Genomic DNA, 57671 nt, shown 5'->3' with positions numbered 1-57671 from the left:
GGCAGTTTCCGGCGTAGGAGTCGACCGAGGTCGCACGCACCAGGACGCAGGCGCGGTCGCCGTTCAACCAGACGGTGATCTTGCGTTCATTGGCTGCCCGCTCATACCCAGCTGCTGTACTCCCGCCTTCGTCCGGAGTCACCGTCTCGAAGGCCACCTTGCCCCAGGATTCATCTGACAAGGGGTCCGGCTGTGCCTCCAGCCTTTCCGCCAGCCGCGCGGCCAGCTGCTCCGCAGAGGTCCAGTTCGACGGCCCCTCCACCTTCAGGTAGCTCCCTGGCAGCCAAGGCAGCGTACGGACGATGCCACCGCCGAGCGACGCAGCCACGACAGCAACGCCGACACAGAGGACCCAGGGAAGTTGTCCTCGCGGCAGGCGAGCCGCGACCAGGACTGCCAGCGCACCGGAAGCAGCGCCGGTCGTCATGCCGATCGGCAAGAGCACAGCCAGCCAGGCCCAGGTTGCTCGCGAGAGCCAGAGCACGCTCGCACACGCGAGCAGTGCTCCGAGCGCCGCATAGCGCACCTGCGGCCAGGCCGACGGGCGTGACCCTTCAAGCACCCGCACGCCGGCTGTTCCCATCACGCCGTTCAGGGTCAGCAGCAGGATCAGTCGCCAGTCGAACCCCGCCGCAAGAAAGCCGGCGGTCACGGCAGCCGTGGCGACCGCACCCCCAGTCGCGACCCGCAGCCCTCGCTCTCCGACGGACCCGCCGAAGACGCTCAGCCGCAAGCCCTGGGCGCTGGTCACAGCATCAGCGTCCCATCGAGGAAGAAGGCGGGCCAGAACCTGCCCGCCGGGGCTGGTCGCTTCAGCCTGCAGGCGCGGGGGACGCACGTGCCCGTCGATGAGCGTGTCTGGCTGCTGCACCGCTGTGCGGTGACCGGCACAGCCACTCGACTCGGGATCACCTGCGAGGTGGTCGCGGGCAGCGCTGGCGATTGCGATGTCCTCGGCGGCGCCACGGCTCCGCAGTCAGCCCAGTCATGGTGGCAACCAAGCGCAGAACCGACACCAGGCTCCGGTCGCGCCGCGGGAACCTCGCCCGCGTTGCGCGCGTCGCATGGTCATGCGGAGCGCGTTCAGGAGCCCACGCGCGCTGGCTGCGCTCTTCGGCTGCATGGTGCTGGTGCTCCTAGCGATCTGGCTCATGCTTGCCGTGCAAGGAGAGGCTCCCGCCACCGCTCCCTCTACAAGTGCGACAATTCCCTCTGCAGAGCCGACGGACTCACCTGCGCCTGGTTCGCGTTCGACGGACCCGGTGGATCAGGTCGTCCCGCACCCGATGGACCAGTGCGCTGATGCGGAGGACTTCGAGGTCTACGCGCGTCCCTACTCGCCGCCGAGCCCACGCGTCGGCCCCACTCCGTCGCCGCGGTCCTTCGCGTGCCCCGCCGTCTGACGTCCAGTGGGTGCCAGTCACCTCTTGAGGTCGTCGCCGGTGTCGCGTTCGTGGTTCTCGGCGTCGCCGTGCTGACACCACACACGACCGACAGCGAGGCAGGGAGCGGGGGACCCCTTTGCGCCTCGACTCGTCCACGGTGTCCGGGAACCGCAGCGCGAGCCGGATGGGCCCGCCGGTCTGCTGCGGACCTGCGCCGCAGGTCGCAGGTGGCGCCGGCGACGCAGGCGGCGGCGTCGGCTGAGGGTTTGCGGCCGTCGGCGGCCGCGTTTCGGGCGAGCGGATGGGTTGAGCGGGTGGCGAGGGCGCCGTCGTGGCGTTCGCCAGCGGCCAACGGGCCCGGTCGAGACAGAAGGACGTCGTGCTGGCGGGTTTGCGGACGCACGCGCCGGCGATCACCGTACGGAAGCCCACGGGCCCATCGAGCTTCACCGCGGACGGCACCGGCTTGTTGCTGGAGCACAAGTAGTCACCGTCCGGCAGGGCACGACAGCGAAGGTCACCTCAACGGGTCTCCTGCCTCTCCCCGATCTCGGGGCGGAGCACCTCGCCGGTCTCGCCGCTGCTGCAGCCGAGCCGGGTGACCAGCACGGAGAATCCCGCGGCGGCGGCCTGCGGCGGGTCCGCAGCGTCGATCTCCCACACGGCGGGCTCGCGTTCCTCCGCGGGCGCGGCCGGGTACACGGCGGTCACCCGGTCCTCCGGTCCTCCCGGCAGCGCGACGGCTGCCCCGGCCAGCGCCACCACGGCCACGCCGGCGCCGGCGACGTCTGCTTCGTACGGCAAGCCGACTCCGGCCGCGGTGACCGAACCGTTCCGCTTGTGAGCGCCCCGCCGCGCCCTGTGCCCGTCCGACATCCTGGCGAGCAGAACCGACGCTTCTGCTCGGACGCCGACGCGAAACCGTCGCTGCCTTCTTCCCTGCCGTCAGGTGGGTAACGGCCGCATGTCGACGACCGTCTTCATCACGAGAATCGACATGAGCCGTAGGACCCCTGGCAGGCGGGAGAGCCTGCTGTTGACGGCCGCCGCTTGTTCGTCAGCGGTGACGGCACGGCGCTGCACCGCTGGTCGCGTCCCTGCCTCTCGCCGGAGGCCGGGTGCCGCCGGTCGTGGACGTCGGGGTGCCGCCGAGCCTGGGCCTCGTGTCGGCCCGGGCCCCGGCACGGCACACGCGCCGGTAGCGGCTGTCCGGTCGCCCGACGTGCTGCCACGTCCGCGAGCCGGCATCAGCGGCCGTTCGGTGCGGTCGCTGGGCTGCCGCTGGGCTGCTCGATCCATCTCGGTGCCACGCCTGGGCTCGGAGCAGGCGGTGCCGGCACCGAGAACGCCGGGCACCGGGGCGGCGGCGGGCCGGCGGGTTGATCTCGGTGCCAGCGGCCCGCACAAGCGGGCGCTGCTGGCACCGAGAACCGCTTACCTGCGCCCCGACCGCCACGGCGAGCGTCGAGCCGCCACCCGGTCCACCTCCAGCGGCTCCGTCGCCGCCCACACCCGCCGCCAGCGCGACGCCTCCGGCCCGGCGGGGGACGGCGTCGCGCCCTCGGCACTGCGGCGCAGCGCGCCGTACCAGTCCGTCGCGTCCTCGTCGAGCAGCCGTGCAACCTCCCCCCGTAGCCGTTCGGTGAGCAGCGCCGGGTCCTCCCCCCGTACGGGATGCACCGGCATTCCGTAGCGCACCCGCACCGGACGCCGGCCGGGCACCGGCCACGACCGCCCCCTCGGCATGGCGGGGAAGGAGCCGCGGATCGCCACCGGCACGACGGGCACACCCGCGTCCAGTGCCAGCCGGGCCGCACCGAGGCGGAACTCCCCCGTCCACCCGTCCGCCGACCTGGTGCCCTCGGGAAAGACCAGCACACTCCAGCCCGTGAACAGCAGATCGACTGCCTGTGAGCCGCTGTCGCCACCCCGCCGTTCGATCGGGAAGGTCGAGAAGGCCATCGTGGAGCCGACCGCCCGGGGCCAGGTGTCGAAGAAGTAGTCGGCGGCGGCCGCGACCACGGTGTTCCGGCGCCAGCGCTCGGGAAGCGTCGTCAGGACCAGCGGCGCGTCGAGGTGCGAGCAGTGGTTGGCCACGAAGACGACCGGGCCGCGCAGCGCGTCGAGCGCCTCGCGCCCGTTCACCTCGACGGCCACCTGCGAGTGCACCAGAGGCCGCAGCCCGAAGCGCTGCACCGCGCCGCGCAGCGCGACGGCAGCCGGCGTACGCGCCCACGCCGTCGGGAACGCCCGGGACACCGGCGCCGGTCGGTGCGGCTCGGCCGACGCAGGCACCAACTGCGTCCGGCCCCAGCGCCAGCCGCGCGACACGTCGCGTACGTCCCTGCGCAGGCTCACGACGGCATCACCGTACGTCCGCGAGGGCGAACGGCGGTGAGTGCAGGTAGGTGATCGAGGGCGACTGCCCGACCGTCCCGCTCGCCATCTGGAGCGCGTCCTGCAGGGTGGACGCCGACCGGAAGCCCATCCGCTCGACGGTGCGCGGATCGGCGCCGACCCAGATCACGTCGCCGAGGTGGTCCATGGCGTGGGCGCCCCAGTACCACATGTAGAACGGGTGGACGCCGTGGTAGGCGTACGACGTCCGGTAGAGGTGGATGTACCAGGGGTCGGTCGCGTACTGCTGCTCGAACTTCTTCTCGATGGTCGCCGGGTCCGTCGACTCGGCGAGCACCTCCTCGAAGAAATCCACGTAGCTGGGGTGGTGCAGCTGCGAGAACTCCCACGGCACCGGGTGGTAGAGGATCATCGCGCCGCCGGGCCGCACCAGTGGGCGGCCGCGGTACATGTTGAAGAAGTAGCCCATCCCCAGGCACATCGCCAGGATCGGGTTGAGCGTGCTGTTGACGTTGTACGGCCCGACGTAGGGCACGCCGACGACCAGCACGTCGCTCTGCCCCTGCACCTCGACCAGCTGCTGGCGGTGCACGTTCTGCAGCGTCAGTTCGTGCACCGGGTCGGTCGCGCCCGCCTGCACCGACGTCACGCCGTACGGCGCCTCCATCGAGCGGAAGATGCGGCTCCGTACCCGTGCCGGGGCGAGATCGAGGCCGCGCTTGACGGCGAGCATGGTCGCCTGGTCCTTGGCCGACCACTCCCACTCGCGGCGGGTCAGGAAGCGGTACGGCGAGGGGAAGGCGTCGTTGTTGAGCGTCGTCTCGATGTGGAAGATCTTCACGTGCTCGTTGACGAGCACACCCATCCGCGCGGCGGAGCCGTGCAGCGCCGACCTCGGCGGGTCCATGTAGCTCTTGCTGTGCAGCATCGTGTGCGTGTTGTGGTGGTGTCGCAGGCTCTTGTAGGAGGCGAGGCCGATCGGGACCGACTTGTGACCGCCGTCCATCGCGACCAGGTTGATGTTCACGTAGACGAGCAGGTCGGATTCGGCGGCGCGCCGGTTGATCTCGACGTCCTCGCCGTGGTCCGTCGTTCCGAGGTGCAGCAGGTTGTCGCGGTCCTCGGCGTCGTGGTTGGTCAGCGCGTCGGGGAAGAAGGAGCGGAAGATCCGCTCCCCGAGGCAGCGGCGTAGCTCGGCCGGCGTCATCCGCCGGTGCAGCGCGTTGGCCGCCACCAGCTGCACGTCGTCGACTCCTGCCGCCGCGGCCATCGTCAGGACAGCCTCGACGATGCGCTGCCGGACGTCGGGGGTCTGCATCGGCGGCAGCGGCAGCGAGATGTCGTCGAAGGCGATCGTCAGTCGCATGCCGGGCCACAGCAGCGTCGGCAACGGATCGCTGCCGTGCGGGTCCAGCAGCGCGGAGCGGATCGCGCCGTCGACGTCGTGCAGGCCCGGCAGCGACTCGGGCGGGTAGACGACCCGCGTCCCCAGCGGGAAGGTCTCCAGTCGGACCTTCTCGCCCTCGTGGACGAGCAGCGGCGGCGTGCGCTCGTCGACCTCGAGCACGAATCCTGGCCGGGTCAACGGGTCTCCCTGAGATCGAAGTGCACCTTCACCGTGCCGAGGCTGCCGGCACTGCCCGCGTGCTCGAGCGCCTCACGCCAGCGCTCGAGGGGATACCCGCTCTGCGCCACCTCGTCCAGCGGCGCGTCACGGGCCAGTCCCATCGCCAGGTCGAAGGAACTTCGCGGCTCGTCGCCCTCGACCCGCGCCTGCCCGGTCGCATAGGAGCCGACCACCTCCAGCTCCCGGAACCACACGGGCGAGAGGTCGACGCCGGCGGGCGGCATGGCGCTCAGCACGACGCGACCGCCGGCGCGGGTCAGCCGCAGCGCGGTGTCCAGCGCGGCCCGGCTGCCTGCGCAGTCGACCGCCGCATCGACCCCGCCGAGCAGGTACGCGGAGCCCTGCTCCGGCTGGACCCGCAGCGCCCGGGTGCTGCGCCGCACGCCAGTCAGCGCGTCCCGCGGCGACACGACATCCGTCGCACCGAGAGCGGTCGCCAGCGTGGCCTGCCGCGGGTGCTTGGCGACCACGGTGACCCGGGCCGCCTGGGTGAAGGCCCGCAGCGCCAGCACCGTGAACAGCCCGACGGCGCCGGCGCCGACGACGAGCACGTGGTCGCCCTGCCGGGGCGCCAGCCGCAGCGCGGTGTGGATCGCGCAGGCGAGCGGCTCGACCAGCACGGCGCGCTCGTCCGGCAGGTCGTCGGGCACCGGGTGCAGCTGGCTGCGGTGCGCGACCAGCCGGTCGCTCCAGCCGCCGCCGGTGTCGGCGCAGAAGCCGGTCTGCAGCCCGGGAGACAGGTGACCCACGGTGATCCGGTCGCAGCGGCCGCGGGAGCCGTCGCGGCACGCACCGCACGGGTCGAGCCCGCGGGGGATGCAGGTCAGCAGCGGGTCGAGGACCACGCGGGTGCCGGCGGGCAGGTCCTCGACGTCGTCGAGCAGGTCGCCGACGACCTCGTGGCCGGGCGTGAACGGCAGCGAGACCAGCGGCGAGAAGTAGAGCGAGGAGGTCCCGGCGATCGTCGACAGGTCCGACCCGCAGATCCCGGCGAGCCGCGGCCGCACCCGTCCCCAGCGCGGGCCGGGTCGCCGGGGGCCCCGGCCGCGGGTGAGTCGCAGCGGCGCCGCGGACGTGCTGCTCACCCGCGGCAGCGCCGTGGACAGCACGCGGGTGGCGAGGTATCGCGGGACCGACCGGTAGACCTCGACCGACCGCACGGTGCCCGTACCCGTGCCCACGCCCGCTCCGGTGCTCATAATCGGGCTCCGGCCAGCGGCCGCCCCGGACGGCCCGAGGACCGCCACTCCTGCACCGGCCACCGACCGGCGTGTGCGGCGCGCAGCGTCGTCGCGTCGGGGTTCACGGCGACCGGCCGTCCGACGGCGCGCAGCAGCGGCAGGTCGCTGGCCGAGTCGGCGTAGGCGTAGGAGCCGGTGAGGTCGATCGCGTGGTCGGCGGCGTAGCGGCGCAGCCAGGTCGCCCGGGCCTCGCCGACCAGCGGGGGCAGCGCGAGCCGCCCGGTGGCGCAGCCGCACCCGTCGACCTCCAGGACAGCCGAGGCGACGTCGTCGAACAGCGGGGCGAACGGGCGGGTCAGCGCGGTGATCGCGCCGGTGACGAGCACGGTCCGGTGGCCGGCGTCGCGGTGCTCGCGGACCCGGCGCAGGGCGGCGCCGCTGACCCGGGCGAGCAGGTCGTGCCCGATCTCGTGGTCGACCAGATCGTCGAGCTCGGCCAGCGGGACCCCGGCGTACTGCCGGTAGACGTCGCGCAGGAAAGACCCGCGGTCGCGGCGCTCGGTCAGCAGCCAACCGGGCAGCTGGCGTGCGGCCGCGGCGAGCTCGCGGGTCCGGGCGTGCGTGGCGAGGCCGACCAGCCGCAGCCGCAGGTAGGACTCGACGACGTTGGACGGCAGCAGCGTGCCGTCCAGGTCGAAGACGGCAACCAGCTGCGCGCCGTGCTCGCCCTGGGACGGCAGGTCCGTGTCGACCCGGTTCCGCGGCCCCTTCGGCGTCGCCGTGATCGTCCGCACCAGCGCGGTGATGCTCGGGCAGTGCACCTCACCCAGGTAGTGCTCCCAGTCGATCTGCCGCGGGTCGAAGGCGAACAGTTCGCGCTCCTCGGGTGGCAGCTGCGACCCGAGCGCGGCGACGTTGTCGTCGAGGTAGACGACCTCGGCTCCGGTGTAGGCGCGGTAGAGGTCGAAGTACCGGCGTAGGAACTCCAGCTGCGCGCGCTGCCGGTCCACCGCGAGGGCCGCGCCGCGCACCCGGTTGCCGCGCGGCAGCACACCGAGCACCCGGTCCGCGACGTCGACGGCACGCTCGCCGGCGCGCAGCCGGCGCTCGACCCGGCCGGTGCCGGGGAACCGCCAGTCGGGGACGCCGATCGTCCCCCGGCCGCGGGCCTCGAGCGGATGCCGGCGGAAGTAGTCGCGGACGATCCGGAACAGGTCGGCGAACAGCAGCGGGTTCCGGGCGCCGGAGCACAGGTGCAGGTAGCGAGGTGCGCCCGCCGGCGGGGGCTGCGCGGCGGCCGCGAGCATCGTGGAGACCACGAGGTCGACGGGGATGATGTCCACGACGCCGTCGGGCACGCCGGGAAACTCCGGCAGCACGCCCCGGCCGTACGCGAGGATGATCGGTTCGGCCATCTTGTAGCCCTCGATCCACCCCGGATAGGGCCGCAGCAGGGCGCTCTCGATGATCGACGGCCGGACGACGGTGACCGGCAGGTCCGCGGCGAGCTCCTCGACGACCCGCTCACCCATCGCCTTGGTGAAGGTGTAGCAATCGGTGAAACCCAGTGAGCGGGCCCGCTCGCGGCCGGCCGCCACGAGCTGCTCGGTGACCCAGTCCCGGCGGCGCCGCTCGGCGTCGGCGGCCACCGCCTGCGGACCCTGTCGACCGAGTTCACTGCGGGCATCGGCGAGCCGCCGGGACAGCTCGTGCGGGCTCCGGCTGGCATCCTCGACCGCCGCCCGCTGCCGCACCGCCGCTGCCGCCTCCGCCCGCCAGTCCACGTCGTGCCCGAGCCGTCCCTCGGGCACCGGGCCCTGGTGCACGGCGCTGACGTAGGCGGTCGAGACGTGGACGACGTGCGGACGGCTGCCGCTGTCGCGCAGGGCCCGGAGCAGCCCGTCCACACCGAGGGCGTTCGTTGCGAAGCCTTCGTCGACGGGCGGGTCGAAGGACACCTCGCCGGCGCAGTGCACGACGACGTCGACGTCGCCCGGCAGCGCCGGCCAGCGCGCGAGATCACCGTCCAGCACCTCGATCCGCTCGTCGAGCAGGCGCGTCATGCCGGCGCCGCCGAGGCGCTCACGCAGGACGGCGAACGCCGGTTTGTCCAGCAGCTGCAGGACCCGGTCGTACGCGCTGATGCCGGTCCGGCCGCGCACCAGCAGCACCAGTCGGGTGTCCGGGAGGTCCGACAGCACCCGTTCGAGCAGCGCCTCACCGACGAAGCCGGTGGATCCGGTCAGCAGCAGCCGGCGCCCCGCGAGCGACGCCCGGACGCCGGGCCACGCAGCCTCCGCGGCTCGAGGGTCGGCCATCGCGGAATCGAACCATGCTCCGGCGGCCGGGGACGAGTGGGCCGGCCGGACGGGTCGGTCCGCACGACCCGTGCCGGCTCGGCCGAGAGCCAGTGCCGGCTCGCCGGAGGGACCGGGCAGCGGGTGTGATCGGATGCGGGGAAAGGACAGGAGCTGACGATGCAGGTCGAGGACGGACGTCGCCGCGTGGTGGTCCTCTCCCTCGGAGGGACCATCGCGTCGACCCGTGCCGCCGCCGAGGGGCAGGGCCGGGGCGTGACGCCACGGCTGACCGCGGCGGACCTGGTCGCCGCCGTCCCCGCGGTACGGGAGGCCGCCGAGGTGGATTCGGTCAGCTTCCGCCAGTGCCCGTCGGGCGACCTGACGATGACCGACCTCGTCGAGCTGGCTGCCGAGGTGACGGCACGCGTCGAGGCGGGGGCGGACGGCGTCGTCGTCACCCAGGGCACCGACACCCTCGAGGAGACGGCGTTCGCCCTGGACCTCCTGCTGCCGCCGTCGCGGCCGGTCGTCGTCACCGGCGCCATGCGCAACCCCACGCTCGCCGGCCCGGACGGCCCCGCGAATCTCCTGGCGGCGGTGCAGGTCGCCGCCTGCCCGCAGGCTGCGGGACTCGGTTGCCTGGTCGTGCTCGACGACGAGATCCACGGCAGCCGGTTCGTCCGCAAGACGCACACCTCGAGCACCGGCGCGTTTCGCTCCGGGCCGACGGGCCCGCTCGGTTGGCTGACCGAGGGGCGGCCCCGGATCGCCGTCCGGCCGGCCCCGCTCCCGTTGATCACCCCGCTGCCGGGGGCAGCCGTCCCTCCGGTCGCCCTGCTCACGATGTCGCTCGGGGACGACGGGCGCCTCGCCGAACAGGTGCTGTCCCTCGGGTACGCCGGTCTGGTGGTGCAGGCCTTCGGTGGCGGCCATGTGCCGCACCGGACGGTCCCGGCGCTGGAGCGGCTGGCCCACACGATCCCGGTCGTCCTCGCCTCGCGCACGGGCGCCGGCGAGGTGCTGACCGACACCTACGGCTTTCCGGGGGCGGAGCAGGATCTGATCGGCCGGGGGCTCGTCCCGGCCGGCTTCCTCGACGGCGTCAAGGCACGCGTCCTGCTGTCCCTCGCCCTGGCAGCAGGACTGGCGGCCGAACAGGTGCGGGAGGTCTTCGCGCGGACCGCCGCGACCGTGACCGGACCGCCGCGACGGTAGGTCCGGCCGGGCACCCGCGCAGTAGCTTCAGCGCATGCGCCGCGCCCGAGCCGACATCGCCCTCGGGCTGGCGGCGCTTATCCTGCTGGCCGGCTGCACAGGCTCCGAGCCCGCTGCAGCCCCGGCCGGCCCCTCGGTGCGCCAGCAGCAGCTCACGGTCGACGGTCTGCCCCGGACCTACCGCCTGTTCGCTCCGGCCACCCTCGACCGGCGGGCGCCGGTGCCGCTGGTGCTGGTCCTGGCCGGCGTCGGCAACACCGGGGAGCAGATGGTGGGCGTGACGCAGTTCGACCGGCTGGCCGAGAAGGAGAACATCGTCGTCGCCTACCCCGAGGGAGTCGACAGGACGTGGAACGGCGGCTACTGCTGCCCCAACGGAGCGACCTCCCAACCCGATGACGTCGCCTTCATCGACGCGGTGCTCGACGACGTCGAGGCCGTCGAGCAGATCGATCCCACCCGCGTCTTCGCCGTCGGCTTCTCCGGCGGGGCGATCATGGCTCACCGGCTGGGCTGCGACCTCGCCGCACGGATCGCCGGCGTTGCCGCCGTGTCCGGGTCGATGGTCCTGGACGACTGCCGCCCGTCGGAACCGGTGTCGGTGATCGCGATCAACGGCACGGTCGACGAGCTCGTGCCGTACGAGGGAGGGCCCACCGCCGGCGGCGCCACCCAGCCGTCACCGCCGGCGCCGGAGGTGGTGCGGCGCTGGGCCGAGCTCAACGGGTGCCCACCGGAGTCCACGACGGTGCCCGAGGGGGTGGTCGTCACGATGACCTGGACCGGTTGCTCGCAGGACACGGCGGTGCGGCTCATCACGATCGAGGGCGGGGGCCACACCTGGTTCGCCCCGGGCTTCGGCCCGGTCAACGGGGCGGTGGACGCGACGCAGGCCGTCTGGGACTTTCTGAGCGCCGGTGGCCCGCACCGGTCATGAGGTCAGCGCCGGCGCAGCCGGCGCACTCCCCGCCACCCGGCGTAGCCGACGCCGGTGCCTGCTGCGGCACCCGCCAGCAGGAACACCACCGACAGCGCCGGCCGGGCACCGCTGACCGCGCCGCGCGCCGGTACGGCGGCGCGGGCCTTGACACCCGGACGCGCGGCCTGCGAGAGCAGCTCCTCGAGCAGGCCGGGTGGCGGGGGCTCGGTGGGGACGGCCAGGCCGCGCAGGCCGGCCGCGAGCTCCCGCTCGGCGGAGAAGGCCCGCTGGCAGTCGGGGCAGCGGCGCAGGTGCAGGCCGACCAGCCGGCGGCGCAGCCGCGGCAACGACCGGTCGACGTACGCCGGCAGCTGGGACGTGACCTCGCGGCAGAGCCGGCTGCTCGCGGCCCCACCCGTCATGTCCCGATCAGTCATGCCCGACCAGCTCCCTCAACCTCGTGTGGGCCCGGTGCAGCCGCACCTTGACCGCCCCTTCGCTGATACCCAGCACCTGGGCCGCCTGCCTGGTCGACAGGCCCTGCACGTCCCGCAGCTCGACGACCTCGCGCGCGTCGTCCGGCAGGGTGGTCAGCGCGAGGGCGGCACGCGCGGCCAGGTCGGCCGTCTCGGCCCGCGCTGCCGGGTCCGGCGCGGGATCGGCCAACTCCACGGACAGCTCCTCGGCGCCCGCCGACTGGCCGCGGGCACGCACGTCGCCGCGGGCTCGCAGCGCCGTCAGGCAGACGTTCACCGTCACCCGGTGCAGCCAGGTGCCGAAGGCGGACTCGCCGCGGAAGCCGAGCACCGAGCGGACGACCCGCAGGTAGACCTCCTGCGTCGCGTCGGCCGCGTCACTCGGGTCGCCCAGCAGGCGGCGGGCCAGGGCGTAGACGTCGGCGTAGGTCGCCCGGATGAGCAGGTCCATCGCCCCGGGTTCCCCGCGCTGCACGGCCCGCACGAGGGAGGGGTCGACGTCCACCTGTCCACCGTCCCAGCTTCCTGCCTGTAACCGACCGCGACGCGCGCAGTCCAACAGTGTGAGCGGGGCAAGGCGTCCCGCCGACCTCACCACAGGAGTGGTGGCCATGTACCCCTTCGTCGTCTTCCTCGCTCTCGCTCTCGGGCTCGTCGTCGTCCTGCAGGTCATCGACGAGTTGCTGCCGGTCAAGGCTCCCGCCGCCCTGAGCCGGACCATCGCTGTGGTGCTCGCCGCCGGATTCGCCTGGGGCCTGGACTACTCCGTCTTCGCGGCCTTCGGCCAGGAGCTGCGCACCGCCTGGATGCACCCGGCCGTGACCGGCCTCGCGCTGGTCGGTGGCGGGGAGTTCGTCCGCAGCCTGGTGCACGCGCTCGGCCACCGGGCCGGCGAGCCTCCGGTCGAGGTCGCGCCGCACCGGACCATCCGCGCGGCCTAGTCGCACGAAGGTAGGGAGAGCGGCCGCCACGACCCCGCGGCCGCTCCTCTACGTCAGGACGTCGCTGTCAGGTCAGGACGTCGTACGCCAGCCGCAACACCAGCGCGCCGACGACGACGAGGAAGACCCGGCGGACCCAGGTGCTGCCCCGGCGGATCGCCAGCCGGGTGCCGATCTGGCTGCCGGCCAGGTTGCTGGCGGCCATCGCCGCACCCAGCAGCCACAGCACGTGCCCGCCGTAGGCGAACAACGCGAGCGCCGCCAGGTTGGTCGCGGTGTTGACGACCTTGGCGGTCGCGCTGGCGTGCAGGAACGACAACCCGACCGCCCCCACCAGCAGGAAGACCAGGAAACTCCCGGTGCCGGGGCCGACGAAGCCGTCGTAGAAGCCGATGACGGCCCCACCGACGACCGCAGTGGCCCGCTGCGCCCGGGCCCGCATCCGCAGCAACTCCACCTCGCCGAGCGACGGCCGGCGCAGCGTGTGGAGCAGGACCGCCACCAGCGCGACCAGGATCACCGGCTCGAGCACCTCGCTGCCGACCTGCGTCGCGAGGAGAGCGCCGCCGGCGGAGCCGACGAAGGCCGCGGCCGCCATCCACCCCGCCGTCCGCCGGTCCACCGCGATCCGCCGGTTGTAGGTCACCGCTGCACTGGCCGTGCCCACCACCGAGGCCAGCTTGTTGGTGCCGAGCAGCGCCACGACGGGTGCCTGGGGCAGCACGACGAGCAGCGCCGGCAGCTGCACCAGCCCGCCGCCGCCGACGATGGCGTCCAGCCCCCCGGCGAGGAAGGCGAACGCGCAGAGCACCAGCAGCTCGCCGGTCCCGACGTCGATGCCGCACCTCCTCTGGCCGCTCGGCGCACCCTTCCGTACCGTCACCGGCATGAGTGCACCGGACCCCGCCGCCCTGGCCGAGACCCGCAGCCGGCTGCGCGAGACCTACCTCAGGCCGGCGGGGGAGCGACCGGCGTCCTCCGCCCGCGGGCTGCACCACACCGCGCTGGTCAGCGGCGACGTCGAGCGCACCACCCGCTTCTACAGCGAGCTGCTCGAGTTCCCGCTCACCGAGATGATCGACAACCGGGACTACCCGGGCTCGACGCACTTCTTCTTCGACATCGGCCACGAGAACCTGCTGGCGTTCTTCGACTTCCCCGGCCTGGACAGCGGCCCGTACGCCGAGGTGCTCGGCGGCCTGCACCACATCGCCATCTCGGTCGAGCCGTCCCGTTGGCAGCACCTCGAGGCCAAGCTCGACGCGGCGGGCGTGGAGTACGTCCGTCACAGCGGGACCTCGCTCTACTTCACCGGCCCGGACGGTGAGCGGCTCGAGCTGATCTGCGACCCGCTGGGTGAGATGTACGGAGACAAGGTCCTGTAGTCAGGCCTGTTCGGGCTGGGACGTCCTCGGCGGCGCCTGGTTGGTGTGCACCGGGGTCTGCGCCGGCCGGACCGGCATGAGCACGTCGAGGTGCTCCCTGGACGCCTTGGGCTCCCCGACGTGGTCGACGGCGTGCGGGTCGGCGGCGTAGCGCTCGCGGCTCGCGATGACCTCCGCCTCGGCCTCCGTGCGGCCCACCCAGGCCGCGCCCTCCACCGACTTGCCGGGCTCGAGGTCCTTGTAGACCTCGAAGAAGTGCTGGATCTCCAGCTTGTCGAACTCGCCGATGTCACCGATGTCCTTCAGGTGCGCCTGCCGCGGGTCGCCGGCCACCACGCAGAGCAGCTTCTCGTCCGGCCCGGCCTCGTCGGTCATCCGGAACATGCCGATCGTGCGGCAGGTGATCAGGCAGCCGGGGAAGGTCGGCTCCTCGAGCAGCACCAGCGCGTCGAGCGGGTCGCCGTCACCACCGAGCGTGCACTCCACGAAGCCGTAGTCCGCCGGGTAGCTCGTGCTCGTGAACAGCCGCCGGTCGAGCCGGATACGCCCGGTGTGGTGGTCCATCTCGTACTTGTTGCGCTGCCCCTTGGGGATCTCGATGGTGACGTCGAACTCCACGGCGGGCGGTACCTCCTCGTATGCCGGCCTCCTGAGGCGGCGGGCGGATGTCCACCTAGTCTCCCCTACGGGCGGGAAGCGGCTCGCGGAGGGCGGTTCGGGGTGGGTACGGCGCGCGTACGTGGCCTGGTCGGGCTGCTCGTGGCGGCCACCCTGGCTGTCGGCGCGAGCACCGCCGTGTCGCTGCGGAGCTCCCAGGAGATCAGCGTCCGGCCGCCGGCGCCGACGGCTCCGCCGGTGCGCGGGGCGCTGCTGCCGGAGGTCCCCGGCGCCGCGCCCGCGCCCACCGCCGCCGGTCTGCAGGCCGCGGTGGCGACGGCGCTGGCGGATCCGGCCCTCGCCGGCCGACTGGCTGTGTCGGTGGTGGACGCGACGACCGGTCGGCCGCTGCTCGAGCGTGGCGCGGACCGGCCGCTGCTGCCCGCGTCCACCGCGAAGATCGCGACGGCGGTGGCCGCCCTGACCGCGCTGCCTCCCGGCAGCCGGCTGTCCACGCGCGTCGTTGCCGGTACGGCACCCGATGAGGTGGTGCTGGTCGGCGGCGGCGACCCGACGCTGGCCGGCCCGAAGGACAGACCCGGCTACCCGGGCGCGGCCCGGCTGACCGACCTCGCTGCACGGGTGCGCGCGACGCTGGGGGCCGCGACCGTGACCCGGATCCTGGTCGACGAGTCGCTCTACTCCGGACCGCGGCTGGGGCCCGGCTGGAAGGACAGCTACGTCACCCAGGGAGCCGTCGCCCCCGTCGGCCCGCTGATGGTCGATCACGGCCGGGTGCGACCCGACCGGATCCGCCGGCACCCGGACCCCGCCGTCGCGGCCGGCCGGGCGCTGGGTGCGCTGCTGCAGCCGGGCGCACCCGTGGAGGTCGCGCGTGGTCGCGCTGCCGCGGGCGCCGCCGAGCTCGGGGAGGTCAGCAGCCCCCCGGTGCCGCAGCTGGTGGAGCGGATGCTGGCCCGTAGCGACAACGACCTGGCCGAGGCGCTGCTGCGTCAGGTGGCGATCGCGCAGGGGCAGCCGGCGTCGTTCGCGGGTGCCGCCGCCGCCGTTCGGGACGTTCTGGGTCCCTTCCTCGACGAGGTCGGCGTGGGCCGCGAGTCGGTCGCGCTGGTCGACGGCAGCGGCCTGTCCCGGCTGGACCGGATCGAGCCCGCCGCCCTCACCCGGCTGCTCGCCCGGGTCGCCTCCGACGACGGCTCGTCGACCGCCGAGCGGCTGGCGCCGGTTCTGACCGGACTGCCGGTGGCCGGCTTCTCGGGCACGCTGTCCGACCGCTACCGGGCGGGCGGCGGCCTGCCCGCGGCCGGGGTGGTGCGTGCCAAGACCGGGACGCTCAACGGCGTCAGCGCGCTCGCGGGGCTGGTCCGCACCGCCGACGGGCGGCTGCTGGCCTTCGACCTCACCGCCGACGGGGTGCCGCTCGGTGCGACCCGGCGCGCCGAGGAGGCGCTGGACCGGCTGGCCGCGGCGCTGGCCGCCTGCGGCTGCCGCTGACCCCCGTACTTCCTTGCGTCCTGCTGGCGTCGGCGCAGACTGCTCCGCAGCGCAGGACGCAAGGGGGGCAGGAGCGGGCGTAGCGTGGCGAGAATGCCGAGCCCGATCGACTACGACCTGGCGGTCGCCACCGCGCGCCGCCTCGCTCCCGCGCCTCCACAGGTCAGCTGGGCCGAGGCCGGGGAGGTCGTGGCCGAGCTGCGTGGCCTCGCGGTGCAGGCGGAGGAGCACGTGCGTGCCGTCACCGGCCTGGTGCCGCCGGGCCCGGTGCTGCAGGCCACCGTCGTCGACCGCCCCGGCTGGGCCGCGGTGAACGTCGAGGGCTTCCGGATCGTCCTCGAGCCGCTGACCCGCAAGCTCGCGGATCGACAGACCAGCGCCACGGCCACCGCCATGACCGCAAAGGTCGCCGGCGTGCAGATGGGCTCGGTGCTGGCCTGGCTCTCGGGCAAGGTCCTGGGGCAGTACGAAGCCTTCACCGCCGCCGGCACTCCCGGTCGGCTGATCCTGGTGGCGCCGAACCTGGTCGAGACCGAACGCCGGCTCGGCGTCGACCCGCACGACTTCCGGCTGTGGGTCGCGCTGCACGAGGTCACCCACCGCACCCAGTTCACCGCGGTGCCGTGGATGCACGACCACGTGCGTGCGGAGATCACTGCCCTGCTCGAGGCCACGTCCCTGGACGACCCGGCGCAGCTGGTCGACCGGATCAAGGCGGTCGCGACGGGCCTGCCGCGCGGTAGCTCGTTGATCGAGTTGCTCCAGACGCCGGAGCAGCGGGTCGTCCTGGACCGGGTCACGGCCTTCATGAGCCTGCTCGAGGGTCACGCCGAGCACGTGATGGACGGCGTCGGTCCGGTCGTCGTGCCGAGCGTCACGCACATCCGCACCAAGTTCGACGAGCGCCGCAAGGAGTCCGGCGGGCTGCTCGACCGGCTGCTGCGCAAGGCCCTCGGCCTGGACCTCAAGGCGCTGCAGTACGCCGAGGGAAAGGTCTTCGTCGACACCGCCGTGCGCGAGCTCGGGATGCAGGGCTTCAACCGGGTGTGGGAGTCCCCGGCCACGCTGCCCACCCGACAGGAGATCCGCGAGCCGCTGGCCTGGGTGCGCCGCATCGACGGCACCCCGGCCCTCACCGCCTGACGCACGGTGACCGGTCCGCCTCCGGCCACCGCCGCGGTCCGGGTCGCCGTACGCCGCTCGCTCGCCGGGCTCGCCGGCCCCGTGGCCGCGGCCGTCTCGGGGGGCGCCGACTCACTGGCGCTGGCCGCCGCGCTGGCCTTCGAGCGACCCGGCTCGCTCGCGCTGGTGGTGGACCACGGTCTGCAGACGGGCTCGGCCGCCGTCGCCGCGCGTGCGGCCGAGCAGTGCGGGGGGATGCGGCTGCAGGCGCACGTGCTCACCGCGCCACCTGCTTCAAGATCTTCGGAGGATGCACAGGGCTCTGCTGCTGTGGATCCTCCGAAGATCTTGAAAGGACCCGAAGCCTCTGCGCGCACCGCCCGCTATGCCGCGCTGGATGCTGCCGTCTCCGAGCACGGGCTGACCGCGGTCCTGCTCGGCCACACGCTGGACGACCAGGCGGAGACGGTGCTGCTGGGGCTCGCCCGGGGGGCCGGCGCCCGTGCGCTGGCCGGCATGACGGACCGCCCGCCGTACCTCCGCCCGCTGCTCGGACTGCCCCGCGCCACCACGGGCCAGGCCTGCGCCGAGGCCGGCCTCGACCCGTGGGAGGACCCGCACAACCGCGACCCCGCCTACACCCGGGTACGGGTCCGCCAGCGGGTGCTGCCGGTCCTGGAGGTCGAGCTCGGGCCGGGGATCGCCGCTGCCCTGGCCCGCACCGCCGCGCAGCTGCGGGAGGACGTCGACGCCCTCGACGCGCTCACCCCGCTGACCGACGACGTGGCGACGCTGGCCGGGCTGCCGGCCGCGCTGCGCGTCCGCGCGCTCAAGCGGTGGGCCGAACAGCAGTGCGGTGCAGCGGTGACCACCGCCCACCTCGAGGCCCTGCGTGCGCTGGTCGAGGACTGGCGCGGCCAGGGTCCGGTCGCGCTGCCCGGCGGGCAGCGGGTGGCCCGTCGCGGCGGGCGGCTAGCCTCGCTCCCGTGACCGATGACGTGCCGAAGGAGATCGAGCGGGTCATCATCTCGGAGCGGGACATCGCGGCCAAGGTCCGCGAGTTGGCGGCGCAGGTCGACGCCGACTACGCGGGCAGGGAGATCCTGCTGGTCGGGGTCCTCAAGGGCGCGGTCATGTTCATGGCCGACTTCGCGCGGGCCCTGCGTACACCGGTGTCGATGGAGTTCATGGCGGTCTCGTCCTACGGGTCGGCAACGAGCAGCAGCGGCGTCGTCCGGATCCTCAAAGACCTCGACCGCGACATCGCCGACGAGCACATCCTGATCGTCGAGGACGTCATCGACTCCGGCCTGACGCTGTCGTGGCTGCTGCGCAACATGCGTTCGCGCGGTCCGGCGTCGGTCGAGGTGGTCGCGCTGCTGCGCAAACCGGAGGCGGCGAAGGTGGACGTCGCGGTGAGGTACGTCGGATTCGACATCCCCAGCGAGTTCGTCGTCGGCTACGGCCTGGACTACGCCGAGCGGTATCGCGACCTGCCCTTCGTGGGGCTGCTGCGGCCCGAGGCCATCGACGGCGGGCACCTGGACGGTGGGCACGGCCGGCGTTCCTGAGCGAGAATGGCCCCGGAACACCCTGTGCACCTGGTCCGTTGGACTGCAGACGGGCAATAGCCCCGGTGTACCTTCGTGACCATCTTCTCCAGGAGGGACGGGGCGGCTCGCCCCCCATCGGATGAACCTCAAGCGCTTTTCCCGCGGGCCCTTCCTCTATATCACGTTGGGCCTGCTGGTCCTGCTGTTCGTGTCCGGCAGCCTGCGCGGTGACCGCGACTTCAAGGAGGTCGACACCGCCTCGGTGCTGGCCGCCATCGCCGCCGGTGACGTGCGGAGCTCCGACGAGGAGCCGGTGCTCGTCCTCGACAAGGAGCAGGAGGTCCACCTCGAGCTCGAGGAGGGCGCGGAGATCGACGGCGAGTCGAAGGTCAAGACGTCCTTCCTGTTCGACCAGGGACGTCAGTTCACCGACGCGCTGCAGGAGGCCGACGTCCCCTATGACGTCCAGGTCAACAACACCGGGGTGTTCACCCAGATCCTGATCAGCTTCCTGCCGATCCTGCTGATCCTCGGTCTGCTCTTCTACTTCATGACCCAGATGCAGGGCGGCGGCAGCCGCGTCATGCAGTTCGGCAAGAGCAAGGCCAAGCTGGTCAGCAAGGACACGCCGAAGACGACCTTCGCCGACGTCGCCGGCGCTGACGAGGCACTCGAGGAGCTCCTGGAGATCAAGGAGTTCCTGCAGGAGCCGGCGAAGTTCCAGTCCGTCGGCGCCAAGATCCCCAAGGGTGTCTTGCTGTACGGTCCGCCCGGCACCGGCAAGACGCTGCTGGCCCGGGCGGTGGCCGGCGAGGCGGGCGTGCCGTTCTATTCGATCTCCGGGTCGGACTTCGTCGAGATGTTCGTCGGCGTCGGCGCCAGCCGTGTGCGCGACCTGTTCGAGCAGGCCAAGGCCAACGCTCCCGCGATCATCTTCATCGACGAGATCGACGCCGTCGGCCGGCACCGCGGCGCCGGCATGGGCGGCGGCCACGACGAGCGCGAGCAGACGCTCAACCAGATGCTCGTCGAGATGGACGGCTTCGACGTCAAGGGCGGCGTCATCCTCATCGCCGCCACCAACCGACCCGACATCCTGGACCCGGCGCTGCTGCGCCCGGGCCGCTTCGACCGGCAGATCGCGGTGGACCGTCCCGACATGCAGGGCCGCCGGCAGATCCTCGAGGTGCACGCCAAGGGCAAGCCGGTCGCGCCCGAGCTCGACCTCGAGGTCATCGCCCGGCGCACTCCCGGCTTCACCGGCGCCGATCTGGCCAACGTCCTCAACGAGGCCGCGCTGCTCACTGCCCGCAACGGCGGCAAGCTCGTCGACATGTCCTCGCTCGAGGAGGCCATCGACCGGGTGATGGCCGGCCCGCAGCGGCGCACCCGGCTGATGAGCGACAAGGAGAAGAAGCTCACCGCCTACCACGAGGCCGGTCACGCCCTTGTTGCCCACGCGCTGCCGAACACCGACCCGGTGCACAAGATCACCATCCTGCCGCGCGGCCGGGCGCTGGGCTACACCATGGTGCTGCCGACCGAGGACAAGTACTCCCAGACGCGCGCCGAGCTGCTCGACATGCTGGCCTACGCGATGGGTGGTCGGGCCGCCGAGGAGCTGGTCTTCCACGACCCGACCACCGGCGCCAGCAACGACATCGAGAAGGCCACCGCCACCGCCCGCGCCATGGTGACGCAGTACGGCATGAGTGAGCGGCTCGGAGCGGTGAAGTTCGGCCAGGAGTCCGGCGAGGTCTTCATGGGCCGCGACATGGGCCACGGCCGCGACTACTCCGAGGAGGTCGCCGCGCAGGTCGACGCCGAGGTGCGCGCGCTGGTGGAGAACGCGCACCACGAGGCGTGGGAGATCCTCGTGGAGTACCGCGACGTGCTCGACGACATGGTCCTCAAGCTGCTCGACCAGGAGACGCTCAACAAGGACGAGGTCCTCGAGATCTTCGCCCCGATCCAGAAGCGCCCGCTGCGTGAGCACCCCACCGGCAACGGCCGCCGCCCGCTGTCCAGCAAGCCGCCGGTGCTCACCCCGGCGGAGCTGGCCGTCATGGGCCCGGCCGACCTGGCCGAGCTGGAGGACCTGGCCCGCGGTCGCAAGCGCGACGGCGTGACCGGGCGCGGCAAGGCGCCGTCCTCGTCCCGCCGGCGTACGCCCGCGCCCGGGAGCAACGGGAGCGACGCGCCCGCCCGCTCGCGCGAGTCGGTCAACCGGGAGGCGCAGCCGCGAGAGGCGCCGGACACGGGCCGATCGGCCCGGCCGCCCGCTCCGCGACGCCGCCGGGCCACCGGCACCGACCCGGCGTCCTGAGCGGAGCAGTGCCCACCCCGTACGACGCCGCCCGGGTCGAGGCCGCCGTTCGCGAGCTGCTCGCGGCTGTCGGCGACGATCCCGACCGCGAGGGCCTGGTCGACACCCCCGCCCGGGTCGCGCGGATGTACGCCGAGGTGTTCGCCGGCCTGCACACCCGGCCGGAGGACCTGGTCCTCCCGCTGTTCGACGAGCGGCACGACGAGCTGATCATCGTCAAGGACATCCCGCTGTCCTCCTTCTGCGAGCACCACCTCATCCCGTGGACGGGGCACGCGGCGGTCGGCTACCTGCCGGGCAGGGACGGCCGGATCACCGGCCTGTCCAAGCTGGCCCGGCTGGTCGACCTCTACGCCAAGCGCCCGTCGGTGCAGGAGCGGGTCACCGCCCAGGTCGCCGACGCGCTGATGGAGCGGCTGGAGCCGCGCGGCGCGATCGTCGTCGTCGAGGCAGAGCACCTGTGCATGTCGATGCGCGGCGTGCAGAAGCCGGGGGCCCGCACCGTCACCTCGGCCGTACGCGGCTCGCTGAAGAACTCCGCGGTCACCCGGGCCGAGGCGATGAGCCTGATCCTCGGGCGCTGACCGTGCCGGCCCCTCCCGAGCTCCGTGGCTTCCCCGGACTCGGCCGCGCCCGGGTGATGGGGGTCGTCAACGTCACGCCCGACTCCTTCAGCGACGGCGGGGAGCACACCGACGCCGCGAGCGCCGTACGCCACGGGCTACGGCTGCTGAACGACGGCGCCGACCTGCTCGACGTCGGCGGCGAGTCCACCCGGCCCGGCGCCGGACGGGTGCCCGAGGCCGAGGAGCTGCGGCGGGTGCTGCCCGTCGTCGACGGGCTGGCCGCTGCCGGCGCGGTCGTGTCGGTCGACACGATGCGCGCGTCGGTCGCCGAGGCGGCGCTGGCCGCCGGTGCGCAGCTGGTCAACGACGTCTCCGGCGGGCTGGCCGATCCCCGGATGCTGCCGCTGGTCGCCGAGGCGCAGGTCGGCTACATCGCCATGCACTGGCGCGGCCACAGCACCGACATGGCCGCCCGCGCCGTCTACGCCGACGTGGTGTCCGAGGTATGCGCCGAGCTGACCGCGCGCCGCGACGCGGCGGTCGCGGCCGGTGTCGATCCCGCGCGGCTGTTGCTCGATCCCGGGCTCGGCTTCGCCAAGACCGCCGTCCACAGCTGGGCGCTGCTGCGGGCGCTTCCCCGGTTGGCGGGACTGGGTACGCCGCTGCTGGTCGGTGCCTCCCGCAAGGGTTTCCTCGGCAGCCTGCTCGCCGACGCGGACGGCACGCCCCGTCCGTCGGCCGGGCGGGACGACGCGACGGCAGCGGTCACCGTGCTCGCCGCGCAGGCCGGCGCGTGGGCCGTGCGGGTGCACGCGGTACGCGCCAGCGCCGACGCCGTGCACGTCGTCGCGGCGGTGCAGCAGTGAGCGATCTCGAGGACGTCGAGTCGGCCAACAGCGCGATGTACGAGGCGTTCGAGTCCGCCGACGTCGACCGGATGGCGCGGGTGTGGGACGACGTGGACCCCGATGCCGTCGTCTGCGTGCATCCCGGCTGGCCGATGCTGCGCCGTCGCGACCACGTGTTGCGTTCCTGGTCGGCGGTCATGGCCGGTACCGACTACATCCAGTTCTTCCTCACCGACGTCCGCATCTGCGTCAACGGTGACACCGCCGTCGTCACCTGCACCGAGAACGTGCTCACCGAGGTGAGCGAGACCGGCTCGAACGGCCAGGTGGTGGCGACGAACGTCCTGGTGCGCCGGGCGGACGGCTGGCGGGTCCAGGTGCACCACGGCTCGCCCGTGCTCGGGCGGCTGGTCGATGAGTGACGCGATCCGGCTCACCGGCCTACGGGTGCGCGGCTTCCACGGCGTGCTGCCCGAGGAGCGCCGGAACGGCCAGGACTTCCTCGTCGACGTCGTGCTGCACCTCGATCTGTCCGCCGCGGCGCGCAGCGACGACCTCGCAGACACGGTGCACTACGGCGCGCTGGCCGAGCGGCTGGCGGCGGTGGTCGCGGGGGAGCCCGTGGCGCTGATCGAGACGCTCGCCCAGCGGCTGGCGGACGTCTGCCTTGCCGACCGCCTGGTCCAGCGGGCGGAGGTCACGGTGCACAAGCCGTCGGCGCCGGTCCCGCTGGAGTTGGCGAACGTGTCGGTGACGGTGGTCCGGCCGTGACCGCGGTGCTGTCGGTCGGCAGCAACGTCGGGGACCGGCTCGCCCACCTCCGGCTCGCGGTGGAGATGCTTGCCCCACTACGGGTTTCGCCGGTCTACCAGACGGCACCCGTCGGTGGGGTGGAGCAGGACGACTTCCTCAACGCCGTCCTGCTGTGCGACCTGGACGCCGAGGCTGCCTGGAGGCGCGCGCAGGCCGCCGAGCGGGCGGCCGCGCGCCAGCGGACCCTGCGCGGTGGGCCGCGGACCCTCGACGTGGACATCGTCGTCGCGGGTGGTCCGGTCCCCGAGGGGCTGGTACTGCCCCATCCGCGCGCCCACGAGCGTGCCTTCGTCCTGGTGCCGTGGGGCGACGTGGACCCGGCCGCCGTCCTGCCCGGGTGTGGCCCCGTGTCCGCCCTGCTCGCGGGCCTGGACCTGCGCGGGGTGCGACGGCGGAACGACCTGGTGCTGCTCCCGTGACACCGACCCGCTACGGCACGCTCGCCGGCCTGGTGCTCGGCTTCGGTGTCCTCGGCTACGCCCTGGCTGCCGTGGCGTACGGCGTGCTGCCCGCCCTGCCCCGCTACGCGCCGGTGACGGTCGTGCTGCTCGCCGTCGCCGAACTGGGCATGGCCAAGGTGGTGCGCGACCGGCTGGCGCACCGGCTTGACGCGCATGGCCAGCCGAGGGGCCGCCCGCTGCACCCGATGCAGGTTGCCCGGGCCGCGGTGCTGGCCAAGGCCTCCAGCGCCGGCGGCTCGATCCTGCTCGGGATGTACAGCGGCCTGCTGGCGTGGACGCTGCCGCGCGGCGGCCGGCTCGCCGCGAGCGGTGAGGACGCGCTGGTGTCCGGCCTGTCGGCCCTGGCCTGCCTGGGCCTGGTGGTGGCGGCGCTGCTGCTGGAGCGGGCCTGCCGGCGGCCGGACGACCGCGGCCTAGAGTCGCCGTCGTGAGCGCCGACCTCGACACCCTGTCCACCGACGAGTTGCGCCAGCGGGCCTTCGAAAAGGCCGAGCGGAGCCACGACGTCGGCTTCTTCTGGGATCTCGTGAAGCACATGCGTGCCTCGCAGGCCATCGCCGGCGAGGACGGCTCCTCCGGTGCCATCACCGGCAGCATCAGCGAGCTGGTCCACCTGGTCCGCGAGCTGATGGGCCGGCAGCCGTTCGGCGAGGACGAGCCGCTGCTGCGCGCCAGGTTCCTCCAGTATCTGCGCTAGCGGCTGGCGCTGCTCGACGCCCGGGCAGGTGTCGCATGAGCGCCGGACCTTCCGTTCTCGGTGCCACCAGGGGCGTGGGTGCGCAGGAGTTCGGCACCGAGAACGGCTACCAGGGGGCAGGCTCGGTCCAGGCCGGCGGTCCAGCCCGGCGGCCCAGGCCGGCGGCCCAGCCCGGCGATCCCGGCTGACGCGCCACTCACCGGTCGAGAAGCTCACCTGTCCAGAAGCTCCCCCACCGGCACCTCCACGTCCAGCACGTTCCCCTCCGGTGGCAGCGGACCACTCCAGTGCGGGTCGTACGCGAAGCTCGGGGCGTAGAGGAAGTTGAAATCCAGGACCAGCTCCCCGTCCGGCGTGCTGCCGAGGTCCGCGCCCGTGACGGTGTCGTAGAGGTAGCGGCCGCCGCCGTAGGACAGCGTGCCGCTGCCGGCGTCGCGCACCGGGATCCACAAGCCGCTGCCGTACGACATGAGCTGCCAGGCGTCGAGCTGTCCCCATGGCGTCCGCAGCACTCCCGCCCGCTCGAACGGCACCTCTTCGCCGCTGTCCGTGAGCACCGTGATGCGTTGCGCAGGAGCAGGTTCCAGCCGAGCGGTCATGCGCCAGCCGCTGTCATAGTCCGCGACGGCGAGTCCGCGGAAGGCCTTCCGGTCCGCAACCGGGGAGCAGGGGTGGTCGGCGAACAGCCGGTCCCGTTCCGCCGCCCAACCGGCGTGCGCGACGTGCGGGTAGAGCTCGGCGCGCACGTTCTCGTACAGCTCGAAGATCTGGCGCCGCCAGTCGAGCAGCTCGAGCACGGGCGCGGTCATACGCCTCATCCTGCCCGTCCCACGTCCGTTCTCGGTGCCATCAGCGGGTGCGGTGAGCGTGTCCCCGGCACCGAGATCGGAGCTACAGGGAGGGGCTGTCCACAAGTTTGCCGTGCCTGGCTGCGCAGGTGTTCTTCCAGCGGCAGCGTCCGGGCGCATGGACATGATCCGACAGGCCCGCGCCGACGCCGGGATGGTGCCTAGCGCCGCACTCGGTGACCATCCGGCCCGCGCAGCTGGGCGGCGTGGCCTGGAGCTGTGCCAGCCCCGGGTGTACGTGGCGTCGACGCAGCCCGTCGGAGCACCCGAGCAGGTGGCGGCGGTGCGGCTCAGCGTCACGGACGAGTACGCCTTCCTCGGACAGACGGCGCTGTGGTTGTACGGGGCCGGGGAGGCCCCGACAAAGGTGTGCGTCGGGGTGCCGCACGGCACGCGCTACCGCGTGCGACCGCCGAGTGAGGTCAGCCGGGTCTGCAGCGAGGTGCTGCGCGGCAGCAGGACGATCAACGGCTGCCGCGTGGTGGCCCTCGAGATCGCGGTGATCCAGGCCTGCCAGGGACTGATCGGTGCGGCCGCCGCCCTGGCCATCGTCGAGTCCGTGCTGCGCGACCGGCGGACGACCGTCTCGCGGCTACGGCGCCGCTGCCGCCGGGGACTGACTGGTTCGGCAGCGGTCCGTCGGGCGCTGGACGAACTGTCCGGCACCAGCCTCGACGCGGCAGTGCGCCGTCTGCGCGAGGCACTCGAGGCGCGCGGAGTGCTGGGCCTCGAGCCCGAGCTGCACTTCCTCAGCGTTGAGGGCGCCTCGGCGTACGGCGATCTAGTCGACGAGCAGAGCCTGACGCTGGTGGAGGTGGACGGTTACCTCTCGCACACCGAGCGTGCGCGATTCCGGGCGGACCGGCGGCGCGACCGGTGGCTGCATCGCCAGCACGCCATGGTGACGGTACGAGTGGACGCGGCCGAGACGACCGACGACCTCGACGCGCTGGCGGACGAGCTCGCTGATCTGATCCTGCACCGCCGCACGCTGAACCAGCAGTCGGCCTGAGACCACACCGCGGGCCCACGCGAGCGTCGCGGCGGGCCGGGCTGTTCCCGCCGGGCTGCTCCCGCCGGGCTGCTCCCGCTGGGCTGTTCTCGGTGCCGGGCTCTCGCGGGCCTGACCCCGTGGCGGCACCCAGAACGGGTGGGCAGAGGCGCCTTCGGCTGATCGCCCCGCCGGCTGGGCTGTTCTCGGTGCCGGCCTCACGCGGCGTCGGCCCCGTGGCGGCACCGAGAACGGGGGGCGGGGCACCGAGAACGGGGGGCGGGGCGGCGGGGGCCGGGTCGAGGCGGCGTGGGCCGCACGGCGGCAGCCCCCTACTTGTCGATGTCGCCGATCACGAAGAAGAAGGACCTCAGGACGGTCAGCAGGTCGCCGATCCGACACCCCGGCAGCACCGTCCCGAGCGCCGACACGTTGTTGAACGACGCGGTGCGCATCGCCAGGCGCCACGGCGTCCGCTCGCCGCGGGACACCAGGTAGTAGCCCTGGATGCCGAGCGGGTTCTCCGTCCAGGCGTAGGTGGAGCCCTCCGGCGCCTTCACCGTCTTGCGCAGCCGCAGGGCCACCGCGCCGGCCGGCAGCCGGTCCAGGCAGGCGACGGCCAGGTCCAGCGACACCGCCACCTGGTCGAGCACGCACGAGAACCGCGCGTGCGCGTCGCCCGCCGACCGCGACACCACCGGCACGTCCAGCGAGCCGTAGGCGAGGTACGGCTCGTCCCGCCGCAGGTCGAGGTCGACGCCGCTCGCGCGCGCCAGTGGCCCGGAGACGCCGTGCGACAGCACGACATCGGCGGGCAGCACGCCGACCCCGCGCGGCTCCGCGTCCACCACCGAGGCGAGTGCGGGCAGCACCGTGCGCACACCGTCGACCGCGGCCCGCGCCCGATCCGCCCACCCCGCCGGCACGTCGGCGGCCAGCCCGCCGATCCGGTTGAACATGTAGTGCATCCGCCCGCCGGTCGCCTCCTCCATCACCCCCTGCAGCCCCTCGCGCTCGCGGAAGCCCAGCTGGACGGCGACGTCGGACGCGCCCAGGAACGCGAGGTGGTTGAGCACCCGGTTCAGCTCCGCGAGCAGCGTGCGCAGCCACACGGCACGGTCCGGGACCTGCATCCCCAGCATCCGCTCGACCGCCAGGCAGATGCCGAGCTCGTTGCTGAAGGCCGAGAGCCAGTCGTGCCGGTTCGCCAGCATCACCAGCTGGCGGTAGTCGCGGACCTCGAACAGCTTCTCCGCGCCGCGGTGCATGAAGCCGACGACCGGCTCGGCGGTGCGGATCACGTCGTCGGAGAGGGTCAGCGCGACCTGCAGCACGCCGTGCGAGGAGGGGTGGTGCGGTCCGAGTGGCAGCACCACCGCGTCGGTCGCGTGCGCGGCCGCTCCCACGGCCACGAGCAGTTCGCTCACCCCGCCTCCGCGGGCACGCACTGCTCCGTCACTCCGCCGAGCCTACGAGCAGGTCCTCGATGCCCACCGGGACGACGACCCAGCCGTACGACCCGAGGCCGCGCCGGTCCAGCAGCTCGGCGGCGGACGACGCCGCCGCGAGCCGGGCCAGGTACCCGTGCGGGTCGGTCGTGGCGAGCTCGCGCGGCGGCGGCTCCGACCGGATGCCCAACAGGGCCAGGGCTTGTGTCTGCTCGACCAGCCGCCCGCCGGCCGCGGCCACCAGCGCGTCCAGTGCCACGTGGGCGGTGATGTCGCGCTCGCCGTCCGGGATCGGGTGCACCGGGCGCCCCTCGCGCCAGCCGGTCAGCGTCGGCCGCCGGTCGCCCCAGGTCGCGCGGTCGCCCAGCACATGGCCGTAGTCGACGGCGACCGCCAGGCCCCGGCGTACCTGCTGCACGGCGGCCGCCCAGGCCAGGTCGCGCGACAGCCCCACCTCCACGCGGCGTCCCTGCGGCCACCAGCGCGTGGCCCACTCCAGCGCCTCCGGAGGTGCCGGAGCGCCCAGCACCTCCTGGCCGTCGGCCGCGACCTCGACCAGCCGGTTGTCGAACACCACGTCCAGCGGTACGTCGTCCAGCCACTCGTTGGAGAACAGCAGCCCCTCCAGTGGCGGCACGTCCCGCCGCCAGCCGACCCCGACCTGCGGGTCCGGAGCGAGGTCGACCCCCGTCAGGCGCCAGCGTGCCGGCACGTCGGGCAGCGCGCTCAGCAGCTCCCCGCGGCCGGCGCCCACGTCGACGACGTCGAACGGGTCCGGCCGGCCGAGCGCGTCGTCCACCCGGCCGGCCAGCCGGCGGACCGCCGTGGCGAACAGCGGCGAGGCGGCCACGGAGGTGCGGAAGTGCGCGACCGGCGCCTCCCGGAGGAAGAAGCCGCCCTCGCCGTAGAGCGCCCGGGACCAGGCCGACCGCCAGGGTGTCGTGGTCTGCACCCCGGCAGCATGCCCCGGCCCGCCGGGAGGTGATCCCGGACACAGTCGCTGGACGCCTGCGTGGTCGGGGCTACGGTTGTCCTGTACGTCCGGTACCCCCTCGAGGACTGGAACGGCTGATGGATCCGCTCTCCGAACGTCCCGCGCGGCTGCGTGTCGGTGTCGTCGGCGCCGGGCGGGTCGGCGCCGTCCTCGGGGCGGCCCTCGCCCAGGCCGGGCACCAGGTCGTGGCCGCCTCCGCCGTCTCCGCCGCCTCCCGGGCCCGCGCCGCCGACCTGCTGCCCGGCGTGCCGGTGCTGCCGGTGGACGAGGTCGTACGCCGCTCCGGCCTGGTGCTGCTCACCGTCCCGGACGACGTGCTCGCGGAGGTGGTCGCCGGTCTCGCGGCGACCGGCGCGTTCCCGCGCGGCGTGCTGGTGGCGCACACCTCGGGCCGGCACGGCCTCGAGGTGCTCGAGCCCGCGACCCGCGCCGGGGCCCTCCCGCTCGCGCTGCACCCGGTGCTGCCCTTCGCCGGCAGCCCGGTCGACCTGCACCGCCTGTCCGGCACTGCCTTCGGCGTCACCGCACCCGAGCCGCTGCGCCCGGCGGCGGAGGCGCTGGTCGTCGAGATGGGTGGCGAGCCGGTGTGGCTCAGCGAGGAGCAGCGCCCGCTCTGGCACGCCGCGCTGGCGCACGCCGCCAACCACCTCACCACGCTGGTCAGCAGCTCCCTCGACCTGCTCCGGGCCGCCGGTGTCGAGGCTCCGGCACAGGTGCTCGCGCCGCTGCTCGGGGCCGCCCTGGACGGCGCGCTGCGCTCCGGCGACGCGGCCCTGACCGGGCCGGTCGCCCGCGGCGACGCCGGCACGGTGCGGGCGCACCTCGAGGTGCTGGCGCAGGTCGCTCCCGAGGTCCTGCCGTCCTACCTGGCCATGGCGCGGCTGACCGCGGACCGCCTGCTCGCCTCCGGCCGGCTCGACCCGGACCGCGCCGCGGCCCTGCTCGGGGTGCTCGCCACCCCGCCGGCCGGCAGCGTGCCGCGGTGAGGGTCGTCTCGACGCGGGTGGAGCTGGCCGACGCCCGTGCCGCGCTCTCCGGCCGGGTCGCCGTCGTCATGACGATGGGCGCACTGCACGAGGGGCACGCCGAGCTGGTCCGGCAGGCCCGGCGGCGCGCCGACTCGGTGCTCGTGACCGTCTTCGTCAACCCGCTGCAGTTCGGCCGGGGCGAGGATCTCGGCCGCTACCCGCGCACCCTCGACGCCGATCTCGAGGTCTGTCGCCGCGAGGGTGCCGATCTGGTCTTCACGCCGACCGCGGAGGTCGTGTATCCCGACGGTCCGCCGCTGGTGCGGGTCAGCGCGGGTTCGCTCGGCGAGGTGCTCGAGGGCGCCAGTCGACCCGGCCATCTCGACGGAGTGCTGACGGTCGTGCTGAAGCTGCTGCACCTCACCCGGCCCGACCTGGCGCTGTTCGGCCAGAAGGACGCGCAGCAGCTGGTCGGTGTCCGGCGGATGGTGCGCGACCTGGACCTGCCGGTGGAGGTCGTGGCCGTGCCGACGGTCCGAGAGCCGGACGGCCTGGCCCTGTCGAGCCGCAACGCCTACCTGACCGGCGACCAGCGGACCAGCGCCCTGGCCCTGTCCCGGGCCCTCGCCACCGGCGACGTGGAGGCCGGCCGGGCGGTCCTCGCGGCCACTCCCGGTGTCGTGCCCGACTACCTGGCGCGGGTCGACAGCGCCACCTTCTCCCCCTGCCCGGACGGTGACCTGCTCGTGGTCGCCGCGTACGTGGGCCGCACCCGCCTGATCGACAACCGCACCGTCCCGGAAGGCTGACCGCCGTGTACCGCACCATGCTCAAGAGCAAGATCCACCGCGCGACGGTCACGCAGGCCGACCTGCACTATGTCGGGTCCGTCACCGTCGACGAGGACCTGATGGACGCCGCCGACCTGCTGGCCGGCGAGCAGGTCGCCATCGTGGACGTCACCAACGGCGCGCGCCTCGAGACCTACGTCATCGCCGGAGCCCGCGGCAGCGGGGTGATCGGGATCAACGGTGCCGCAGCGCGTCTCGTGCACCCCGGCGACCTGGTCATCCTCATCGCCTACGGGCAGATGGAGGACGCCGAGGCCCGCCGCTACGAGCCGCGCGTGGTGTTCGTCGACGCCGCCAACCGCATCGTCGGGACCGGTCACGACCCGGCCGAGGCGCTGCCCGGCAGCGGGCTGTCCCGCGGTGACGTGGTCCACGCCGGCCCGCGTACCGGGCCGTACGACGACGACCCGTCGCTGCTCGGGTGACGGTTGCGCGGCGGCTGCTGGCGCCAGAGGCCGGCTGGACCACGACCGCCGACGTGGTCGTGGTGGGCTCGGGCGTGGCCGGGCTGACCGCCGCGCTGCACGCCACCCGCGCAGGATCGGTCCTGCTGGTCACCAAGGTCCTCGTCGGCGACGGGTCCACGCGCTGGGCGCAGGGCGGCGTCGCCGCCGCCCTTGGTCCGGGGGACAGTCCCGAGCAGCACCTGCGCGACACCCTCGCCGCGGGCGCCGGGCTGTGTCACGTGCCGGCCGTGCAGGTGCTGTGCGAGGAGGGCCCGACGCGGCTGCGCGAGCTGATCACCCTCGGTGCCGCCTTCGACAGGGGGAACTCCGGTGAGCTGGCCCTCACTCGCGAGGGAGGTCACTCCCGGGACCGGATCGTGCACGCGGGCGGTGACGCCACCGGGGTCGAGGTGCAGCGCGCGCTGGTCGCCGCGGTTCAGGCGCATCCCCGGATCCGCGTGGTCGAGAACGCCCTCGTGCTGGACCTGCTGCGGACGGCGGGCGGCCGGGCCGCAGGCGTGACCCTGCACGTGCTCGGGGCGGGCACCGAGGACGGTGTCGGGTCCGTGCATGCCCGTGCCGTCGTGCTCGCCACCGGCGGCCTGGGCCAGGTGTTCTCGAGCACCACCAACCCTTCGGTCGCCACCGGCGACGGCGTGGCGCTCGCGCTGCGGGCGGGGGCGGCGGTGATGGATGTGGAGTTCGTGCAGTTCCACCCGACGGCGCTGTTCCTGGGACCGGGTCGGACGGGACAGCAACCGCTGGTGTCGGAGGCGATGCGTGGCGAGGGCGCGGTTCTGGTTGATGCCGCCGGACGGCGGATCCTCTCTTCGCAGGACCATCCGCTGGCCGACCTCGCGCCGCGCGACGTGGTCGCGAAGGCGATCACCCGCCGGATGCTGGAGCAGGGCGTCGACCACGTCCTGCTCGACGCCCGCCACCTGGGGGAGGACCTGCTGCTGCAGCGCTTCCCGACGATCGTCGCCCGTTGCCGCGAGGCCGGCATCGACCCGGTGCGCGAGCTGGTTCCGGTGGCGCCGGCCGCGCATCACGCCAGCGGTGGCGTACGCACCGACCTGTCCGGGCGCACCGACGTCCCGGGGTTGTACGCCTGCGGCGAGCTGGCCTGTACCGGCGCGCACGGTGCGAACCGGCTCGCTTCCAACAGCCTGCTGGAGGGGCTGGTCTTCGCCGCCCGCATCGGCGCCGACCTCGAGCGCGCGCTCCCGCCGCAGGGGCAGCCGGTGCCGCCGTCCGGCCCCGGCGTGCTGCTCGACCCGGCCATCCGCCTCGAGCTCGGCCGCACGATGATTGAGGGGGCCGGCGTGCTCCGCAGCAAGGCGTCGTTGGCCGCGACGGCCTGCCGGCTGGACGATCTCGCCCGCCGCACGACCGACGCGCCCGGGCCGGCGGCGTGGGAGGCGACGAGCCTGCACCAGGTCGCCGTGGCGCTGGTCGCGGCCGCCGCCCAGCGTGCCGAGACCCGGGGCGCGCACTGGCGCGAGGATCATCCCGACGTCTCCGACGCCTGGCGCGGGCACCTGGTCACCACCCTGTCCGGCACCGCCTTCGAGCCCCTGTAGGAGTTCTCGTGCTTCTCACCGTCGACGTCGGCAACACCAACACCGTGCTCGGCCTGTTCGACGGGGACCATCTGTTCGAGAGCTACCGCATCAAGTCCGACCCGCGGGTCACCGCCGACGAGCTGGCGCTGATGTTCCGTGGGCTGCTGTCGGCACACCCGGAGCCGGACGGCGTCGCCGTCTGCTCGACGGTGCCGAGTGTGCTGGACGAGCTGCGCCGGATGTTCGAGCGGTACTTCGCCGACGTGCCGACCGTCGTCGTCGGCCCGGGGATCCGGACCGGCGTGCCGCTGCTTTACGACAACCCGCGCGAGGTCGGCCCCGACCGGGTCGTCAACACCCTCGCCGCGCACACCCTCTACGGCGGCCCGGCGGTGGTCGTGGACTTCGGCACGTCGACCAACTTCGACGTGGTGTCCGCCAAGGGGGAGTTCCTCGGGGGGGCGCTCGCGCCGGGGATCGAGATCAGCGTCGACGCGCTGGCCTCCCGGGCCGCGCGGCTGTTCAAGGTGGAGCTCGTCGAGCCGCGCTCGGTCATCGGCAAGACGACCGGGGAGGCGCTGCAGTCCGGCCTGCTCTACGGCTTCGCCGGGCAGGTGGACGGCATGGTCCGGCGGATCGCCGACGAGCTCGGCGAGGAGCCGGTGGTGCTGGCCACGGGCGGGCTGTCGCACCTGATGTTCACCGTCTGCGACACCCTCGACCATCACGAGCCCGACCTCACCCTGATCGGCCTGCGGCTGGTCTACGAGCGCAACGGCTGACCGTCATCTGCCTCCTGGGGCAGGATGTCCGCGATGGACGGGTCCCGCTGGGTGGAGGTGACCGCCTCGCCGTTCCCCCACGAGGCTGAGGGCCTCGCGCAGGTCAAGGCGATGCTGCCGATGGCGCCGCCGTTCCGGGCCTGGTCGAACGTCGAGTTCCGCGACTCGTCGGGCCGCTGGTCGGAGGTCGACCTGCTGGTGCTCGGTCGCCGCCGGCTGCACCTGGTCGAGATGAAGTACTACAGCGGCGTCCTGCGCGGCAACGACCTGACCTGGCAGCGCGACGGCCGGCCGGCGGAGGACTCGCCCCTGAAGCTGGCTCGGCGGAAGGCCCAGCGCCTGGCGAGCCGGCTGCGCGACGAGGCCGAGCGCTACGCGCGGGAGACCCGCCAGCCGGTCGGCGCCGTCCGCGACGCGCTGCCGTACGTCCAGGAGTCGGTCTACCTGCACCACCCGACCTTCCGTTCCGGCCTGCCGATGGCGAGCCAGGCCGATCTGTTCGGGTTGCGGGGCGACACGGCACGCATCGGGCTGGACGGCATCGACGAGCGGCTGCTCGAGAGCGGCCGGCCCGGTCAGCAAGTGGACGTGCGCACCGAGGAGGTCGTTGTCGCGCTGCTGTCGCGCATCGGCCTGGTGCAGCGGCGCCAGCGCGAAGTCGGTTCGTGGATCATCGACGACGAGCCGATGGGCGACGGCGACGGCTATCAGGACTGGCCGGCCCACCACCGGGTCGCGACGACCGACCGGCGCCGCATCCGCTTCTTCCTCACCCCACCAGGGGCCGGCGCCGACCAGGCGCGCATCACGAAGGCGGTCGCCGAGCACGAGTACCGCATCCTGAGCCGGCTGCACGCCGAGGGGCTGCTGCGGCCGCTCGACCTGGTGGAGCACGAGCTCGGGGTCGGACTGGTCTTCCCGTACGACGAGCGGCTGCGGCGGCTGGACCTCTGGCTGTCGGATCGCGCCGACGCGCTGAGCACCGAGCGGCGGCTCGACGTGGTGCAGCAGGTGGCGGAGACGCTGGCGTACGCCCACCGGCACCGGGTGGTGCACCGCGGTCTGCAGCCGTCGGCGGTGGCGGTACGGGAGGTCGACGGCACGATGCTGCGCGTGGTCGTCGGCGACTGGCAGTCCTCCGGGATGGTGCCGGGAGGCTCGTCGGTGGCGGGCTCGTCGGTGGCGGGCGTGACGGGGCTGGCCGGCTCGGAGGCCGCGCAGCGCCTGGCGGGGGTGCTCGGAGCGGGGGCGGACGACGCGCGGCGGCTGGCGCAGGCGTACGCGGCTCCCGAGTCGACCGGGGCGGCTGCCGACCGGGTGCGGCTCGACGTCTTCGCGCTCGGCGCCCTGACCTACTACCTCGTGTCGGGCCGGCACCCGGCGGCCGACCGGCTGGCGCTGCGGGATCGGCTGACGGCCGAGGGCGGGCTCGACCTCGCGGCCGACATGTCGCAGGTCCCGTCTGCGCTGCGGGCGCTGGTGCTGCAGGCGACGCGTCCGGTCGTGTCGGAGCGGCTGGCCGACGTGCGGGCCTTCCTGGAGCTGCTCGACGGGGTGCGCGCGCAGCTGGCTGGCACCGACGAGATCGTCGACCCGCTCGAGGCCGTGCCCGGGGGGCTGCTCGACGGTCGCTGGGAGGTGCAGCGGCGGCTCGGCAAGGGCTCGACCGCCTTGGCGCTGCTCGTGCGGGACACCACGGGCGGCGACGGCGACCAGCCGGTGGTCCTGAAGTGCGCGCTCGACGACGCCGCGGCCGCGCGACTCGACGACGAGGCTGCGGTGCTGGCGACTCTCGACCACCCGCGCCTGGTCCGGCTGCTCGACGGGCCGGTCGACGTCGGGGGCCGGCGGGCGCTGGTGCTGACGAGCGCCGGCGAGTCGACGCTGGCGGAGGCGCTGCAGGCGCGGGCGGGGCGGCTGTCGCTGGACCGGCTGGAGCGCTGGGGCCGGGAGCTGCTGGAGGCCATGTCGGCGCTGGAGCGCCTCGGGCTGAGCCACCGGGACGTCAAGCCCGCCAACCTCGGGTTGCTGGAGGGTCGCGGCGACCGGCAGGCCCACCTGGTGCTGTTCGACTTCTCGTTGGCGCGGGCCCGGGCCGACGCCCTGACGGCGGGTACGGCCCCGTACCTCGACCCGTTCCTCGGCACCGGCGCGCGGACGCAGTACGACTCCGCCGCTGAGCGGTACGCCGCCGCGGTCGTGCTGTTCGAGATGGCGACCGGTGCGCCGCCGGCCTTCGGCGACGGGCAGAGCGACCCGGCGATGGTGCGCGAGGAGGCGACGGTCCACGAGGGGCTGTTCGACCCGGTGCTCGCGCCGCGGCTCGTGCCGTTCTTCCGGACGGCGCTCGCGCGGAACGCCGCGGCCCGCCACGGCACCGCCGGAGACATGCGGGCCGCCTGGGCGGCGGTCTTCGACACGACCGACACCGGCGCCCCGGACGATGCGGGGGCTCTCGCGGCCGCGGCCGTCCCGGGAACGCCGCTGGTGGAGGCGGGCCTGTCAGCACGGGCGCTGTCGGCGGTCGAGCCGCTGAAGGTCGTCACCGCAGGTGATCTTGCCGCGATCGACCCCGTACGCCTCAGCCGTCTGGCCGGTGTCGCCGAGGCGACGCGCAAGGAGCTGCGCGAGCGCGCACGGCTGTGGCGGGAGGCCTTCGCCGCCCCTGCCGAAGACGTCAGCGTGTCGGAGGTCGAGCGGGCGCTGGACCTGCTGCTGCGTGCCGTGCCCGAAGGGCAGCGTGCGACGGCGGCCGCGGTGCTCGGCCACGGCACCGAGGCGGACGTCGATGCCTTCGCGCCCGCCGGGAGGGTCGCCGCCGCGCTGGGGCGCAAGCGGGTGCGCGTGACCGCTGACCTCGTTGCAGCGCGGGCGGCGTGGCGCGCGGATGCCGACGCCGCGGCGCTGCTGGAGCGGGTGCGCGCCGCGGTCGACGACGCCCTGGGTGAGGTCGGCGTCGTCGCCACGGCGACCGCGCTGGCCGCGGCCGCGGGTGCGGTCGGGGGTTCGGTCGCCCCGGTCGAGGCTGATCGGCGCCGGCTGCGCGGCCTGCTCGCGGCGGCGCTGGACCCCGTGGCGACGGACGCCCTGGCCTTGCGCCGGCGCGGCGACGACGTCGTGCTGTTCGGCCGGGAGCCGGCGCTGCTCGACGCGATCGGTGCGGCGGGCGCCGCGCTCGACGAGGCGCTGGCGGCCTCCGGCCCGGACGTGCTGCTGGGCGCCTCGCGGGTCGGCGACCTTGCGGGCCTGACCGCCCCGGTCCTGCAGCCGCTGGACGACGCGGCGGTCGTGCCGCTGGTCGTCGCCGCCGCCGTGGGGGCGCGGCTGTCGGGGCGCGGCGAGGTGCACCGCGCCGACCTGCCGTCGGCGGCGGCGCTGCGCCTGGCGCTGGACGGCCTGTCCCAGGCCGAGCCGCTCGCGGCCGGTGAGGTGCGCGAGCGTGTACGCGCGCGCTTCCCCTCCCTGCCGCCGCTGCCCGGCCGCCCGCAGCTCGACGTGCTGCTGGAGGAGGCAGGGCTCGCCCTGGTCTACGACGAGGCGCGCACGGCCTACCGTGCGCGGGCGCTCCCGACCGACACGACGGGTTTCCGGTCTCGGGTGCCGACGCGACACCTGTCGCCCGAGGCGGCGCGACTGCTGGCGACCGGCGAGCTGGGGGTGCGGCTCGAGGAGAGCCTGCGTACGCGCAGCTTCCTGGCGCTGGCCGTCGGCGCCCGCGACCTCGACCGGGCGCAGCGCGCGCTGGCGCAGCGCTTCGAGGCCCGCACCGTCGACGTGACCGGCGTGCTGCTCGACGCGGTGGAGCGCACGGCCGCATCCTTCCCGATCGCCTGGGAGCAGGTCGTCGCCGCGGACGCCGCGGCTCCGGGGACGACCGCGGCACAAGGCCTGGCCAAGCTGGTCGCTGACGCGCTGCCCGAGGTGCGCGCCGCGGTGGAGGCCGCGCTCGCCGAGTCTGCCGCCACGGGTGCTCCGGTGGTGCTGACCGAGCTGGGGGCGCTCGCCCGCTACGGCGCCCTCGGGATGCTGTCGACCTGGACCGACCTCGCGGCCCGGCGGCCCTCCGCGGTGTGGGCGCTGCTGCCGCAGCTCGGCGCCGACCTGGGTGCGGTCGTCGACGGGCGCCCCGTTCCGCTGGCCGCTCCGGGGCAGCTGCTGCGGCTCGACTCCGACTGGCTGGTCGCCGTGACCGACGACGTCCCGACCTGACCCACGAGCTGTCAGGCCGGCCAGCCGCGGGCGGCCAGATCAGCGTGGAGGTCTGGCGACAGCAGCCACTCGAGCAGGAGCTCGAGCGGCCACTCCTGATCCTCAGGCGCCCGACCGTCTGGCAGCTCCCAGTGCACGCGACTGGCCAACGGCGTCGGCTGGTGCACCTGCACGTGTGCTCCTCGACGTGGAGGCCGGATGTCGAAGTCGTAGCGGACGACGTTCAGCTCCTCGCGACCTGAGTATGCCGACAGGACCGGGTCCACGATCTCGGTGACGTTGAGGCCCATGCTGCTCAGGACCAGGTAGGCCTCATCGGCGTCGACGACGTTCGTGAAGGTCCAGCTGGCTGAGATCGTCCAGCTGCCGTGCAGCGGGATGTCCAAAGGCAGGCGAGGGACGAGGACGGCCTCCCAGTGGTCTCGACCGCCGACGGGAGAGCGACGGACGTCGACATGCGCGAAGAGCAACCGCGCTCGAAGGAGTTCCCGGAGCTGACGGGCCACCGCTTCCGCCGCGCGTTGCGCCGCGCTCTTCGCCACTCGCTACCCCTCGCGCAGCAGCTCGTCGCGCACGAGCTCGGACAGCCGTGGCTGCACGTCCAGCACCGCGTCGACGAGCGCGTCGGCCTCGGCGCGAGCTGCCCAGTACGCCTCGGTGCGACCGCGCGGCGACTCCAGCGTCAGTGCTCGTCGTACGGCTGTCCCCGCACGTGCGAGCGTCGACCAGTCGGTCGGAGCGAGCTGCGGCCACGGCATGGTGCGTAGCTGCTCAATGCTCAGCTCGATGGTCTCGTCGTGGCGCGGGGCCCCGGTGCCGCGCAGCCACCACTGGTAGAGCGCACTGTTGAGGAGGACCTCCACGCCGAGCAGCCACTGCGCACGTGCTCGTGCGGGCATGGACGGAGCGCCGAACGCAACTCCGCCACCGGCACCCTTGACGATGATGTAGTCGCCGGCGAGGTCGGCGACGGCCGCGGGCTCTCGGCGGAAGCCGGCGAGCAGCACCTTGGGGCCGAGCAACACGTCGAGCGCCCCCGGCTGCACGTTCTTCGGATAGCCGCCGCACACCTCCACGACCAGGTCGAGTTCCGCCCGGTCCAGGCTGCGTACGGGCGTCGGCAGAAGCAGCCGGTCGCCCGATGCCACCGCGCGGTAAGGCCGGATCTCCCGGCCGCGCAGCAGCAGCGGTGCCTGCGCGTGCAGACGCTCCGGATCGGTGAGCTCAGCGAGTTCAGCCAACCGGTCCGGCGACAACAGGAAGCGGTCGTTGGCTCCCGTCTGTGTCCCCTGAACGACGCGTACGTCGGTGTCGCCCAAGGGCGCGAGTGCGGCGCGCACGTCCTGGCTCAGTTCCGTACGCCAGCGGAGCGCGAAGGGTGCCCAGCTGTCGTTGGAGCGGAGCTCGGCTCGCGAGGGGGTGACCGCTGCGGTGAGCTGTCGCGTGTCGGGCAGCGACTGGTCGAGCAACTGCAGCGTCGGGCCTCGGGAGTCAAGGACGAACTCGCACTGGACCTCAGGGCTGTCGAGCCCTTGCATCGTGGCGACCACGCACACCTGGGCAGCGGCTGACGGGAAGACAGGCGCACCTCGCAGGTCCAGGAGTCGCTGCACGCCGAGCTCGAGGAGCAGCTCACGTGCTCCGCTGCCGCTCGGACCGTGCAGCAGCGTCCTCGGCAGGACGAAACCGGCTGCGCCGCCGGGTCGCAGCAGACCGGGCACGAGCTCGATGAAGCGGGCGGCCAGATCCGTTCCCCACTGGCGCGTGCGCGGGTAGAGCTCGCGCAGCGTGGCGCGCTGCGCGGCGTCCGCTCGCTGGCCGTAGCCGCGTTGCGCGCCGAACGGCGGGTTCATCAGGACGACGTCGACGCCACCCGACGCGGCCAGCCAGGACCGCCAGTCCAGGGGGAGGGCGCTGGCGTCGCCCTGGGTGGAGACGGTCGCGGGCGCCCACGGCGGAGACGCCAGGCTGTCGCCCCAGAGGAGGTTCACTGACAGGTCCGGTAGCCGGACGCTGCCGAGGTCGGCCTCCTCGAGCAGATGCACCCGTGCCAGCATCAGCGCGGCCATGTCGATGTCCGCGCCGTGGATGCTGGTCGTCAAGAGCTGACGCCGCTCGTCTGCGCTGAGGCTGCGTCCGTGGAGCCGCTCGAAGTAGTCGCGCAGCTCCCGAAATGCGGCGAGCAGGAAGGCGCCGCTGCCGCAGGCGGGGTCGAGGACCCCGACGTCCTGTGGCTGCTGCGGCCGGCGCTGCTCCAGCCAGGGACGCAAGGCCTCCTCAACGACGCGGCGCGCCAGGGGCGCGGGCGTGTAGTACGCACTCGTTCGCGCCCGCTGATCGGACAGGTCCACGCCGTCGAAAAGGGTCTCGGTCTGCGCCGCCTTTCCAGGTCGCAGGCCGAGGTAGGACTCGTACAGGCGTCCGGACAGGTCGCTGCGCGTGAGCGAGAAGTCGAGCCGGAGCCGCTCCCACGGCTCGACCATGGATGTCAGGAGCTCACGGACGGGAGTGGCTGGCAGGTCCTGCGGACGTGGTGAGGGGGACTCGAAGAGCTCGCTGTCGTAATGGCGCTCGTAGGCCTGGAGCAGCAGTGTCAGACCCGCTCGCGGGTCACGATCTGCCAGGAGCTCGGAGACGCGCGCTGCGTTGTCGGGCGCGTCATGACGGTCCTCGGAGACGCGGACGAAGAGCAGCTTGTGGAACAGGCCCAACAGGCCGAGGTCGGAGACCGGGTCGCCCCCTGCGAGCAGTGCCTCCTGTAGAACGGCGGCGCGCAGAGACGCCAGCGCTCGAGCGAGGTGCGTGTGCAGCGGAGGATGCAGTCCTTTACGTCCGCTGACGGCCGTCCCGGTGGAGACAGCGGCTGGCGAGAGCAGAGTCAGCAGGCTCCGGGCAGAGGCAGCCGCGACGCGCTTGGCCGTTGCCACGGGGGAATCACCGGGTGTCTCCGCCCACTGCACCGGACGGTGCAGTGTCATGGTCGACAGTGTGACCGCGAGGGCAAGGGGAGCCTCGGAGCTGTAGCCGAGACTCGCTGTCTGCAGCTGGTCCTCGGGTGATTCCTCCGCCTCCGTTGCGGTCAGCAAGATGGCCGGGGTGCCCGCGAGGTGGACGAGCAGCAAGGACCTGTCCGTCCGCCGGCCCACGGGCTGCAGGGCACTGTCCGGCCACCCCAGAGTGGTCGCCAAGGTGAACAAGCCTTCGAACGAGTCCGCCGACAGCAGCGCATGATCGAGCGCCTGCTGACTCGTCATCGTCGGCACCCCCGGATCCAGCACATCCAGCCCGCCGCGTGTGCGGCGAGCTGGAGGGACCGTAACAGCGAGACAGCCCCGTCCTTGGCAGGCGCACGGTACGAAGGTGCACCGACAGGGAGCGGCCGTCGTCCCCAGGCTGCGCACGCTCTTCCTGCTGACAGACGGACCCGGAGGTCACATGAGTGCCATGCCAGCGCTGACCGGTGCGCTGCGAGAACTGGTGCTGCGGCTGCAGGACGACCTGCGGGAGCGGGTCGAGGGCCATGAGGAAGTGCGCGGCCGGTGGGTCGTCGAGCATGCGCGGGCGCTGGAGCGCGGGCGAACGAGCGCGGCCTGGCAGACCTGGCGCGACGACCGGGTGACGCAGGCGGCGGTCGGCTGGGTGCTGACGACGGTGTTCGTGCGCTTCGCCGAGGACAACGGGCTCCTCGCCCCCGTCTTCCTGGCGGGTCCGGAGTCGCGCCGGCAGGAGGCGCTGGACGCCCGACTCGCCTACTTCCGGACTCACCCGGAGGACACCGACCGCGAGTGGCTGCAGCAGGCGGTCGCCCACCTGGCGTCGCTGCCGAGCACCCGGGCGCTGGTGGACGAGCACGCCGCGCTGCACCTGGTCGCGCCGTCCGGCGATGCGGCCTCCGCCCTGCTGGCGTTCTGGCAGGCGCGCGGTGACGACGGCCGGCTGGTGCACGACCTGGCCGACCCGTCGTGGGACACCCGCTTCCTGGGCGACCTCTACCAGGACCTGTCCGAGCACGCGAAGGCGACCTACGCGCTGCTGCAGACGCCCGAGTTCGTCGAGGAGTTCATCCTCGACCGGACGCTGGAGCCCGCGCTGCGCGAGCGGCCGCTGGAGGGCTTCCGGATGATCGACCCGACCTGCGGGTCGGGCCACTTCCTGCTCGGGGCGTTCGCCCGGCTGCTCGACCGCTGGCACAAGGAGGCGCCGGCGCTCGAGGTGCAGGCGCGGGTGCAGACCGCACTGGACGCGGTGCACGGCGTCGACCTCAACCCGTTCGCGGTCGCGATCGCGCGCTTCCGGTTGACCGTCGCGGCGCTGCGCGAGTGCGCGCTGACGTCCCTGGAGGACGCACCGGCGTTCCGGCTGCACCTGGCCGTCGGCGACTCGCTGCTGCACGAGGGCGGGCAGACGTCGCTCGACTTCGGCGCGGCGTACGACGCGGACGCCGGGCTGTCCGATTTCGTCTACGCGACAGAGGATCTCGTGCAGCTGCGGGAGATCCTGCAGAGTGGCCGGTACGACTGCGTGGTCGGCAATCCGCCCTACATCACGGTCAAGGACGCGACGCTCAACGCGGCCTACCGCCAGCGGTACGCGACCTGCAAGGGCAAGTACGCGCTGAGCGTGCCGTTCATGGAGCGCTTCTTCGGGCTCGCACGGCGGGGAGAGACGCCCGGTTGGGTCGGGCAGATCACCAGCAACAGCTTCATGAAGCGGGAGTTCGGGTCCAAGCTGATCGAGGAGTTCCTCGTCCGGCAGGACCTGCGGCTGGTCGCGGACACTTCTGGCACCTACATCCCCGGGCACGGCACGCCGACGGTAATCGTGGTCGGCCGACCGTCCGCACCCGTAGGCGACACCGTTCGGGCGGTGCTCGGGGTCCGAGGCGAGCCCGGCCGGCCGGACGACCCCGCCAACGGGCTCGTGTGGCGCAGCATCGTCGAGCATGTCGACCAGCCTGGGTGGAGCGACGGATGGCTCTCGGTGACGGAGTTGCCGCTTGCTGCCTTGGCACAGCACCCGTGGAGTCTCTCCGGCGGCGGTGCGTCGTCCCTCCTTGCGGCCATAGACGTTGAAGGCCGCCAAAGGCTGGGCGGGCTGACCGCGTCGATTGGATTCATGGCGGTGACCGGTGACGACGCGGTCTTCATAGCTGGTGGTGCACCCCCTGCAGCCTGGCGTCGAGATGCGGTCCCGCTGCGGCGCTTCGTCGAGGGTGACGGTGTCCGCGATTACGAACTTCGTAGCGCAGGTTCTGCGGCCTTCCCATACGAGCATGGCCGCCCACTGCAGGCGCTGGCTACGAGCCAGTCGTTCTGGCCCTTCCGTTCCCGCCTTCGGACTGGTCTGGCCTTCGGACGGACTCGTGAGGACGCGGGGAAAGCTTGGTTCGAGTACATCCTGCCGAACTGGCCGCGACTCGAGGCATCACAGCTCCTCGTATTCTCGGGCCTTTCTACCCACAACCACTTCTCACTCGCCCGAGGGGAAAGCGTCCTCAATCGCTGGGCGCCAGTCATCCGTCTCCCCGAGGTGGCGTCCGAGGACGAGCACCTGGCCTTGCTCGGCGTGCTCAACTCCTCGGCTGCCTGCTTCTGGCTCAAGCAGAACAGTCAGAACAAGGGCAATGGCGGCATCGGCGGGGGCATCGGCGATGAAGCATGGGAACCACGTTATGAATTCACCGGCACGACGCTGCAGGACTTCCCGCTGCCGGCGACGCTTCCGCGAAAGCGTGGCATCGCCCTCGACGCCCTCGCCCAGCGCCTCTCCGCGACCACCCCCGCGTCCGTCTGCGCCACCAGCGTCCCGACCACAGCCACCCTCGCCGACGCCCGCGACTCCTACGACCGCCTCCGTGCCGAGATGGTCGCGCAGCAGGAGGAGCTCGACTGGGAGGTGTACCGCCTCTACGGCCTCGTCGACGAGGACCTAACCTATCCGGGCGACGACCTGCCGCCGCTGGCGCTGGGCGAGCGGGCGTTCGAGATCGTCCTCGCCCGCAAGGTCGCGGCGGGTGAGGAGCAGACGGCCTGGTTCGCCCGGCACGGCAGCACGCCGATCACGGAGCTGCCTGCGCACTGGCCGCCGGCGTACCGCGACCTCGTGCAGCGGCGGCTCGACCTGATCGCGAGCGACCCGGGGCTGCGGCTGCTGGAGAAGCCGGAGCACAAGCGCCGGTGGGCGAGCGTGCCGTGGGACAGGCAGTCGGAGCAGGCGCTGCGCGGCTGGCTGCTAGACCGGCTGGAGGACCGGCGCTTTTGGTTCGACCGGCAGGGACGCCCGAGCCCGCGGTCGGTCGCGCAGCTCGCCGACGAGGTCGCCCGTGACGCCGACCTGGCCTCGGTGCTGGCGCTGTGGGAGGGCCGGCCGGACACTTCGGTCGCTGCGGCGCTCCTCGAGCTGCTGGCCGACGAGGTGGTGCCGTACCTCGCTGCGCACCGCTACAAGGACAGCGGGCTGCGCAAGCGCGAGGCGTGGAAGGAGAGCTGGGCGCTGCAGCGGCGTGAGGACGCCGGTGAGCAGGTCGGCGTCATCCCGGTGCCGCCGAAGTACACCTCCGCCGACTTCCGCAAGACGTCGTACTGGTTGCACCGCGGCAAGCTCGACGTGCCCAAGGAGCGGTTCGTGCTCTACCCGGACGCCGGCCGTGACACCGACCCGACGCCGCTGCTCGGCTGGGCCGGCTGGGACGACGCGCAGCAGGGCCTTGCGCTGCACACCGTGATCGGCGAGCGGGAGGGCGAGGGGTGGGACGACGAGCGGCTCGTCCCCCTGGTCGCCGGGCTGGTGGAGCGGCAGCCGTGGGTCGACCAGTGGCACGGCGGCCTGGACCCGGCGCTCGGCTACGACGTCGCGGCGTTCCTGCGAGAGGAGCTCGCCGCCCGCCGCGCCCAGGTCAGCCGCACCGACGATCAGCTCCGCGCCTGGCGCCCGGCTGCACCGACCCGCGGCCGCACGCCCAGAACCTGATCGCCTCCGCTCGTCTCCGTCCGCCGCGGGCGGCGGCGCATACGGCACCGGCCGCTCAGGCGACGACGCGCGGGTGTCCCAGCGGGTGCTGGCGAGCTGTCGCTCGGCGAACGTGATGAGCTCGAAGACGTCTATCGCCAGGTAGGCGCGGGTACGCCGGTCGAGCCGCCGGGTCGAGAGCACGCCGGCCGATGCCAGCTAGTCCAGCGCCGCGCCCGCCGCAGGCCGGCTGACGTTCAGGAGGCGCATGACGCGGCCGTCAGGACCGGGTGCTCCTGCAGCGTCTCGAGGACCCGAGATGTCGCCGAGTCTGCGCGCGGGATCTCTCGCAGGCTCACAGCGCGCCGGTGGGTGGCGATGGACTCCTCCCAGAGGCTTCGCAGCTCGTCCAGGCTCGTCGCGAAGGCTCGTGCCTGGTGCACCGCGATCCCGACCGCCTGCAGGAACACGCGCAGCCACCCGGACACGCCCGCTACGCCCGCCTCGCTGCCAGGCGCCCCGGAGTAGCGGTAGGTGGTCAGCGCCGCCACGTACTCGTCGGACCGGGTCAGTAGGACCGGGCTGATCGGCAGCACCGCCTGTCGGGTCAGGCCCCGCCGGCCCACGGTGGCGTGGCGTGGCGCAGCGCGGTGATTTTGGCCGACACACGACGAGCCGTGCGGTTGACGTTCTCCGCTGTCAGCTTCTCCTCGTCGGCCACCTCGGCCAGTCCGACCTGTTGCGGCGAGACCTGGAGGCCTTCGATACGGGACGAGGCGATCGCCTCCGAGCGCAGCAGGAAGCGTTCCAGACAAGGTTGCTTCACCGTGGGGGAAGCAAAAGGAAAGCAAGAGGGCTGTGATCGCTGCCCGGAGCAGCCTTCTCGGTCGCTCCTCTCTGACAGAGTGGGACGGGTGGGACAGGAACCGGCATGAGTGACCTGCTGCGCGACGTCATCGACATCCCCGAGCGCACCGGGGCCGAGGACTACGTCCTGCGGCTCACCGAGGGCATCGACGACAGCAACATCCGCCGCACACTGGACGACTACGTTGTCACGCCGGCCCTCGTCGACTCCTTCGACCGTGCGCTCGACCTCGTCTCCGGTGCGCTGCGCGACCGCACCAGCCGCGGGGCGTTCCTGTCCGGTTCCTTCGGCTCCGGCAAGAGCCACTTCATGGCCGTGCTCCACGCGCTGCTGCGCGGCCAGCCCGACGCCCGGGCGCTCACCGAGCTGCAGGGCGTCGTCGCCGCGCACGACCCGGGTTTGCAGGGCAAGAAGGTGTTGCCGCTGGCCTACCACCTGCTCGGCGCGCCCTCCATGGAGGAGGCGCTGCTCGGCGGCTACGTACGCACCATCCGCACGCTGCACCCCGAGGCGCCCCTGCCGTCGGTGCACGAGGACCAGCGGCTGCTCGCCGACGGCGAGCGCCAGCGCCAGGTGCTCGGCGACGAGCGCTTCTTCGCCGAGCTCAATGCCGGCGCGTCGAGCGACCCGTGGTCGAAGGTGCTCGGTGCCGGCTCGTGGGACGTCCTGCGCTACGACGAGGCGCGTGCCGCCGAGCCCGGCACCGCCGCGCGCCAGCAGCTCGTGTCCGTGCTCGTCGACCGCTTCTTCACCAGCTACACCGACCAGGCGGGCTACCTCGACCTCGACCGGGGTCTCGCGGCGATCACCGCCCACGCCCAGAGCCTCGGCTACGACGCCGTCGTCATGTTTCTGGACGAGCTGGTGCTGTGGCTGGCCTTCGGGGTGCAGGACCGCGAGTTCTTCCGCAAGGAGGCGCCCAAGCTCACCAAGCTCGTCGAGTCGGCCGTGCCCCGCAGCATCCCGCTCATCTCGTTCATCGCCCGCCAGCTCGACCTCAGCCGCTGGTTCGCCGACGCCGGCGCGAGCGGCGCCGAGCAGGAGGCCCTCGACCGCGCCTTCCGCCACCAGGAGGGCCGCTTCACCACGATCGTGCTCGGCGACGACAACCTGCCGTACGTCGCGCACCAGCGGCTGCTGCGCCCACGCACCGAAGCCGCCGCCGCCCGGCTCGCGGACGCCTTCGCCGGTCTCGAGCGCCGCCCCGACGTCTGGGACGTCCTGCTCGACGGCGTGCACACCAACGAGCAGCACCGCGGGGCCGACGAGGCCGCGTTCCGGCTGACGTACCCCTTCAGCCCCGCGCTGGTGTCGACGCTGCGCTCGCTCGCCGGCTACATGCAGCGCGAGCGCACCGCGCTCAAGGTCATGCAGCAGATGCTCGTCGACCGGCGTGACCAGCTCACCGTCGACGACGTCATCCCCGTCGGTGACGCCTTCGACTATGTGGTGCAGGGCAAGCAGGCGCTCGACGAGGTCGTGACCAGCCGGTTCCGAGCGGCGACCGGGCTGTGGACCAACAAGCTGGAGCCGCTCGTCGCCCGCAAGCACGGGCTGGCGCCCGGCACTGAGCCGCCGCCCGGCTACCTCACCGACGCGCGACTGGCCAAGACGCTGCTGCTGTCCGGTATCGCCCCCGAGGTGCCCGCGCTCAAGGAGCTCACCGCCAGTCGGCTGGCCTCGCTCAACCACGGCACCATCACGGCGCCGATCGCCGGGCGGGAGGCCGCGCTCGTGCTGGGCACCGTCCGTGAGTGGGCCGGCTCGGTCCCGGAGATCTCCGTCGGCGACGACCCCCGCAACCCCGTCATCCGGGTGCGCCTCGCCGACGTCGACTACGAGTCCGTCGTCGACAAGGTGCGCGGCGAGGACAACGACGGTCGCCGGCGTGAGCTGCTGCGCGAGCTCGTCCGCGACGCGTTCGGCGTGGCCGACCGGACACCCGACATGTACGGCGCGATCGCGCACACCGTCGTCTGGCGCGGCTCCCGCCGCGAGGTCGACCTCGTCTTCGGCAACGTGCGCGACGGAGCATGGCTGACCGAGGACCACTTCCGGGCCCGGCCCGGCACCTGGCGCTTCGTCGTCGACCACCCCTTCGACGACAGCGGCCACTCGGCGAGCGAGGACCTGCGCCGCGTCGACGACCTGCGCGACGGCGGTCTGAGCACGTCGACGGTCGTGTGGCTGCCGCGCTTCCTCGCACCCGACCGGATGCAGGAGCTCAGCCGGCTCGTCAAGCTCGAGTGGGTCCTCGGCGGCGCCGGTGACCGCTGGACGGCCGCCGCCCAGCACCTGTCCGAAGGCGACCGCGTCGCTGCCCGGGCGATCCTCGAGTCTCAGCGCGGCGCCCTGCGCGAGCGCCTGCGCGCCGTCGTGCAGCAGGCGTACGGCGCGGCCGCCGTCACCCCGGGCACCCTCGTCGACGACCCCGCCCACGACCGGGTGTTCGTCAGCCTCGATCGGTCCTTCGACGCCGCCAAGCCCGTGGGCGCCGACCTCCGCTCGGCCTTCGCCGACATCGTCGACCGGGCCTTCGCGAGCTCCGCCCCGGGACACCCGCGCTTCGAGCCGGTCGCCAGCGAGGTGACCGCCAAGGAGCTCGTGACCCTCTTGCGCTACGTCGACCTGGCGCTCGGCGATCCGGAGGCGCGCGTGCTCGTCGAGACCGCCGACCGGGCTGCGGTGCGCCGGCTCGCCGGCCCGCTGGGTGTCGGCCGCTCCGGCGAGACGCACTTCCTGTTCGGCGACGACCAGCTCACGCCTTGGGCTGCGGAGTTCGAGAAGGCCCAGGCGCGGGAGGGCGTTGACCCGTCCTCGCCCGTGTCGGTGACCGCCGTGCGCGGCTGGATCCGCGCCGTCACGCCGGCCCTCGGCCTGCGCCCCGAGGTCGAGGACGTCGTCGTGCTCGCCTGGGCCGCCCTGCGGCAGCGGGCCTGTTACCTGCACGGCGGTCCCGTGCAGCCCAAGCCCGGGGCGCTGGCCGACGCGGTCGAGCTGCGCCCCGAGCCGCTGCCGACCGCCGAGGAGTTCCGCACCGCGACGGCCCGCGCCCAGACGCTGTTCGGCATCGTCGCGCCGCCACACCTGACCGCCGGCTCGCTCGGACGCTTCTGCGAGCTGCTCCGTGTCGCCGTGCAGTCGGCCGGTCCCGCGCCCGCCGAGCTGCCGGGCGCTGTGCAGGACATGGCGACCCGTCTCGGCGTGGCCGGGTTCCCCGCCCGGCTCGCCACCGCCCGCGCCGCCGCCGACCTGCTGCAGGCGCTCGGCACCACCGGCGACCGGGTGGCCCTCGTTCGGCTGGTCGCCACCACCTCGTTGCCTGCGACCGAGGCGGCCGTGGCCCGCTCGATCAGCGCCGCGCCGGCCGTGCTGAGCGCCCTGCGTGGTGCGCGCCTGGACCGCTACCGGCCGCTGCTGGACAGCGAGTCGGAGGACCTCACAGCGAGGGCCGTCCTGGACCCGCTCCGCGCGGCGCTCGCCGTCGACGAGCTCGTGCAGTCCCTGCCGGGCGCTCTGGGCGTCGCCGAGGACGGGCTGTTCGCCTGGCTGAACGGCCGCACGTCACCGACCCCACCGCCGCCGCCGCCGCCCGGGTCTGCCACCGGACGCCTCCGCCGCGCAGCGGGCCAGAGCGCCGCCGTGGTGCTCGAGGCGCTGCAGGCCGAGCTCGCCGCGCACCCGGATGCGGCGTACGACATCACCTGGACGCGGTCCGGCGGAACGCCGTGACCACGGACGCCGCCGCGGGCGTCAGCGTGCACGTGCTGCGCTCGCTCGTCGACGACGCCCGCAACCAGGCGTACCGCCGAGGCGTCATCGCCGTACGCGCCCACCCCCAGTGGGACGGCCCGGACACCCTGCGGCACGGCGACCAGACCGTGCAGGTCGTGGCCTGCGCCTCGTCGCTCGCCGTCCGCTCCGCCCTGCGCCGGCGCGGGAACGCCGACTGGCTCGTCGTGCTGACCGATCGGCCCGACGAGGACCTCGGCGCCAGCCTGCTCGCGCACTTCACCGACTGCCGCGTGCGCCGCGCCGACCCGTGGGACGCGGTTCGGAGCCGCTTCGCCGCCCGCACGCTGGACCCTGCGCTGACGACCGTCGCCGGTCACCGCGACCTCGCGCACGGCCTGCTCGCCGTCACACCGGCCGCCGGCTGGCCCCCCGCACCGGCCGGGACGCTCACCCGCGCGCACGCCCTGCGCGCCGTCGCACGCACCCATCTCGGCCTCCCACCGGACGACGAGGTCGACGCCGTCACCGTGCTCCTGTGGAGCTGCGACCCCCAGGTCCCGAGTCGCCTCGCGGCGCTCCGGGCCGCCGCCGGCGACGCCCTCGTCGGCGTCCTGCTCGACTGGCTCGCCGAGCGGGCCGGCCCGATCGCCCCGGCCCTACGCACGCTGTTCGCCGCGGGGGCGCTCGGCGACGCGGTCCCCCTCGGCCTGGTGCTCGGACTGCTGAGCGCCCACGCCGTTGACAGCTCCGTCGCCCGTGACGCCCTGATCCGTCTGGAGCCGCGCACCGGTGGACCCGTGCCCGCGTCCGTGGCCGTGGCGTGGGAGCGCGAGGCGACGACCGTGACGCTCGGCCTGCTCGCCGACGGAGGCGCCCGCACCGCCCTCGCCCGCGGCGACGAGCTCCTCGCGGCCGTGCAGGCCCAGTCGCTGGCCGCCCGCTCCGGCTTGCTCCGCGCCGGCCTCACCGACCGCCTGGAGCAGCTCGCGGAGGATCTGCGCGGCGCCTCGCCCGTGGGCGTCGAGGCCGCCTGGGGCGCCGTTCGTTCCCACCGGCTCGCCGACGGCGACCGGCGCGTGCCCGTCTTCGAGGCGGCCGTACGCCTGCAGCGCTGGCTCGCCCTGCCCGACCCGGAGCTGCCGTCGCTGGCCGAGAGCGTACGTCGTCACCTCGAGACCGACGCCTACGTCGACGTGGCGATCAACGACGCCGCGGGCGGCGTCGGCGAGGCCGGTCTCGCCGACTCGCTCGGGCGGGTGTGCACCCTCGCCCAGACCCGTCGTGCCGCACACGACCGGGCCTTCGCGGTCGCCCTCGCCCGGGAGGGAGCGCAGGCCGAGCCGCCCGTCCCCGGGCTGGAGCGCCTCCTGCCCGACGTGGTGCTGCCGCTGGCCCGACGCACCCCGGTCCTGCTGCTCGTCCTGGACGGCATGAGCTGCGCCGTGGCTGCCGAGATCGTCGGCGACGTCGCCGGCGCCACCGCCCAGGACTGGGTGGAGGCGCTCGCAGAGGCCTCCCCGGGCCGCGCCGCCGCCCTCGCGGTGCTGCCGACACTGACCACCCACAGCCGCACGTCACTGCTCACCGGCGGATTGCGCAGCGGGGCGCAGGACGCCGAGCGGGCCGGCTACGCGGAGCTGCTCCGGGCGGCGGGGCTGAAAGGCGAGCTGTTCCACAAGAAGCCGCTCGAGCAGGGCGCGCTCGGCGCGACTCTCGCCCCGGACGTCGCGGCTGCGCTCGACGACGTCACCGGACGGCCCCTGGTCACCGCCGTCCTCAACTCGGTCGACGACGCCCTGGACCGCTCGAACCCTGCCGGCACGGTGTGGGACGCCGACGCGGTCAAGCACCTGCGCCCGCTGCTCGAGCGCGCCCGCGCCGTCGGGCGCACGGTGGTCCTCACCTCGGACCACGGCCACGTCGTCGAGCGGCGGCAGGGGACGTTGCGGCCCGCGGCCGGCATGTCCAGCGGCCGGTCCCGACCGGCCGAGGGCGAGGCCCGGGACGACGAGGTGCTCGTCGACGGACCGCGGGTGCTCGCCCACGGCGGCCGCGCGGTGCTCGCCGTCGACGAGGCGCTGCGCTACGGCCCGCTCAAGGCCGGCTACCACGGGGGTGGGAGCCCCGCCGAGGTCGTCGTCCCGGTCGTCGTCCTCGTCCCGGGGGTCGTCCCGGCAGCCACGCCGCTGCGCGCCGCGCCGCCCCAGGAACCCGCGTGGTGGTGGGGGCCGGTCAGCGACGCTGCCGCACCGCAGGTCGTTCCCGAACCGGCGGCCGTCCCCACGCTGTTCGACCACCCCGTCCCCGAGCCGTCCGCGGCCGCCTCGATGGCCACGCGCGTGCTCGACTCCGCGACCTACCGAGCCGCCCGGGCCGCCGCGGCGCGGGTGCCGGTCACCGACGACGCAGTGCACCGCCTGCTGCTCGCGCTGCTCGACGTTCCCGACTCCCGGCTCACCGTCCCCGCGGTCGCGCAGGCGCTGGGCGAGCCGCCCGCGCGCGTACGCGGGGCGGTGTCCTCCGTGCAGCGGCTGCTGAACGTCGAGGGCTACCCCGTCCTGTCGCTCGACGCGGGCGGCGCGGCATACGTGCTCGATGTCGCGCTGCTGCGCGAGCAGTTCGAGTTCGGCGCCTAGTGGAGGTCTCGCCGCGACGACGTCGGGAGGTCCTCGACGCGCTGCGCCGCGGCACCGTGCCCGCCAACGGCCTCGACCTGCTGGCTGTCGGTCTGGGCAGGTTCGAGGCCGCCACCGAGGTCGAGCTGGACACCGCCGCGTCCGGGGGCGGCGTCTTCAAGGCGGTGCGCGGCGAGTACGGGGCCGGCAAGACGTTCTTCACCCGCTGGCTCACCGAGCGGGCTCTGCGGCGAGGGTTCGCGGCAGCCGAGGTGCAGATCTCCGAGACGGAAACGCCGCTGCACCGCCTGGAGACCGTCTACCGGCGCACGACCGAGAGCCTGCGCACCAGCAGCTTCCCGCCGTCGGCGTTCCGCGAGGTGCTCGACGGCTGGCTTTACACCGTCGAGCAGGACGCCCTCGCTGCCGACCCGTCGCTGTCCGGCCCGTCCGATCCGCGCGCCGTCGCCGCCGCCGACGCGCTGCTCGAACGCCGGCTCGCCGCCGTCTCCGCACGCACGCCGCTGTTCGCCGCTGCCCTGCGCGGCTTCCGCCGGCTCAGCAGCGAGGGCGACCTCGCCGGCGCCGAGGCCGTCGCGGCCTGGCTCGGCGGGCAGCCGCACGTCGCCGCCGCCGCCAAGCGGGCCGCCGGCGTGCGGGGCGACCTCGACCACTTCGGCGCCCTGGGCTTCCTGCAGGGACTGCTCGTCGTGTTGCGCGACTCCGGCCACCCCGGGCTGCTGCTCGTCCTCGACGAGGTCGAGACGCTCCAGCGCGTGCGGGGTGACGTGCGCGACAAGGCGCTCAACGCCCTGCGCCAGCTGCTCGACGAGGTCGACACCGGACGCTTCCCCGGCCTGTACCTCCTCATCACCGGCACGCCCGCCTTCTTCGACGGACCCTCGGGCGTCCGCCGGCTGCCGCCCCTGACTCAGCGCCTCGCGACCGACTTCACCCTCGAGCCGCGCTTCGACAACCCGCGGGCCGCGCAGGTCCGGCTGCCCAGCTTCGACGCGCAGGCCCTGCAGCGGCTCGGGGTCACGGTGCGCGACCTGTACGCCGCCGGGTCGGACGCCGCCGACCGCCTCCGGGACCGCGTCGACGACGCCTATATCGCAGCGCTCGCCGCCGAGGTCACCGGGCAGCTCGGCGGCTCGGTCGGCGTCGCCCCCCGCATCTTCCTCAAGAAGCTGGTCGGTGAGGTCCTCGACCGGGTCGACCTCTTCGACGACTTCGACCCGAAGGTCTGGACACCGAGCCTGTCGGCCGACGAGCTGTCACCGGCCGAGCGCGCAGCGGCCCGGCTGCCCGCGAGCCGCGCCGACGACGTGGAGCTCGAGCTCTGAGCGCCGATCTGCTGCACCCCGCGGTGCTGCACCACGTCGTCAACGACCTGGGCTGGGCGTCGCTGCGCCCGCTGCAGACCGAAGCGGTGCGTCCACTGCTCGCCGGGTCCGACGCGCTGCTGCTCGCCCCGACCGCGGGCGGCAAGACCGAGGCGGCGGTCTTCCCGCTGCTGTCGCGGATGCTGGTCGAGGACTGGCGCGGCACGTCGGTGCTGTACGTCTGCCCGTTGCGCGCGCTGCTCAACAACCTGCAACCCCGGCTCGCGTCGTACGCCGGCTGGCTCGGACGCTCGGCCGAGCTGTGGCACGGCGACGTGGCCGCAGGCGCGCGACGCCGCATGGTCGAGCAGCCACCGGACCTGCTGCTCACCACGCCCGAGTCGTTGGAAGCGGTGCTGGTCTCGGCGTCCGTCGACGAGCGCCGGCTGCTCGGCCAGGTGCGGGCCGTCGTCGTCGACGAGGTGCATGCCTTCGCCGGGGACGACCGCGGGTGGCACCTGCTCGCCGTGCTCGACCGGGTTGCTGCGGTGACCGGCCGACCGCTGCAGCGCATCGGGCTGTCCGCGACCGTCGGCAACCCGCACGAGCTGCTGCGGTGGCTGCAGGGCGCGGCGACCGACCGGGACTCCACCGTCGTCGCACCCCCGTCCGAGGGGGCGGTCACGGCTGACCTCGAGCTCGACGCCGTCGGCTCGCTCGACGGTGCGGCGACGGTTCTGTCGGCGCTGCACCGCGGCGAGAAGCGCCTGGTCTTCGCAGACTCCCGGCGCACCTGCGAGGAACTCGCCACCAGGCTGCAGGCCCGCGGAACCCAGACGTTCGTGTCGCACTCCTCGCTGTCCCGCGACGAGCGGCACCGCTCCGAGCAGGCGTTCGCCGAGGCACGCGACTGCGTCATCGTCGCGACCTCCACCCTTGAGCTCGGCATCGACGTCGGCGACCTGGACCGGGTCGTCCAGATCGGCGCGCCGCGCACCGTCGCCTCCTTCCTGCAGCGACTCGGGCGTACGGGCCGTCGTCCGGGCTCATCGCGCAACACGCTCTTCCTGTGCCGCGACGACGAGGAGCTGCTGCGCGCCGCCGGCCTCCTCCGGTTGTACGCCGACGGCTTCGTCGAGGACGTCGTGCCGCCGCCGTCACCGCTGCACCTGGTGGCGCAACAGGCGCTGGCGCTGGCGCTGGAGAGGGGCTCCGTTACCCGGGAGGACGTGCTCGCCGCACCGACCGGCGGGGTGCCGGTCGCCGACCGGGCGGTCGTCCTCGACCACCTGCTCGCGACAGCGTCGCTCGACGCCGACGGCGGGCTGCTCTTCGTCGGCCCGGAGGGAGAGCGGCGCTACGGCCGCAAGCACTTCCTGGAGCTGCTGTCGGTGTTCACCGCCGATCCGGTCTTCACCGTCCTGCACGGCCGCAGTGAGATCGGCACCGTCGACCCGCTCGTCATGACGCGCAAGGTCACCGGCCCGCGGGTGCTCGTACTCGCCGGCCGCGACTGGCGGGTCACGCACGTCGACTGGCCGCGGCACCGGGTGTGGGTCGAGCCCAGCGACGCCCCGGGTCAGGTCCGCTGGGCCGGAACGCCTACTCCGCAGTCGTACGACCTGACCAACGCCATCCGTCGGGTACTGCTCGGCGCGGATCTCGGGGAGGCGGCCCTCACGAGGCGGGCCGCGGCGCAGCTCGCCGCGGTGCGGGCGGAGCAGGGCGGGCTCGTCGACCCGGGCGGGACGGTCCTGACCCGGTCGGGCGAGGAGGTGCGGCTGTGGACCTGGATCGGTGCGCGCGGCAACGCGCTGGCCGCGGAGCTGCTGCAGCGACGAGGTCTCGCGCCGGCGGCCGACCGACTCGACAACCGCTACGTTCGGCTGTTCCCCGACGCTTCGGCGCCGGCTGTCCTCGACGCCCTGCGCGGCGACCACGACATCCTGCCCGAGCCGTCCGCCGCAGCGCTGGAGGGGCTGAAGTTCGCCGACCTCCTTCCGGACGCGCTGGCGCGCCGGGTCGTCGCCAGCCGCTCGGTCGACGCGCCCGCCGTGCGAACACTCACGCGACGGCGCCTCGTCCTGGCGGCGCAGTGAGCGCTACCAGCGCCACCAGCGCAACCGCTGACCACGCGCGACGGCGTCGTGGCCGAGGTCGAGCAGGACCGATGTGAGTTCTGGTTGCCCACGCCGCGGAAACTAGGCTGGTGTCGTGTCCGCCGCGCCGCAGCCCCCCGTCGACGACCTGCCCGAACAGGTCCGCGTCCGCCGCGAGAAGTACGACCGGCTGCTCGCGGGCGGGAGTCCGCCCTACCCGCTGGGCGCCCCGCGTACCGCCTCTCTCGCCGACGTACGGGAGCGCTACAGCGGCCTGGAGACCGACACCGCCAGCGGCGACGTCGTGAGCGTCACCGGTCGGGTCGTGCTGTCCCGGACCGGCGGCAAGCTCTGCTTCGCGACCGTGCAGGAGGGCGACGCGCAGCTGCAGGTGATGGTGAGCCTCGACGGGGTCGGCGAGCAGCGACTCGCGGCGTGGAAGGCCGACGTCGACCTCGGCGACCACGTCGGCGTGACGGGCGAGGTGATCAGCAGCCGGCGGGGAGAGCTCAGCGTCCTGGCCAGCGGCTGGCTGCTCACGAGCAAGGCGCTGCGCCCGCTGCCGGACAAGCACCACGGGCTGACCGACCCGGAGCTGCGGATCCGGCAGCGCTACCTCGATCTCGTGGTCAACCCCGACAGCCGGTGCATGGTGCACGACCGGGCGACGGTGGTCCGGGCGGTGCGTGACGTGCTGCACGACGCCGGCTTCGTCGAGGTCGAGACGCCGGTGCTGCAGACGGTGCACGGGGGTGCGGCGGCACGGCCGTTCGCGACCCACCTCAACGCGCTCGACCTCGACATGACGCTGCGCATCGCGCTCGAACTCTACCTCAAGCGACTGGTCGTGGGCGGCGTCGACCGGGTCTTCGAGATCGGCCGCATCTTCCGCAACGAGGGCGTGGACAGCACGCACTCGCCCGAGTTCACGATGCTCGAGTTCTACCAGGCGTACGGCGACTACGACACCGTCGCCGACCTCACCCGCGAGATGGTGCTCGAGGCGGCCCGCCGCATCGGGCGCACGACGGTGCCGGACGGCGCGGGGGGCGAGATCGACCTGGAGCAGCCCTGGCGCAGGGCCACGCTGCACGAGCTGGTGTCCGAGGCGGTGGGTGAGACGGTGGACGCCGGCACCAGCCTGGAGGACGTCACGGCGCTGGCCGCCGAGCACGACGTGGCGCTGCAGGACGGCTGGGACGCCGGCGAGGTGGTGCTCGAGCTGTACGAGAAGCTGGTCGAGCACACCCTGCTGCAGCCGACCTTCGTGCGTGACTACCCCGTCAGTGCCCGCCCGCTGGCCCGTGACCACCGTGACGACCCACGGCTGGCGGAGGCCTGGGACCTCGTCGTCGCCGGCACCGAGCTGGCCACCGGCTACTCCGAGCTGGTCGACCCGGTCGAGCAGCGCCGCCGGTTGACCGAGCAGAGCAGCAAGGCCGCCGGCGGCGACCCGGAGGCGATGCAGCTGGACGAGGACTTCCTGCGCGCCCTGGAGCACGGCATGCCGCCGACGGGTGGGCAGGGCATGGGGATCGACCGGCTGGTCATGCTGCTCACCGGCGCCCCCATCCGGGAGACGATCCTGTTCCCGCTGGTGCGACCGCTGCTCTGACGTCTCGCCGTCGGCCGCGACCTCCGCGGTCCGCTTTCCGCTCTGTTTTCCGCTTCTGCGGACAGAAGTGACCCTAAGGGCATTCAAGCGTTTGCCTCGGGCGTCGTTTACTGCTTTCCTGGCAGCCCATTCCGGGAGAGAAGAGAAGCAATGGCGCAGAAGGTCCAGGTCCTGCTCGTGTGTGATCTGCACGAGGACGAGGTCGAGGGCGTGGAGACACTGGCCTTCGGCCTCGACGGCTCGTCGTATGAGCTCGACGCCTGCGCGGAGCACGCCGGCGAGATGCGGGACGCCTTCGCCCGCTATGTCGGCTCCGCCCGTCGCGCCGGCCGGTCCGCCGTCGGCTCCGGAGCCCGGCGGTCCTCGCGCGGCTCGTCCCGCCCCGCCGCCTCCGGCAGCGACCGGGAGCGGGTGCAGGCCATCCGTGAGTGGGCCCGGCAGAACGGGCACCAGGTCAGCGAGCGCGGCCGGCTGTCCTCGGCACTGATCGCGGCCTACGACGCGGCGCACTAGCCCGCTGCCACGCCAGGTAGAGCCCGTCCCGCCGCCGCGGGCGGGCTCCTCGCCGTTGCCGGACTGTCACCACGGGTCGGTGTTTCGCTGGCGGCGTACGCGGCAGGGGAACGGGCACCGGGGTACAGCGGTTGAACCGGGAGCGCGGCAGAGGAGAACGATAGGTACGGCCCCGAGCCACCGGGGCTAGTGTGCGGAGGACGAGGCGTCGTCGTCCCCGCCCCGTGAGGAGCGAGCCATGTTCGAGCGTTTCACCGACCGAGCCCGTCGGGTGGTCGTCCTGGCCCAGGAAGAGGCCCGGATGCTCAACCACAACTACATCGGGACCGAGCACATCCTGCTCGGCCTGATCCACGAGGGCGAGGGCGTCGCCGCGAAGGCGCTGGAGTCCCTCGGCATCTCGCTGGAGGGCGTCCGCAACCAGGTCGAGGAGATCATCGGCCAGGGGCAGCAGGCGCCGAGCGGTCACATCCCCTTCACTCCGCGTGCCAAGAAGGTGCTGGAGCTGTCGCTGCGCGAGGCGCTGCAGCTCGGCCACAACTACATCGGCACCGAGCACATCCTGC

Annotated in this window: 48 protein-coding genes and 1 pseudogene (1 of these 49 running past the window's edge); 32 read left to right on the top strand and 17 right to left on the bottom strand. The window is 73.5% G+C overall.

Annotation, left to right across the window (positions count from 1 at the left end; all coding sequences use genetic code 11):
* The 6 genes from WD794_17650 to WD794_17625 all read right to left on the bottom strand — a co-directional run.
* Positions 1 to 751 carry the 5' portion of a hypothetical protein gene (locus WD794_17650; protein MEX2292138.1) on the bottom strand. Its footprint begins 11 nt before the window's first position, so the window shows 751 of its 762 coding nt (coding positions 1-751); it begins with the start codon at positions 749 to 751; the stop codon falls past the left edge of the window.
* Positions 752 to 1907: 1156 nt separating this feature from the next.
* The gene (locus WD794_17645; protein MEX2292137.1) at positions 1908 to 2189 is read right to left on the bottom strand and encodes a hypothetical protein; all 282 of its coding nucleotides are present in this window, start codon (positions 2187 to 2189) and stop codon (positions 1908 to 1910) included.
* A gap of 630 nt (positions 2190 to 2819) precedes the next feature.
* Positions 2820 to 3743 carry a lysophospholipid acyltransferase family protein gene (locus WD794_17640; protein MEX2292136.1) on the bottom strand — a complete coding sequence of 308 codons (924 nt, stop codon included), beginning with the start codon at positions 3741 to 3743 and terminating at the stop codon, positions 2820 to 2822.
* A gap of 7 nt (positions 3744 to 3750) precedes the next feature.
* Positions 3751 to 5328, bottom strand: coding sequence for a lactate racemase domain-containing protein (locus WD794_17635; GenBank protein MEX2292135.1), 1578 nt, complete (start codon positions 5326 to 5328; stop codon positions 3751 to 3753).
* The gene (locus WD794_17630; protein MEX2292134.1) at positions 5325 to 6569 is read right to left on the bottom strand and encodes a zinc-binding dehydrogenase; all 1245 of its coding nucleotides are present in this window, start codon (positions 6567 to 6569) and stop codon (positions 5325 to 5327) included. The genes WD794_17635 and WD794_17630 overlap by 4 nt, the downstream gene beginning before the upstream one ends.
* The gene (locus tag WD794_17625; GenBank protein ID MEX2292133.1) at positions 6566 to 8869 is read right to left on the bottom strand and encodes an SDR family oxidoreductase; all 2304 of its coding nucleotides are present in this window, start codon (positions 8867 to 8869) and stop codon (positions 6566 to 6568) included. The genes WD794_17630 and WD794_17625 overlap by 4 nt, the downstream gene beginning before the upstream one ends.
* A gap of 159 nt (positions 8870 to 9028) precedes the next feature.
* Here WD794_17625 and WD794_17620 point away from each other — a divergent pair, with 159 nt between their 5' ends.
* Positions 9029 to 10066: an asparaginase gene (locus WD794_17620; protein MEX2292132.1), complete on the top strand. Its 1038-nt coding sequence runs from the start codon at positions 9029 to 9031 to the stop codon at positions 10064 to 10066.
* Positions 10067 to 10100: 34 nt separating this feature from the next.
* The gene (locus tag WD794_17615) at positions 10101 to 11003 is read left to right on the top strand and encodes a PHB depolymerase family esterase (protein ID MEX2292131.1); all 903 of its coding nucleotides are present in this window, start codon (positions 10101 to 10103) and stop codon (positions 11001 to 11003) included.
* Positions 11004 to 11005: 2 nt separating this feature from the next.
* On the opposite strand, the gene WD794_17610 is transcribed toward WD794_17615, so the two are convergent.
* On the bottom strand, positions 11006 to 11422 hold the full coding sequence (locus WD794_17610; protein MEX2292130.1) for a zf-HC2 domain-containing protein: 417 nt from the start codon (positions 11420 to 11422) through the stop codon (positions 11006 to 11008).
* A complete protein-coding gene (locus WD794_17605; protein MEX2292129.1) occupies positions 11415 to 11966 on the bottom strand; it encodes an RNA polymerase sigma factor in 552 nt (183 codons plus the stop codon). The genes WD794_17610 and WD794_17605 overlap by 8 nt, the downstream gene beginning before the upstream one ends.
* A 106-nt stretch (positions 11967 to 12072) precedes the next feature.
* Here WD794_17605 and WD794_17600 point away from each other — a divergent pair, with 106 nt between their 5' ends.
* Positions 12073 to 12402, top strand: coding sequence for a hypothetical protein (locus WD794_17600; protein ID MEX2292128.1), 330 nt, complete (start codon positions 12073 to 12075; stop codon positions 12400 to 12402).
* 67 nt (positions 12403 to 12469) lie between these two features.
* Here WD794_17600 and WD794_17595 read toward each other — a convergent pair whose 3' ends face one another.
* On the bottom strand, positions 12470 to 13285 hold the full coding sequence (locus tag WD794_17595) for a TSUP family transporter (GenBank protein MEX2292127.1): 816 nt from the start codon (positions 13283 to 13285) through the stop codon (positions 12470 to 12472).
* Positions 13286 to 13289: 4 nt separating this feature from the next.
* Between WD794_17595 and WD794_17590 the strand changes: the two genes are divergently transcribed.
* Positions 13290 to 13787 (top strand): VOC family protein, encoded by a 498-nt coding sequence (locus tag WD794_17590; protein ID MEX2292126.1) that lies wholly within the window; start codon positions 13290 to 13292, stop codon positions 13785 to 13787.
* A 150-nt stretch (positions 13788 to 13937) separates the two neighbouring features.
* Here the strand turns inward: WD794_17590 and WD794_17585 are convergent.
* Positions 13938 to 14405, bottom strand: a pseudogene (locus tag WD794_17585) (inorganic diphosphatase).
* Between the two features lie 102 nt (positions 14406 to 14507).
* Here WD794_17585 and dacB point away from each other — a divergent pair.
* The 13 genes from dacB to WD794_17520 all read left to right on the top strand — a co-directional run bounded on the left by dacB (position 14508) and on the right by WD794_17520 (position 24473).
* On the top strand, positions 14508 to 15899 hold the full coding sequence (dacB, locus tag WD794_17580; protein MEX2292125.1) for a D-alanyl-D-alanine carboxypeptidase/D-alanyl-D-alanine-endopeptidase: 1392 nt from the start codon (positions 14508 to 14510) through the stop codon (positions 15897 to 15899).
* A 93-nt stretch (positions 15900 to 15992) separates the two neighbouring features.
* Entirely contained in the window at positions 15993 to 17042 is a 1050-nt protein-coding gene (locus WD794_17575; protein ID MEX2292124.1) for a zinc-dependent metalloprotease, read from the top strand.
* A gap of 6 nt (positions 17043 to 17048) precedes the next feature.
* Positions 17049 to 18011, top strand: coding sequence for a tRNA lysidine(34) synthetase TilS (gene tilS, locus WD794_17570; protein MEX2292123.1), 963 nt, complete (start codon positions 17049 to 17051; stop codon positions 18009 to 18011).
* Positions 18008 to 18592 (top strand): hypoxanthine phosphoribosyltransferase, encoded by a 585-nt coding sequence (hpt, locus tag WD794_17565; GenBank protein MEX2292122.1) that lies wholly within the window; start codon positions 18008 to 18010, stop codon positions 18590 to 18592. Before tilS ends, hpt begins: the two co-directional genes overlap by 4 nt.
* 121 nt (positions 18593 to 18713) lie before the next feature.
* Positions 18714 to 20900, top strand: a complete 2187-nt coding sequence (gene ftsH, locus WD794_17560; protein ID MEX2292121.1) for an ATP-dependent zinc metalloprotease FtsH — start codon at positions 18714 to 18716, stop codon at positions 20898 to 20900.
* An 8-nt stretch (positions 20901 to 20908) separates the two neighbouring features.
* Positions 20909 to 21484 (top strand): GTP cyclohydrolase I FolE, encoded by a 576-nt coding sequence (gene folE, locus WD794_17555; GenBank protein MEX2292120.1) that lies wholly within the window; start codon positions 20909 to 20911, stop codon positions 21482 to 21484.
* Positions 21485 to 21540: 56 nt separating this feature from the next.
* Entirely contained in the window at positions 21541 to 22332 is a 792-nt protein-coding gene (gene folP / locus WD794_17550) for a dihydropteroate synthase (protein MEX2292119.1), read from the top strand.
* On the top strand, positions 22329 to 22736 hold the full coding sequence (locus tag WD794_17545; protein ID MEX2292118.1) for a nuclear transport factor 2 family protein: 408 nt from the start codon (positions 22329 to 22331) through the stop codon (positions 22734 to 22736). The genes folP and WD794_17545 overlap by 4 nt, the downstream gene beginning before the upstream one ends.
* A complete protein-coding gene (folB, locus tag WD794_17540; GenBank protein MEX2292117.1) occupies positions 22729 to 23085 on the top strand; it encodes a dihydroneopterin aldolase in 357 nt (118 codons plus the stop codon). The genes WD794_17545 and folB overlap by 8 nt, the downstream gene beginning before the upstream one ends.
* Positions 23082 to 23546, top strand: coding sequence for a 2-amino-4-hydroxy-6-hydroxymethyldihydropteridine diphosphokinase (folK, locus tag WD794_17535; protein MEX2292116.1), 465 nt, complete (start codon positions 23082 to 23084; stop codon positions 23544 to 23546). The genes folB and folK overlap by 4 nt, the downstream gene beginning before the upstream one ends.
* The gene (locus WD794_17530; protein MEX2292115.1) at positions 23543 to 24019 is read left to right on the top strand and encodes a DUF3180 domain-containing protein; all 477 of its coding nucleotides are present in this window, start codon (positions 23543 to 23545) and stop codon (positions 24017 to 24019) included. The genes folK and WD794_17530 overlap by 4 nt, the downstream gene beginning before the upstream one ends.
* Entirely contained in the window at positions 24016 to 24285 is a 270-nt protein-coding gene (locus tag WD794_17525) for a hypothetical protein (protein ID MEX2292114.1), read from the top strand. Before WD794_17530 ends, WD794_17525 begins: the two co-directional genes overlap by 4 nt.
* A 35-nt stretch (positions 24286 to 24320) precedes the next feature.
* The gene (locus WD794_17520; GenBank protein ID MEX2292113.1) at positions 24321 to 24473 is read left to right on the top strand and encodes a hypothetical protein; all 153 of its coding nucleotides are present in this window, start codon (positions 24321 to 24323) and stop codon (positions 24471 to 24473) included.
* A gap of 24 nt (positions 24474 to 24497) precedes the next feature.
* On the opposite strand, the gene WD794_17515 is transcribed toward WD794_17520, so the two are convergent.
* Positions 24498 to 25094, bottom strand: a complete 597-nt coding sequence (locus tag WD794_17515) for a DUF1684 domain-containing protein (protein MEX2292112.1) — start codon at positions 25092 to 25094, stop codon at positions 24498 to 24500.
* 157 nt (positions 25095 to 25251) lie between these two features.
* On the opposite strand from WD794_17515, the gene WD794_17510 reads away from it, so the two are divergent.
* Positions 25252 to 26145: a hypothetical protein gene (locus tag WD794_17510; GenBank protein ID MEX2292111.1), complete on the top strand. Its 894-nt coding sequence runs from the start codon at positions 25252 to 25254 to the stop codon at positions 26143 to 26145.
* 311 nt (positions 26146 to 26456) lie between these two features.
* Here the strand turns inward: WD794_17510 and WD794_17505 are convergent, their stop codons facing one another.
* Positions 26457 to 27551 (bottom strand): hypothetical protein, encoded by a 1095-nt coding sequence (locus WD794_17505; protein ID MEX2292110.1) that lies wholly within the window; start codon positions 27549 to 27551, stop codon positions 26457 to 26459.
* A 28-nt stretch (positions 27552 to 27579) separates the two neighbouring features.
* Positions 27580 to 28524, bottom strand: a complete 945-nt coding sequence (locus tag WD794_17500) for an SAM-dependent methyltransferase (protein ID MEX2292109.1) — start codon at positions 28522 to 28524, stop codon at positions 27580 to 27582.
* Positions 28525 to 28643: 119 nt separating this feature from the next.
* Here WD794_17500 and WD794_17495 point away from each other — a divergent pair, with 119 nt between their 5' ends.
* Genes WD794_17495 through pglW form a run of 6 tightly spaced genes read left to right on the top strand, consistent with a single transcriptional unit; the run spans position 28644 to position 37387 of the window.
* Entirely contained in the window at positions 28644 to 29552 is a 909-nt protein-coding gene (locus WD794_17495; protein ID MEX2292108.1) for a DUF2520 domain-containing protein, read from the top strand.
* The gene (gene panC, locus WD794_17490; protein ID MEX2292107.1) at positions 29549 to 30343 is read left to right on the top strand and encodes a pantoate--beta-alanine ligase; all 795 of its coding nucleotides are present in this window, start codon (positions 29549 to 29551) and stop codon (positions 30341 to 30343) included. Before WD794_17495 ends, panC begins: the two co-directional genes overlap by 4 nt.
* 5 nt (positions 30344 to 30348) lie before the next feature.
* A complete protein-coding gene (gene panD, locus WD794_17485) occupies positions 30349 to 30810 on the top strand; it encodes an aspartate 1-decarboxylase (protein MEX2292106.1) in 462 nt (153 codons plus the stop codon).
* Positions 30807 to 32414, top strand: coding sequence for an L-aspartate oxidase (locus tag WD794_17480; protein ID MEX2292105.1), 1608 nt, complete (start codon positions 30807 to 30809; stop codon positions 32412 to 32414). The genes panD and WD794_17480 overlap by 4 nt, the downstream gene beginning before the upstream one ends.
* Positions 32415 to 32422: 8 nt before the next feature.
* Positions 32423 to 33178: a type III pantothenate kinase gene (locus tag WD794_17475; GenBank protein MEX2292104.1), complete on the top strand. Its 756-nt coding sequence runs from the start codon at positions 32423 to 32425 to the stop codon at positions 33176 to 33178.
* Between the two features lie 33 nt (positions 33179 to 33211).
* Complete coding sequence (pglW, locus tag WD794_17470; protein ID MEX2292103.1) at positions 33212 to 37387, top strand: BREX system serine/threonine kinase PglW; 4176 nt, start codon at positions 33212 to 33214, stop codon at positions 37385 to 37387.
* 11 nt (positions 37388 to 37398) lie between these two features.
* Here pglW and WD794_17465 read toward each other — a convergent pair whose 3' ends face one another.
* Both WD794_17465 and WD794_17460 read right to left on the bottom strand, forming a co-directional pair.
* Positions 37399 to 37773: a hypothetical protein gene (locus tag WD794_17465; GenBank protein ID MEX2292102.1), complete on the bottom strand. Its 375-nt coding sequence runs from the start codon at positions 37771 to 37773 to the stop codon at positions 37399 to 37401.
* A 159-nt stretch (positions 37774 to 37932) separates the two neighbouring features.
* On the bottom strand, positions 37933 to 40641 hold the full coding sequence (locus WD794_17460; protein ID MEX2292101.1) for an N-6 DNA methylase: 2709 nt from the start codon (positions 40639 to 40641) through the stop codon (positions 37933 to 37935).
* Between the two features lie 181 nt (positions 40642 to 40822).
* Between WD794_17460 and pglX the strand changes: the two genes are divergently transcribed.
* Positions 40823 to 44356 carry a BREX-2 system adenine-specific DNA-methyltransferase PglX gene (gene pglX / locus WD794_17455; GenBank protein MEX2292100.1) on the top strand — a complete coding sequence of 1178 codons (3534 nt, stop codon included), beginning with the start codon at positions 40823 to 40825 and terminating at the stop codon, positions 44354 to 44356.
* Positions 44357 to 44592: 236 nt separating this feature from the next.
* Here the strand turns inward: pglX and WD794_17450 are convergent, their stop codons facing one another.
* Positions 44593 to 44961: a hypothetical protein gene (locus WD794_17450; protein ID MEX2292099.1), complete on the bottom strand. Its 369-nt coding sequence runs from the start codon at positions 44959 to 44961 to the stop codon at positions 44593 to 44595.
* Positions 44943 to 45161, bottom strand: coding sequence for a Fic/DOC family N-terminal domain-containing protein (locus WD794_17445; GenBank protein MEX2292098.1), 219 nt, complete (start codon positions 45159 to 45161; stop codon positions 44943 to 44945). The genes WD794_17450 and WD794_17445 overlap by 19 nt, the downstream gene beginning before the upstream one ends.
* A 105-nt stretch (positions 45162 to 45266) precedes the next feature.
* On the opposite strand from WD794_17445, the gene WD794_17440 reads away from it, so the two are divergent.
* The 7 genes from WD794_17440 to WD794_17410 form a co-directional block, all read left to right on the top strand.
* Positions 45267 to 48935 carry a phage resistance protein gene (locus WD794_17440; GenBank protein ID MEX2292097.1) on the top strand — a complete coding sequence of 1223 codons (3669 nt, stop codon included), beginning with the start codon at positions 45267 to 45269 and terminating at the stop codon, positions 48933 to 48935.
* Positions 48932 to 51574 (top strand): BREX-2 system phosphatase PglZ, encoded by a 2643-nt coding sequence (gene pglZ, locus WD794_17435; protein MEX2292096.1) that lies wholly within the window; start codon positions 48932 to 48934, stop codon positions 51572 to 51574. The genes WD794_17440 and pglZ overlap by 4 nt, the downstream gene beginning before the upstream one ends.
* On the top strand, positions 51574 to 52899 hold the full coding sequence (brxD, locus tag WD794_17430; GenBank protein ID MEX2292095.1) for a BREX system ATP-binding protein BrxD: 1326 nt from the start codon (positions 51574 to 51576) through the stop codon (positions 52897 to 52899). The genes pglZ and brxD overlap by 1 nt, the downstream gene beginning before the upstream one ends.
* Before the next feature lie 23 nt (positions 52900 to 52922).
* Complete coding sequence (locus WD794_17425) at positions 52923 to 54977, top strand: DEAD/DEAH box helicase (GenBank protein MEX2292094.1); 2055 nt, start codon at positions 52923 to 52925, stop codon at positions 54975 to 54977.
* Positions 54978 to 55092: 115 nt separating this feature from the next.
* Entirely contained in the window at positions 55093 to 56592 is a 1500-nt protein-coding gene (gene lysS / locus WD794_17420; protein ID MEX2292093.1) for a lysine--tRNA ligase, read from the top strand.
* Between the two features lie 150 nt (positions 56593 to 56742).
* Positions 56743 to 57105, top strand: coding sequence for an Lsr2 family protein (locus WD794_17415; GenBank protein MEX2292092.1), 363 nt, complete (start codon positions 56743 to 56745; stop codon positions 57103 to 57105).
* Between the two features lie 238 nt (positions 57106 to 57343).
* Positions 57344 to 57671: Clp protease N-terminal domain-containing protein (locus WD794_17410; GenBank protein ID MEX2292091.1), on the top strand; the 328-nt coding region annotated here is incomplete at its 3' end.

The organism is Mycobacteriales bacterium, from assembly GCA_040902655.1.
GTDB lineage: Bacteria > Actinomycetota > Actinomycetes > Mycobacteriales > SCTD01 > SCTD01.
Note: the sequence above shows the minus strand (reverse complement) of the source record. Positions and strands in the feature narration are given on the sequence as shown.

Excerpts from the sequence above, each read along its gene's own strand:
- WD794_17630 (MEX2292134.1), bottom strand. The coding sequence starts at position 6,569 with ATGAGCACCGGAGCGGGCGTGGGCACGGGTACGGGCACCGTGCGGTCG.
- WD794_17625 (MEX2292133.1), bottom strand. The coding sequence starts at position 8,869 with ATGGCCGACCCTCGAGCCGCGGAGGCTGCGTGGCCCGGCGTCCGGGCG.
- WD794_17620 (MEX2292132.1), top strand. The coding sequence starts at position 9,029 with ATGCAGGTCGAGGACGGACGTCGCCGCGTGGTGGTCCTCTCCCTCGGA.
- WD794_17615 (MEX2292131.1), top strand. The coding sequence starts at position 10,101 with ATGCGCCGCGCCCGAGCCGACATCGCCCTCGGGCTGGCGGCGCTTATC.
- WD794_17610 (MEX2292130.1), bottom strand. The coding sequence starts at position 11,422 with ATGACTGATCGGGACATGACGGGTGGGGCCGCGAGCAGCCGGCTCTGC.
- WD794_17600 (MEX2292128.1), top strand. The coding sequence starts at position 12,073 with ATGTACCCCTTCGTCGTCTTCCTCGCTCTCGCTCTCGGGCTCGTCGTC.
- WD794_17590 (MEX2292126.1), top strand. The coding sequence starts at position 13,290 with ATGAGTGCACCGGACCCCGCCGCCCTGGCCGAGACCCGCAGCCGGCTG.
- WD794_17575 (MEX2292124.1), top strand. The coding sequence starts at position 15,993 with ATGCCGAGCCCGATCGACTACGACCTGGCGGTCGCCACCGCGCGCCGC.
- ftsH (MEX2292121.1), top strand. The coding sequence starts at position 18,714 with ATGAACCTCAAGCGCTTTTCCCGCGGGCCCTTCCTCTATATCACGTTG.
- folP (MEX2292119.1), top strand. The coding sequence starts at position 21,541 with ATGGGGGTCGTCAACGTCACGCCCGACTCCTTCAGCGACGGCGGGGAG.
- folB (MEX2292117.1), top strand. The coding sequence starts at position 22,729 with ATGAGTGACGCGATCCGGCTCACCGGCCTACGGGTGCGCGGCTTCCAC.
- WD794_17520 (MEX2292113.1), top strand. The coding sequence starts at position 24,321 with ATGAGCGCCGGACCTTCCGTTCTCGGTGCCACCAGGGGCGTGGGTGCG.
- WD794_17515 (MEX2292112.1), bottom strand. The coding sequence starts at position 25,094 with ATGACCGCGCCCGTGCTCGAGCTGCTCGACTGGCGGCGCCAGATCTTC.
- WD794_17510 (MEX2292111.1), top strand. The coding sequence starts at position 25,252 with ATGGACATGATCCGACAGGCCCGCGCCGACGCCGGGATGGTGCCTAGC.
- WD794_17495 (MEX2292108.1), top strand. The coding sequence starts at position 28,644 with ATGGATCCGCTCTCCGAACGTCCCGCGCGGCTGCGTGTCGGTGTCGTC.
- pglW (MEX2292103.1), top strand. The coding sequence starts at position 33,212 with ATGGACGGGTCCCGCTGGGTGGAGGTGACCGCCTCGCCGTTCCCCCAC.
- WD794_17460 (MEX2292101.1), bottom strand. The coding sequence starts at position 40,641 with ATGACGAGTCAGCAGGCGCTCGATCATGCGCTGCTGTCGGCGGACTCG.
- pglX (MEX2292100.1), top strand. The coding sequence starts at position 40,823 with ATGAGTGCCATGCCAGCGCTGACCGGTGCGCTGCGAGAACTGGTGCTG.
- WD794_17440 (MEX2292097.1), top strand. The coding sequence starts at position 45,267 with ATGAGTGACCTGCTGCGCGACGTCATCGACATCCCCGAGCGCACCGGG.
- WD794_17415 (MEX2292092.1), top strand. The coding sequence starts at position 56,743 with ATGGCGCAGAAGGTCCAGGTCCTGCTCGTGTGTGATCTGCACGAGGAC.